Source organism: Vibrio sp. Isolate34, assembly GCF_022397915.1.
Lineage (GTDB): Bacteria > Pseudomonadota > Gammaproteobacteria > Enterobacterales > Vibrionaceae > Vibrio.
This window is the reverse complement of record NZ_JAKEUO010000002.1, coordinates 230,685-286,659: the sequence shown is the minus strand read 5'-3', so window position 1 is coordinate 286,659 and position 55,975 is coordinate 230,685. Positions and strand designations below refer to the sequence as shown.

Sequence of the window (55,975 nt, the reverse complement as noted above, 5' to 3'; positions counted from 1 at the left end):
GCCAGCGAACTGGCCACTCTTAATCTTAACCACCTGCCCAGACTCAAACTCAACACAACAATTTTCAGTTTCGTTACTGCAACACTTCTCAAACTCTTTGAGTTCGAAAACTAAGTCACCTTGGACTTCATGCGGCCTTGCGCCGAACTTAATAAAGTCGACCACACCGCGCGTTGAACGAACTGTCGTAAAGCTAGGGCCTTGTTCATAGTCAAAGCGAACAAAGATGTAAGACGGGAACAGCGGCTCTTTGACCTGCTTCTCTTTCCCTCTAACCACCTTTTCGACTTCTATTTGAGGGTAAAAGCACTCTACCCCCTGATTTTCTAGGTGCTGTTGAGCGCGTTTTTGATCACCACGCTTACAGTAGAGCAAATACCAACGTTTCATTTTACTAGCCATTTTCTATTTTTGGACATTTTACCACAAGCCTAAAACGGTTTAATCACCGTTAATAAAATGAAGACTGATAAGCAAGAAATTATGCGTAACAGACCAACTTATCGACAAAAAGTCATAGGTCCGAAAAGTGGTTAAGCATTGTACAGGGATCATTTACAGATAAAAAGGCGCATTTTTGTAAGCGTATGTATGGCCACACCAATAGAACACATCATACCATATAAACACAGAAACGATACAACAAGTCAATGCATTTCACTTTTGCTATTCGGTAATTCTTTTAAAAAGCTCACTATGCGTCCAGCTCAAAACTGGAAAATTAGTTTGCAGCACGCATTATCTGGGTAACATTGCATAGAAAACCCCTTATTTTCATGGACTTATAAAAGTTTAGTTATCGTAACCATAAAAGACGCCTATTGCAGATGGTTATTCCGCTCTGTATACATAAGTGACTATAAAATCTTTTAATACCTAAAATTAGTAAAACTTATGCCAAGCACTCACAACATCTTTGGCCACCCTAGAGGCCTATTTCTACTATTTAGCACAGAGCTATGGGAACGTTTCTCCTACTATGCAATGCGTGCAATTCTTGTTTTATTCTTAACTGATACCACCCTTAATGGTGGCCTTGGTTGGTCAACAAAAGACGCACTCGATCTCTACGGGATCTACACGGGTTTAGTCTACATCACACCATTAATTGGTGGCTGGATTGCCGATAACTACCTAGGACAACGTAAATCGATCCTGATTGGTGGTGTATTAATGGCTCTAGGCCAATTCACACTTGCCCTACCGAACGGCTTTATTGGCTTAGACCAAGTCAACGCTCTGTACCTTGGTTTAGCACTGCTTATCAGCGGTAACGGTATGTTTAAACCAAACATCTCGACCATGGTTGGCGACTTGTACCAAGAAGGTGATAACCGCCGTGATGGTGCTTTCACCATTTTCTACATGGGCATCAACTTAGGCGCACTACTTGGTGGCTTGATTTCGGGTGCAGCAGTGGATTCATTCGGTTGGAAAGCAGGCTTCTTGGCAGCTGGTATTGGTATGGTTATTAGCTTGATCATGCAAATGACGATGGCTCAATCTTGGTTAGGCAACATCGGTTCTGTACCTGCGGCTGCTCGAGCAAAAGAGCTGAACAAATCAAAAGAGAAAGCACCACTCACCAAAGAAGAGTTCGACAGACTAAAAGTTATTCTGATTATGGGTCTGTTCGTGATCGTCTTCTGGGCTGGCTTTGAACAAGCTGGCGGCCTAATGAACATCTACACTCAACAATATACTGACCGTATGATTGGTAGTTTTGAAGTTCCAGCTGCTTGGTTCCAATCTCTAAACCCATTCTTCATCATTACACTTGCACCGATCATCGCTGCATTTTGGGTTAAATTAGGTAAGCGTGAACCAAACTCACCTGTTAAGTTTGCGATGGCTCTGTTCTTCTTAGCACTTGGCTTTGTGTGCATGATGGGGGCGGTAATGGAGCAAGGTGGTGACCTAACAGTGAAAACATCGATGTTATGGCTAGTGGGTGCTTTCTTCTTCCATACACTCGGTGAGCTTTGTCTATCGCCTATTGGCCTGTCGTTGGTCACTAAGCTAGCTCCGCTTCGTTTAGCATCACTAATGATGGGCGCTTGGTTTGGCTTCAATGCGGTTGCAAACTACGTAGCAGGCCTAGTGGGTTCTCACGTTGGTGAACTTGGCGCAATGTCTATCTTTGGTGGTATCGCGATTACAGCGACAATTAGTGGTGTATTATTGCTTCTTTGTGCTGGTAAGCTTGTATCATGGATGCACGGTGTAGAAACCAACATGACGCTTGAAGCAAAGCCAAAAGCTGAGACAGCAGAAACGTCTGTGGCTTAATATCTAGCTCTATTTCGAGAAGAAACATCAAGATCAAAAAGGGCTGCTCAATGAGCAGCCCTTTTGTTATCTATTCAATCGACACATCACTTAGCGATGAAGCGCTACCAGTTCAGCCATCATGTCGATATGCGAGTCTCTATCATTAAGACACATAATGTAGCTAAAGTCTGAGCCACCAGCTTCAATAAAGGTCTCTTTACACTGATCTGAAATCTCTTCCAGTGTTTCCAAGCAATCCACCGAGAATGCAGGAGCCATGATATCAATCTTCTTAATACCTTTTCCTGGCAATGACTCTAGCGTTTCGTCTGTGTAAGGCTTCAACCACTCCTCTCGACCAAATCGAGATTGGTAGGTCATGGTAATGTCTTCTTCAGATAAACCTAGCTCTGCTGCAAGGAGTTTTGTCGTTGCTTCACAGTGTTGTGGATAGATATCGCCTTCATCAGCTAAGCGCTTCGGAATGCCGTGGAACGAACAAACCAAGTGATCGGCTCTGCCATTTTGATCCCAATGACTGCGAACGCTTTCAGCCAGTGCTTTGGCATAGCTCGGATGTGAGTAGTAATCACGAATAAAGCGATAGCTTGGAATTACAGGCATCTGCTTAAAAGCTTTGGTTAAGCCATCAGAAACAGCTGCTGTCGTTGTACCTGAGTACTGAGGGTACAAAGGCAATACAATGATCTCTTCTACACCCTGCTCCATCAGTTGTTCGATACCCGTCTTAAGGCTTGGGTTACCATAGGTCATTCCCAATGCAACCGGCATCTCTAATTTTTTCTCTAGCTTTTCCGCTTGTCTCTGCGAGTAAACAAGCAGTGGTGAGCCATCATCCATCCAAACCGACTGATACAACTTCGCGACCTTAGGTGAACGAATAGGAAGAATCACCCCATGCAGAATAGGACACCAAAGCCAACGAGTTAGGTTCACTACTCGCTTGTCGTGCAAGAACTCACTCAAAAATCGACGAACGCCAGCTGGGGTCGCAGAATCTGGCGTACCTAAGTTCACCAGTAAAACGCCCTGCTTTTTATTATTTTCCATAGATACCTGAGACCAATATGTGATTTTCTGGAAAGTAATATACTAATCTTCATAAGTTTAAGATCATTGCTTCCCACTAAATGCCTGAATAATCATTCTTTAAATGGGATATCGCAACATCTACTCTCGATTGTGAGCCACCTTCATCAAAAACGGTTTCATCTTGAATGATGTGTAATCGAATTATCTAGATTGGTATCGTACTAAAAATTGAAACAAAAAAAGCGCCCCTTAAGGTCGCTTCCAATATATCAAATTCTAAAACTGGCTGTTAGCCAATTATGCTAGTGCTTTCTCAAGTTCTGCACTAACTTCAGCAACTTGCTTAGTACCGTCAAACTTAAGGTACTGAGTGTTGCCTGCTTCAGCTTCTTTACCGTAGTAAGAGATAAGCGGAGCTGTTTGATCGTGGTATACGCCTAGACGTGCACGAACTGTTTCTTCTTTGTCGTCATCACGTACAACTAGCTCTTCGCCAGTTACGTCATCTTTACCTTCTTCTTTAGGCGGGTTGTACACAGTGTGGTATGTACGGCCTGAAGGAAGGTGAGCACGACGACCAGCCATACGCTCAACAATCACATCGTCAGCTACGTCGAATTCAACAACGTAATCAACAGCGATGCCCATTTCTTTTAGGCCATCAGCTTGTGGGATTGTGCGTGGGAAACCGTCTAGTAGGAAACCTTTCTCACAGTCATCTTGAGCGATACGCTCTTTGATAAGACCAAGGATAATTTCATCAGAAACTAGCTGACCAGCGTCGATTACTGATTTTGCTTGCTTACCAAGCTCAGTACCCGCTTTGATAGCAGCACGTAGCATGTCACCAGTTGAAATTTGAGGGATACCAAATTTGTTCATGATGAAGTTAGCTTGAGTACCTTTACCCGCGCCAGGAGCACCTAGAAGAATGATGCGCATGTTTAATCCTCTTATAAAATTATGATTTATACCGAAGCTCACTATCCCACCTTCCTCGTTCATATTTAAGATAAACAGGAAAAGTTAGGTAACAGCTGAGGTTAAGCAAAACTGTAAACAGAAGCAAAACGGTAAGTTTCGGTATAACGTTTAAAAATCATACAACTGGAAGGAATGAGTTCCTAGCTCCAGCTGATTAGGTCGAGCATTCTATCACATTAATATTCAATTTGGCTGAATTTACGACTAAAGAATGTATCGGCAACATTTGTTGTGACGATAACGGTGACGTTGACCACGTTTAATAGATTTTCAGCGACGTTCATAAAAAAAGCCCGCATTTGCGAGCTTTTTATTACAATTATTGGCTTAACCTAAAGTCGAAAGACTAACGCTTTGTCAGTAGCTCGTTGATTGCACCCAAGAATTGTGACGGATCTTCCATTGAGCCCTTTTCAGCCAGCATCGCTTGACCAAGTAGCAACTCAACCCAACGACCAAACGCTTGCTCGTCTGCTTCGTCTGCCATCTGTTTAACCAGAGCGTGCTCAGGGTTAATCTCGAAGATGTACTTCACTTCAGGTGCCGCTTGACCCGCAGCTTCAAGAAGCTTAGCCATTTGCGTACCCATTTCGAAGTCGTCAGTTACAACAACAGCCGGTGTTGTTGCTAACTTGAATGTAGTGCGAACTTCTTTAACACGACCACCTAGGTAAGATTGAGTGCGCTCTACAACAGACTTGAACTCTTCTTCCGTCTCTTTCTGCTTCTCTTTCTCTTCTTCACCTTCAAACTTGCTTAGATCTAGGCCCGCTTTGGTTATCGATTGGAACTGCTTGCCATCAAAATCAGTTAGGTAGTTCATTACGTACTCATCAATGCGATCGTACATTAGAACCACTTCAATACCTTTTGCTTTGAACTGCTCCAAGTGCGGGCTGTTCTTAGCTGCAGCGTAGCTATCTGCTGTTAGGTAATAGATCTTATCTTGGCCTTCTTTCATGCGCCCAACGTAAGATTCTAGGCTGATAGTTTGTTCAGCTGAATCCACTTCTGTTGATGAGAAACGAAGTAGACCCGCGATCTTCTCTTTGTTCGCCATGTCTTCAGCTGGGCCTTCTTTCATTACTAGGCCAAACTCTTTCCAAAACTCTAAGTACTTGTCGTTGTCGTTCTTCGCCATGCGCTCAAGCATAGTTAGAACACGCTTAGTACATGCGCCACGAAGAGACTGAGTCACCTTGTTATCTTGCAGGATTTCACGCGACACGTTCAGAGGCAGATCGTTTGAATCTATCAAGCCGCGAACAAAACGCATGTAAGATGGCATGAACTGTTCAGCATCGTCCATGATGAATACACGCTGTACATAAAGCTTTAAGCCGCTCTTATGGTCACGATTCATCATGTCCCAAGGTGCTTTAGCTGGGATGTAAAGCAGGCTTGTGTAGTCGTTCTTACCTTCAACCTTGTTGTGGCTCCACGTCAGTGGATCAGCAAAGTCGTGAGATACGTGCTTGTAAAACTCTTGGTACTCTTCTTTCTCGATATCAGATTTGTTACGAGTCCAAAGCGCTTGCGCCTTGTTAATCTGTTCCCAATGCTTCTCTTCGGTGTCTTTACCTTCGTCATCTTTCACTGCTGTGAAGATAGAAACAGGGATACCGATGTGATCAGAGTACTTACCGATCACTTCACGCAGGCGCCATTCGTTTAAGAACTCTTTACCGTCTTCACGCATGTGCAGAATGATGTCGGTACCGCGAGATTCTTTGGTGATATCCTCGATGGTGTAATCGCCTTCGCCAGCAGAGTGCCATTGAACGGCTTCATTGCTTGCTAGGCCAGCTGCACGAGTGCGAACGGTTACCGCATCTGCAACGATGAATGCAGAATAGAAACCAACACCAAATTGACCAATCAATTGAGAGTCTTTGCTTTGGTCTTCAGACAGTTTTGAGAAAAAGTCTGCAGTGCCTGATTTAGCAATCGTACCTAAATGCTCAATAACGTTGTCACGGCTCATACCGATACCGTTATCAGAAATCGTTAAGGTGTTTGCTTCAGCGTTGAATGAAAGTTTCACACCTAAATCAGCATCACCTTGGTAAAGGTCACCATTAGATAGGGCTTGAAAACGCAGCTTGTCAGCCGCGTCAGATGCGTTAGAGATCAGCTCACGTAGGAAGATTTCTTTATTTGAATACAGTGAGTGAATCATTAGATGAAGTAGTTGTTTTACTTCAGATTGAAAGCCACGAGTCTCTTTATTTTGCGTTGCCGTTTCGCTCATTTTTACTCCAAAACATCTATACTTTATGTTGAATAACCATAGGGGCGTAACACTTGATGCCACTCTTATGTTCATTAACATGAGGATGACAAATGTAAATTCAAGGTCAAAAATCATAAAAACACTGTTTTTTTGATCTGTTTTTATTATCCTTGAGTCTGATAAATATAAAAGAACATAAAAGAAGCCATGATTTGGTGAAGAATTAACTGAACTTCACCTGAGATTTGTCTATTTCGCACCCCAAATCCTCCAAAAGTAGAAGAATTCAATGAGCAATATCGGCACAAAGTTTATTCTCGCACAGCGGTTTGTCTTCGATCCAAACAGCAACTCACTTGTTGACCAAATGAGCGACGGAGAAGTCGTACGCCTTGGCAGCAATGAAAGCCGCATTCTCTTGATGCTGTCGGAAAGACCCAATGAAGTTATCACTCGTAATGAATTACACGAGTATGTTTGGCGAGACCAAGGCTTTGAGGTTGATGACTCTAGCTTAACGCAAGCTGTATCAACACTAAGAAAGATGCTGAAAGATTCGACCAAATCCCCAGAATTCGTAAAGACAGTGCCTAAACGCGGTTATCAATTCATTGCGACCGTTGAGCGCTCTGCACCACTTTCATCAAATGATCAGCCAGTAGCTGCTGAAATTGCCGAAAATGACGTAGAACCTATCTTGACGTTTGCAACGCCTGCAGCGACTGAAGAAACGGTTACTGAAACGGTTGAGTCAGAGCCAGTAGCAAAGGTTCAAGAAACCAATGTCGAAGCTGAACCAACACGAGCTCCTGCTGCAGCTCCAGCTAAAAGCACAAATAAGTGGTTAACGTTTTGGTTGCTACTTATTGCTTTCATCATGCCGATTCTCGTTTTAACGTTTACTAACCCGGCAGAATCCGAGTTCAAAACATTGGCTGAAGTGGATGGCGTAAAGGTTCAATCACCAATCAACCATCCAGATCTTACGAGCTGGCTACCTGCAATTGAGAAATGCGTATTGCGTTACAACACCAATCACACAGGCATGCTAAAGCCGACTGAAGTGATCGCAACAGGTGGCCAAACCAACAACCTTGCTCTCAACTACATTCACCCGCAAGATTACTCAAGCGAGAATGTAACCCTAAGAATTTACGCAAACCAGTCGGATATAAACGACATTTGTAACGGTGGTCAGTAACATGAAATTAAAAGTATCAATTATTTTACTGGCTCTATCTGCATTTTTAAGTGGTTGGTTGTATTGGGGCAGCGATGCAAAAGTAGAGCGCTTGCTCACTCAGCATGAATGGCAATCGAAAATGGTTACGCTGATTAGCGATAACAAGCAAGCGGATTCTATCGGCCCGCTTCGTAAAGTTGAGCTGTCATCAAATGCGAAATACCTACCAAATGGTACATACCTTAGAATGTCAGTGGTTAGACTGTATGGTACTCAAACTGAGCCTGCGAATGTCATCAACATTTCGGAAACGGGTCAGTGGGATATCAACGACAACTACCTATTGGTTTCACCAACAGAGTTTAAAGATGTGACTTCAGCTCAGCGCCAAGATTTTTCGGAAGGACAACTCGAACTTATCACTCAGGTTATAAAAATGGATGCAGAGCAAAGCCGACGCATCGACATCGTTAACCCGAAAGCACTGCTACTGACTAGCTTAAATCACGGTTCAACCGTATTGTTTTCAAACTAACATTGGATAGCTATTTACTGTGTATCAATAGCTGAATACCATGAAGCGGTAAACCAATAGAAAAAGGGGCATGAAGCCCCTTTTTGTTATCTAAAACTTACAAGTACGAAATTCTATGGATTGGATAAACTCACTTGCCCTCTTTTTTGGTTCATTGATCGCCAATACCCTCGCCTCCTTATCGGGTGGTGGTGCCGGACTACTTCAATTCCCACTGCTTATCTTTCTTGGCCTCCCCTTTTCGGTCGCCTTAGCAACACACAAAGTCGCCAGTGTCGCTTTAGGTTTGGGCGCTGCTTATACACATATTAAAGGCGGCACGCTCAGTTGGAGAATTTGTTGCTATCTGATCCTTGTTGGCAGCATCGGCGTTGTTATTGGGGCAAATATCGTGTTACTGATTCCAGATGATATTGCACAAAAACTGCTTGGGGCGATGATCTTAGCGCTTGGCGTCTACTCGCGACTAAAGAAGCAATTGGGACAAGAGGAACAACTCAAAAACCGAGATACCAAAGGTTGGATTATTGGTGGCATTGGGCTCGCGCTCATTGGCATCATCAACGGCTCCCTGACTGCGGGATCTGGACTGTTGGTGACCTTGTTTCTTGTTCGCTGGTTTGGTTTCACTTATAAACAGGCCGTGGCGCTCACCATGATATGTGTTGGCCTGTTCTGGAATGGCATCGGCGGTATCGCAATCGTACAAGCTGGCGCGCCGATATACTGGTTGTGGCTACCTATACTTCTACTTAGCTCATTTATAGGTGGAAGCCTAGGTGCATTTCTTGCCAACCGTTCAAGCAACCAGCTCGTCAAAACTGCTTTTGAAATATTGACGTTTGCCGTCGGTATAAAGCTATTGATTTAGAATTTTAAAGGATTAACTATGAATACGGAATCGAATCCAACCACGACTACAGTATTGAAAGCGACGGTAGCCATACACTATTGCCGTCAATGCAATTGGATGCTTCGCTCAAGCTGGTTGTGTCAAGAATTGCTGCACACCTTTAGTGAGGAGATAGAACAAGTCAGTCTACACCCTGATACGGGCGGACGATTCGAGATCTTTTGTAATGGAACACAGATTTGGGAAAGAAAAGCGGACGGCGGTTTTCCTGAGGCTAAAGTTCTGAAGCAAAGAGTACGAAACATCATAGCTCCAGACAAAGACCTCGGCCACGTAGATTCAAAGTAAAGCTACGCGACCGATTTTATTAATTAAAGCTGACCGCTCACAATTAGGTCACCTTCAAGGCTGATCACTTTGAAGGTGTTGTCTTCATATAGGCCATAGCTTGCTGCGTGCCCTTCTCGTGGGAATGTCACCGAGCTAGGATTGAAAATGAAGATATCATCTTGGTATTCAGCAACTGGGATATGGGTGTGGCCGTGAGCAATAATATCGCCCGCTTTCAGTGCTGGTCGCTTCGTTGTGTTGTACAGGTGACCATGAGTTAAGAAAATACGCTGACCTGACTCAAGCAGTACCCATGAGTAATCCATCATCATTGGGAAAGACAACAGCATCTGATCCACTTCGCTGTCGCAGTTACCACGAACGGCGATGATCTCTTGAGAAAACGCATTCAACTTCTCTGCAACCGCCGGCGGGTTGTATCCCTCTGGAATCGGGTTTCTTGGGCCGTGATTCAGAATGTCACCCAATAAGACCAAATATTGCGCACCAGATGCTTGGTATAGCTCTAATACTTTTTCTGTTGCTGGCAGCGAACCGTGTAGGTCTGAAGCAAAAAATAATTTCACACGTACTTCTCCATAAAATTTATGAGCCTATTGTACGTATCTAACGGCTACACGTCATCTCTCGCCATACCGTTGATCACGATATTATTGTAACTAACCATACCGACTATCTTATGGTCACTGACCACAGGGGCACGACTGATACCAAAACGCTCAAACAAGCGCGCACAATACTTCACATTCATATCGGCAGACACGCTCAAAGCCGGTTTAGTCATGATTTCATAAACGTTAGTACGCTTAGGCGAGCGGTTCTTCGCCAACACTTTCTTAGCGATATCATTCATCAACACGATGCCGTATTCATCGTGCTCATGGCGTTTATCGACGATGATGGCTTTTACTTTGTGCTTTTTTGCCATCTCAATCGCTTCTAACACCGTCGTTAGCCCATCAATAATCACATAAGTGTTAGCCATTACATCGCTTACTCGAATTGTCTCACCCGTATTCATAGCTCATCCTCCACAACCTTGGTTAGTGTTTCGACTTGGTGCGCGACCCCGACCGCATCTTCAACATCGATCTGAACAGCAATACCTTGCCCTGACTCTTGGTCGAACTCTCCGACTTCACCGATGGTTTCTAAAATATGTCTCGCCAAATGCTCTTCGACGACAAACAACAACACATCTTTTTGCACCTCCAAGGTTAAGCCAAAGAAGGTGGTTTTTTGGTTTAGACCTTGCCCTCTGGCATTGTTGATCACCGTTGCTCCCGTTGCGCCCGCATCACGCGCGGCATCGAGCACACTGTCTGTCTTGCTCTCTTCTACAAACGCTAAGATAAGTTTAAAGCGCATCTTTGCTCTCCTTAGAGGTGTGTAAACGGTTTAACCATTGTGTTATTTGGGCATAGCCCATCACTGAAATAATCGGAAATAAGCTGGCAAAAGCAATTAAGCCAAAGCCATCAATCACAGGGTTTCGTCCAGGTACAGTTGAAGCGAGGCCTAGCCCTAACGCCGTCACCAATGGAACGGTCACGGTGGATGTCGTCACTCCGCCAGAATCATAGGCCAATGGGATGATCAATTTGGGCGCGTAAAAGGTTTGAATGACCACGACGACATAGCCAAAAATGATGTAGTAATGGATCGGGTCACCAGCAACGATCCGATAGCTTCCAAGCGAGATACCGATAGCCACTCCTAGTGCCACGGCTATTCTCAGCCCATTAACACTGATGCTGCCGCCGGATACTTGATTCGCTTTAATAGCCACCGCAATCAATGAAGGCTCAGCGATCGTGGTACTAAAACCAATACAGAACGCAAAAAGATAAACCCAATAATAATCAAACCAAACCAAACCAAGGCCAGAGCTGATCTTGAACTCAGTCAAAAAGCTTGGTTCTGTGAGTTGCATTGCCATCGTCTCCCCCAAAGGAAACAACGCGAGCTCCAACCCCATCAAGAATAGAGATAAACCTACGATTACGTAAAAGAAACCAATGAGCACTTTGGCTAGGTTATTGACTGGCTTTCGTAATACCGCCAACTGAAAACCGAAGATGATGACCGCAATCGGGATCACATCCATCACAGTGCCTAAAAAAGTGTCGATAAATTGTTGAGCACTGATCATGTCACCACCATCCCATAGACCATGACAAACATCATCGGCAGCAACGAAGCAAACGCGATCAACCCAAAACCATCTATCATCGGATTACGCCCTTTAATTGCAGAGGCTAAACCCACTCCTAATGCGGTCACTAATGGAACGGTGATCGTCGATGTTGTCACTCCACCAGAGTCATACGCAATTCCAATGATGTTTTCAGGAGCGAAAGCAGTGAGCACCACCACACCAATATACCCACCGATGATCATGTACTGAATTGGCCACCCTTTTAAGATGCGCAGCACCCCAAGTAAGATGGCGATACCCACCGACAATGCAACGGTAAAACGCAGACCATCTGCATATTCTTCCATTTCATCTAACGTATTGGGGATAACACCTCCCTCGGCGGCCACTTCCGCAGCTTCAGCCGCCACCGCAGTTAACGCTGGTTCGGCTATGGTGGTACCAAAACCCAAACAAAAAGCAAACGTCAGTAACCAGAACACACTCCCTTTGCGAGCAAAGGCTTGAGCCATAGACTCACCGATTGGGAATAGCCCCATTTCAAGCCCGAAGATAAAGAAGGTCAACCCAAAGACCACAAGCACTAAGCCAGTTAGAATTGATAACAGATGAGGAAGTGGCTCTTGTAAAACAGTAAGCTGGAAGAAAGCGATTACCGCCACTATTGGCAATAGATCCCTCAGGCTACCTAACATGGCTCGAAACAAAGCAAGCACCGCCATCATCGCAATTCCTTGTCGCTGGTTATGAATTAATAATAATCATGGCAAATCCTTATCTTTGCTTATGTGACAAATATTACGCAGTTGGTAACATATCCGAGTAAAATCCATAAGTGTGATAACGGTACACATCTTGGCCAAATGAATTTTATTTCACTCATTCTTTAATTTTAAAAGGCGTAATTTGGGTATCACACGATTGAAACCAACTGATCGTTATAGTGATTTTTTCGTATTGATTGGCGATTAAAAACAAGCCATGTCTATAATTATGTTTAATAAGGAGATTGGTATGAAGATATTGTTAACTGGTGGTACGGGATTTATTGGCTCTGAATTGGTTAAAAGCTGGAACACTGACGATGTGACATTGCTGACGCGGAGCCCTGAAAAAGCAAAGCAAAATCTAAATCACCTGAACCAGAACAACCTTCATTACATTCAATCCCTTGAAGAACTGAGCAATCTTAATGACTTCGATGTGGTGGTTAACCTTGCTGGCGAACCGATAGCCGACAAGCGTTGGAGCGAAGAACAAAAAGAGAGAATCTGCAGTAGCCGCTGGCACATCACAGAAAAGTTGGTCGAGTTAATTCATGCCAGCAGCAACCCACCTGAGGTTTTCATTAGTGGTTCAGCCGTCGGTTATTATGGCGATCAACAACAGCATCCGTTTGATGAATCATTAGAAGTGGATGATGAAAGCTTCCCTCATAAAGTTTGTGCTCACTGGGAAAAGATAGCTAAGCGAGCTCAATCAGATAACACGCGAGTCATACTACTCAGAACGGGGATTGTATTGGGAGAAAATGGCGGCGCACTAAAGAAAATGCTTATGCCTTACAAACTCGGCGTCGGTGGGCCTCTAGGTTCAGGCAAACAGTACATGCCATGGATTCACATGCTGGATATGGTGAGAGCCATTAACCACTTGTTGTCGATTCCTCACGCTCAAGGCGAGTTTAATATGTGCGCGCCGCACCCTGTGACTAACAAACTGTTCAGCAGTACGTTAGCCAAACAATTGGGCCGACCGCATTTCTTGTTCACACCGAAATGGGCAATGTCACTTCTGATGGGAGAATCATCTTGTTTGCTATTTGATAGCATCCGCTCCAAACCAAAGAAGCTCACCGAAATGGGGTTCATCTTTAGTTACTCAAGAATCGAGCCTGCACTAAAAAACTTGTTACAACATCAAGACTAATTCTTTACCCTAGAGTCATAGAGACTCTAATAAAGGATTAAGCGTGAACAAGTCGATTCTTATCACTGGTTGCTCAACGGGTATTGGCTATACATGTGCACATGCACTGCAAAAGCGCGGTTTTCATGTCATTGCATCTTGTCGTGACCCACAAGATGTTCAACGCCTTCAAGACGAAGGTCTCACCTGCATTCAACTCGATCTTTCCAACCAAGAAAGTATTGAACATGGCGCCAAGCTTGCGATTGAACTCGCACCTAATGGATTGTTTGGATTGTTCAACAACGGCGCTTACGGCCAAGCGGGGGCGCTAGAAGACTTACCAACTCAAGGACTCAGAGAGCAATTCGAAACCAACTTCTTCGGCTGGCACCATCTTGTTTGTCAGATCCTCCCACACATGCGTGAGCGTGGCGAAGGACGAATCGTACAAAACAGTTCAGTGTTAGGCTTCGCCGCTATGAAATATCGCGGTGCTTACAACGCTTCAAAATTCGCGATAGAAGGTTGGACTGACACTCTGCGTTTAGAACTGCATGGCAGTGGCGTACACATTTCATTACTTCAACCCGGCCCTATCGAAACCCAGTTTAGAACCAACGCCCTAAAGGCCTTCAATAAGTGGATCAGCATCGAAGGCAGTGTCCATCAAGAAGCTTACCAACAGCAAAAAGACCGACTTGAAAAAGAGTCGTCGAACAACGCTTTTGTTCTGCCTGCTGAAAGCTGCATTGAACCCGTTTTTCACGCGCTGACTGCGAATAAGCCGAAGTTAAGGTATCGAGTGACGACACCAACCAAGGTGTTCGCTGTGTTAAAAAGGCTCCTACCAAGCCGCTTGCTAGACCCTATTTTAAGAAAAGCAGCATAAATTACTAACTTTGAATGCACAGTCGCAAACTTTAATGTAACGATGTAATTTATTCGTAACAATAAAATGTCATGATTTAGCCTATCTCATCAATTATTCCCAATTGATGACGCTACTTCTGGATATTTCATGACTTTAAACCGCCTTAATTGGGTAGGTGTGAGTTTGGCTATTACGTTGTTTATTCTGTTTTGAATATCTCAAGTAATACCTCACTGACCACCTCAATGAGAACGCTGTGTCTTCCGTGTTGAGATAACAACTCTATCAACATCGAAGCATGGCGTTTTTCTATTTTTGGCGCTTTTTATCGGAGATAACTGAGTTAGATCTTGAAGTTACCGACTTCTCACCCCATATTTGCAACGTATCCACAAAACAAACCTCAAGGAACGTAAATGCAATCTCCGCATATTGTTGAACTTAATGAGCAGAACTTTCGTCAAGTATTAGAAGGTTCGATGCAGACCCCTGTACTCATCCATTTTTGGGCACCAATGAGCCAAGAGAGCGCCCAAGTCATTCCTGAACTCCAAACATTAACTCAGCAATACAACGGTGCTTTCACGTTAGCCCTACTGAATTGCGAGCAAGAACAAGCGATTGCTAGCCAATTTGGTGTTCAAGCACTGCCTACGATTGCACTGTTTGTTAACGGTCAACCTGTCGACGGTCTGGGTGGTCCTCAAAGCTTAGACGCGATTGTAGAGATGCTAAGCAAACACCTTCCTAGTCAAGATGAACTCGCACTGCGCCAAGCTCTTGAGTTAATGCAAGCAGGCGATCACACTCAAGCTTTGGCGGCAATGCAACAACTTCCAGCTGAGCTTACAAACAAAGGTGAAGTAAAACTGGCGATAGCAGAGTGTTTATTAGAAACACAACAGTTTGACCTTGCTGAAACTCAGCTAGCAACCATCCCACTTGAATACCAAGACAACTACTACAAAGGCTTAGTTGCGAAGCTGGAACTTCATAAACAGGCAGCAGACAGCCCTGAGATTCAAGCACTAGAATCCGCTCTTCAGCAAAACCCAAGCGATGCTAAAACGGCCTCTGAATTAGCACTGCAATACCACCAAGTGAACCGTAGCGAAGAAGCAATGGATCTACTGTGGTCTTTCCTAGCAAAAGACCTAAATACTCTCGATGGTGACATGAAGAAAGAATTCATGGATATCTTAAGTGCGCTTGGACAAGGTAACGCGGTTGCGAGTAAATACCGTCGACAGTTGTACTCTCTGCTTTACTAGCAATCGTCAACGCCAGTTAAGTTAAGCGTTGTAAAACACTTCGAAAACTAACAATTCAATTAATTAGTTTATCGAATGTAAGAATGCCAAATGGGCCATAAAATCAATATTTTATGGCCCATTTTTCGTTTATAAATTTGCTCCGATTTTAAATATGAGCCAGTATCAACAATGAACTATCAAAAACTTAAACTTGCAAAGGATTTTGTATGGCTATTGATACATTGATTACTATCGGCGTCTTTACCGTCGTCGCACTGCTATTTATTTTCGCTGGAGTAAAAACCGTTCCGCAAGGCAATAACTGGACGGTAGAACGCTTCGGTCGCTACACACATACCCTAAGACCGGGCTTAAACTTGATCATTCCGTTTATTGATAAAGTAGGACAACGCATCAGCATGATGGAGCGTGTTCTCGACATCCCAGCTCAAGAGGTCATCTCTAAAGACAACGCGAACGTCGTTATTGATGCGGTGTGTTTTGTTCAGGTTATCGATGCCCCTAAAGCGGCCTATGAAGTGAACGACCTTGAGCACGCGATTCGTAACTTAACCCTCACCAATATCCGTACTGTACTGGGTTCTATGGAATTGGATGAAATGCTCAGCCAGCGTGACATGATCAATACCAAATTGCTTAACATCGTCGATGAAGCAACTAACCCTTGGGGCGTAAAAGTTACACGTATCGAGATTAAAGACGTACAACCACCCGCCGATCTTACCGCTGCGATGAATGCTCAGATGAAGGCAGAACGAAACAAACGTGCCGATATCTTAGAAGCAGAAGGCGTAAGACAAGCAGAGATCCTAAAAGCAGAAGGTCACAAGCAGTCAGATATCCTGAAAGCAGAAGGTGAAAAACAAGCCGCGATACTTCAAGCAGAAGCTCGTGAACGTGCTGCAGAAGCAGAAGCGAAAGCAACAGAGATGGTATCAACGGCGATTGCTCAAGGTGACATGCAAGCTGTAAACTACTTCATAGCACAAGGCTACACCGACGCACTGAAATCAATTGGTCAAGCAGAAAACGGCAAGATCATCATGCTACCACTTGAAGCAACAGGCCTAATGGGTTCTGTAGCTGGTATTGCAGAGATGTTTGCGCATAAGAATGACAAAGGTAGTAAGGACTAACTTATGGTCGAATTACTAGAACAAGTAAACCACTGGCACTGGCTGGCGTTTGGTCTAGCATTGCTTGCACTTGAACTGGTTGGAACCGCTGGTTACTTTTTATGGATAGGCATATCTGCCATGTTGGTCGGTGTACTTTTGGGTGCCCTACCACTTGGTTGGCAGATGCAATGGTTATCCTTTGCAAGCTTTTCACTTATCACGACTTGGTTGTGGTGGAGAAGACAACTCTCAAATGACAAGCAATCGGATGCAGGGCGAGAGTTAAACCAAAGAGAAAAGCAACTGGTCGGTCAAACAGCTCGAATCGATACTGACATTCAAAAAGGCAAGTGTCGTATCCGTCTAGGTGATACTACGTGGTCAGCTGTTACTGCCCAAGACTTAAAAGCAGGCACAGAGGTAATCGTCACTGCTGTAGATGGCATAGTATTAACGATTACTCCTAAAGAGTAACTCAGCATTCCTTATTAAAGCCATAAGTAACCCACTTATGGCTTTTTCTCTACAAGTGAGTCAATGATCGGGCAATGGCTATTTGAGTCACCTGGACATTGTTCAACCCACTCTTTCAATGTCTTCTGAATTGCCAAAAGATCTTCAATTTTTTTGTTTACTTCTTCCAATTTACTCAGCGCTTTTGCTTTAACATCGGCACTTTCGCGACAAGGATTATCCGCTAATTCAACAAGCGCACGGCACTCATCAAGTGAAAAACCCGCACTTCTCGCTTTCGCAACTATCCCAAGCTCTTTAATCTGCTTCTTGTCGTAGTTTCTATAGCCATTTTCCGAGCGTAAAGGGGCCGTGATAACCCCTTTGTCTTCATAAAGACGAATAGACTTCGTTGATAGATTAGTAAGTTTAGCGGCTTCACTTATGTTCATGATATTACTCTAATAAGCTGATGTATCTTCGGCATTAATTACCTTTGAGGCGCTAGCAAATAGTACACCTAGAACACCTTAATGCATAATAAATATAATTTAAGAAAATAAAGTCTGCCACTTATAACTGTTTTACCTTCAATAAGGTAAATAACCTGTATTTATAGACACTTATCCCAACCAAAAATCAATAAGTTACTGATTGATATATTTAAATTAGCTACTGTTATTTTTCATTGAAAATTTTTATATAACTTTGATCTTTCATTAACCGTATACATAATTGAGTATTAAGCATGACGTTTAAATGCTGTTTATTTATTTTTTGGTAAGTATGAAGGATGGAAAACATGAAACTTTTAACTTTAGCACTAGCTTCAGTATTTATTTTTTCAGCTCCAGTATCTATTGCACAAAACAACGCAGGAAAAGTATTTGGTGCAGGTGTTCAGTGCACATTCAATGACGGAGCGATAAAGCAACTGCCCCGTGAACTGTGCAAAGCATATGGTGGCACACATCAATAATGACAATAGGTAGGTTTAAGTTAATCTTTTCTAAGCCTACCTAAACTTATAGAAATCAGCACCAATAAATGCATCCCAACCTCTTTGCCACTCAGCTTTGATCATCACCTCCTGAGGCATATCGGCACATTGATCCGTGTACCTTGTTCCTTTTATACCTTTTTCAAACGCTTTATAGGGATCGCAAAATTCTAGTTTTCCTTTTTCATAACCAGCAAGATACGCAGGTTCATCAAACTCTACCTTTTCTTTGATATCTTCCAACGAGTCATTATCTATCGTATACCCGTGAGAACCAAAACGCTCACCTTGACCATACCAAAACTCAGACGCTGTTTTCGGTGAAGAAGTACATGCTATCAAACTACAAGCAATTAATGTTACGGGAACAATACGTTTCATAAATATCTCCTAAAAAGCAAAAAAGCCGGGCAAATGCCCAGCTTTGTCTATTTCTTATCTAACTTACTTAACTCCGAAAGGAATTGTTAGTGCTAGTTTGAAATCAGTCTCGTCTTGGAATGCGTTAGAGTAACCAGTCCAGTTTGGCGCGTCTGAATCATTAAAGAAGTTAGTGTAGTAGAAGCTGATATTAGCATCTTTCAGTGCACCCGCTTGAATCGCGTAGTTTGCGAAGAAGCTGTATGCATATTCTACTAGTTCATCGTAGCCGTCTGCTTTCGCACCCGCACCGTAAGCACCACTTACACCAGCGCTGAAGCCTGTACCACCAACATCAGAGAAATCACGAGTTGAAGATAAGAAGAACGCGTATTCGCCATCGTGGTTAAAGTCAGAACGGTTGTTCCACCAGATATCGTAAGCGCCGTTCGAACCACCGTACTGCTCGGTTAGACGGTAAGACATGTTACCTACGTTACCACGTGTATCTTCAGAGTCTGCAGATGTATATGTCGCTTCAGCACGGAAGCTGTATTGGCCAAAAGATTTAGCTGTCAATAAAGCCGCTTGGAAAGCTGTGCTATCAAATTGGTTGTCGTCATCAACTACGTATAGTTGTGGAGACCAGAATAGACCGCCGTCTGTCGTACCTTTAACTTTAGCATGGAAATTTTTACGGTCACCGTCAGTCAAACCACCGTAACCGAAATCAAGGCCAATGCCATTGCTTAGGGTATAACGGGCACCTACCGAGTATACATCGCCAACATCTTTACCAGGGCTACCCCAGAAAGATCCATCACGGAATTCATATGTTTCTTTAAACCAAGGAGCTTTGTACTGATCTGCATAAACGAAACCAACAGCTAAATCACCAAAATTACCGCCGATTTCACCACCACGGTAAGTACCAGGAGCGAATGACCAGTTAACACCCAAAGAACTTGGTACAGATGGTTGGAAGTAACCAAGTTGTGCATTAATGTTTTCACCAAATTTAAACTTTAGTGCTGCTTTTGCGAATGAAACACCATTGTCCGTTTGGTAAGAATCACAACCAGTACTTGCACCGTATGCAGAATCACAATCAAAGAAGTTCATCTCGTGTTCAAATGAACCACCAGTTTCTTCACCAGCCCACATATCAAATGTGCTGTATACTACAGCGTCGAAACCAACAACATCCGCGACATAACCTGAATGGAAACCTAAGTTAGCAAAGATAGAGCCGTGGTCTAGGTTTGTTGTCTTAGCAGTATCGTTACCATTTGCGTCTACATTACCACGGTCACGAGCACGCATGAAAAAGTTTAGGTTACCGCTAATAGTAGATTCAGAGAAGAACTCAGACGCCTGGCTTGCATATTCAGGACCAATTGGATCATTGGCCATAGCTGGAGCAGCAGAAAGTGCACCTACCATTGCTGCAGTGATCGCAGATACTTTAAAAAATTTGTTTTCCATGGAATAAAACTCCTAAAAATGGATATAGCTGTTTGAATATTTCCCGCCTAAAGTTGGCCGCCGTAGAGAGAAATACCTTTTCTTGTTTGAGAACCCTTAACGCTGAATTCTCTATTTCCTTTCTGGGTATACACATCGTGCATCCATGGCATTAAGACTAACTTCGCCCTCAAAAAGATCAATGATAACTTAATTTTCATCTAAAAAAATATGAGTTGGTGCAAATTTAGTAGGTACTTAGTGATCCAGATCGATAAAATGGAAAGCTCACAACCCAAAACAGAAATTACCAATAAAAACAACAAGTTAAACAAAAACACCTTTTACAAAAATAGATATGACTCGCATTTTAAGTACAACTAGAACAGCATTTCATTAATGTTGAGCACCATCACTGTCCTGATTTGAGACTTCGTATAGGAACAAAATTCTCAACAAACAAAAAGCTCGCTAATTTGTAACAAACACAAAAAAGGCACTCCCTTGAAAGGAGTGCCTTTGAGCTTTTTTTATCTGAATTTACTTACGATATAAGGGCAATTAGATCTTCTTCGGTTCTTATTTCGATTCCTAAATCTTGTGCTTTAGTTAGTTTAGAACCCGCAGCTTCACCAGCAAATAAGATATCTGTTTTCTTCGATACGCTACCCGTCACTTTCGCACCTAATGCTTGTAACGCCGCTTTCGCTTCACTTCGACCTAATTGCGACAACGAACCTGTTAACACAACGACTTTACCTTCTAATGGTAGCACTTGGTCATCGGCAGCTTCTTCGATGATTGGCCAATTCACACCTAGCTCTATCAGCTGATCGACGACCGCTCTGTTTTTCTCTTGTGAGAAGAAACTGGTGATATGGCTAGCAACGATGTCACCAATATCTGACACTTCAACTAATTGTTCATGAGTCGCTGCTTGAACCAGTTCCAACGTCTTAAAGTGTTGCGCTAAGTTCATCGCTGTCGCTTCTCCGACTTCACGAATACCGAGTGAATAGAGGAAACGCGCTAATGTCGTGTCTTTGGCTTTATTCAGCGCACTCACCACGTTTTGTGCTGATTTAGGCCCCATTCGGTCAAGAACAGTAATCACGCCAGCACTAAGCTTAAACAAGTCAGCTGGCGTTTCGACCATTTCGCGATCAACAAGCTGCTCAATTACTTTCACGCCCAGTCCATCAACGTCTAGCGCCTTTCTAGAAACAAAGTGTTTAAGTGCTTCTTTACGCTGCGCCTGACACACTAAACCGCCAGTACAACGCGCTACCGCTTCACCTTCGACACGCTCAACGGCAGAACTACACACAGGGCAAGCATCAGGGAAAACAATGTCTTTCGCAGTCTCAGGGCGACGATCTTGTACAACCGCGACGATCTGTGGAATTACATCTCCAGCTCGACGAATAATAACGCTATCACCTACCTTCACACCTAGGCGAGCAATCTCGTCAGCATTGTGCAGCGTCGCATTACTCACCGTCACACCACCAACAAAGATAGGTTCCAATTTAGCAACAGGCGTAATAGCGCCTGTACGGCCAACCTGGAACTCAACATCGTTAAGCAAAGTGATCTCTTCTTGCGCTGGGAATTTGTAAGCAATCGCCCAGCGAGGCGCTCTAGCAACAAAGCCAAGCACTTCTTGAGCCGCGATGTCGTCGACTTTAATAACCACACCATCGATCTCATAAGCCAGAGCATCGCGACGAGTCATGATATCTTGATAGTACGCCTTTACGTCCTCAAGTGAGCTAAGCTGCTTAGTCTCAGGACACATAGGTAAACCCCAGCCTTTCAGCTGTAAGAAGCGTTGATAGTGGCTATTAGAAAGCTCAGCGCCCTCTACAACACCAACACTGTAGGCATAGAAAGCCAGCGGGCGTTTCGCTGTAATACGAGAATCTAACTGACGTAAACTACCTGCTGCTGCATTACGTGGGTTAACAAAGACTTTTTCGCCTTTCTTCAACGCAATCTCATTTAATTTATCGAAGCCTGCTTTTGGCATAAACACTTCACCACGAACTTCGATACGCTCAGGCCAGCCTTCGCCTTGTAACTTAAGTGGAATCGAACTGATCGTGCGTACGTTTTCTGTGATGTTTTCGCCAGTCGCACCATCACCACGAGTCGCAGCTTGAACTAAGGTGCCATTCACATAGAGCAAGCTCACAGCAAGGCCATCAAGCTTAGGCTCACAACAGAAAGTTTTAAGGTTCGCGGTGGGTGCTCTATCCGACATACGCTTATTAAACGCATCCAAGTCTTCGTCAGAGAATGCATTGTCTAGAGAAAGCATTGGGATTTCGTGAGTCACTTGCGTGAAGCCATCTAAAGGCTGACCGCCGACACGCTGGCTTGGTGAATCCGCGGTCACAAGCTCTGGATTCTCTTCTTCGATCTGTAGCAATTGCTGCATTAATCGATCGTACTCGACATCAGGGATCTCAGGGCTATCTTCTACGTAATAACGAACGGCGTGATAATGCAGAGTTTCTCTTAACTGCTCTAAGGTAACTTGAATCGATTCTTTCATATCATTCTCTGTCGTGATTGAAATATCAAAAAGGGCTCCCTTAGGAGCCCTTTTCTATAAATATAGATTATTTACAAGGCTAAACAATACGGCTATGCGTTCGATGCCGTCATAAAGTCTCTGATTTGCTTACGATAGTCAGATAAACGGTTTGGTGTCATTAAGTTACGTGACTCATCCAGTACGTTTCCGCCCATATCATCAGCAATTTTCTGCGCCGCACTCAACATTACATTGAAGTTTTGATCAGCTTGACCGTAACAAGGCAACGTCATAAAGAACGAAATACCTTTCGTCGTGAAGTCAGCAGGGTCGTCATGTTCTAAAGTGCCTGGCTGCATCATGTTCGCTACGCTGAAAATAACTTTTGGTTCGTCACTCGACTGTGCAAAGCAGTGGTAGATAGACATCTCACCATAAGTTAAACCGTTGTTTTCCATGCTGCGGAACAGCTCAGTGCCCACGAATGGGATCTCTCCAGCACAGTGAACATTAAGAACGATCACTTCTAAGCCAAGTCCTTCATCTGGTTTTGCTTCTTCAACAGGTGCGCTTTGTGGAGCCACGACTTCTTTCGCAACAACTGGCTCTCGTTGAGTAAGCGTTTCGTTTGGAACGACTGGTTCATCAACTGTCTCAGAAGGTTCTTCAAACGAACCGTACTGCTCTTTAAAGCCGGCATGGTTTTCTTTTTGCTCGTCGGTCAACTCAAAGCTTGGAACTTCAGGCTCTACAACCTTCTCTTGCTCAAGCTCTTCCGGTTCATTTTCAACCTTGATTGGGTCTGCAACACTGAAAGAAGGAAGATCATTCAATTCGATATCGTCTTCGCGAGCTTCTTTCACTTGTGCCGCTGTAAGTGGATCTGAATCGATCAGAGGATCAGCCGCAGATGGCGAAACAGCAAAATCCGGTTCTTTGCGTTCTTTTCGGATTATCTCAAAATCATCTTCTGGGGCGAATGAACGATTTGGGATAGTTTCTGCTTCATCTAAGCTATCGTTATCAAGCTTACCAAGCGGCTTATCACCAAACTTTGCTTTCCCTTCTTTTTTACTCGTCCACAGACCGTGGAACAATAATGCGGCGATAGCTAGTGCGCCAACAATAATGAGTACAAATCGCAATTCCTGCATTTTTCGCTCTCAGCTTTCTTAGTCAACTAGCGATAAAGACGCTGTCACTAAGTTGGGTTAATTTGGCCAATCTCACTACTCTATCAAAAGTAGCCACTGTTTTAGAACAAATTAATACAATTAGTTCCTTACATGGTGTGATTTTCGCCACGCTTTTTTTCTTAATTTCGGTCGAGTACACTAGACATGTTTGCTATTTAATCAAATTCACATGTGACCTAATTTAAATATGACTATTGAATCTGTTCCACGCTCAGGCTTTGGCTATTTTATTTTCGGAATAAAAATCGCTTTATCACCGAGCATTCGTAAGTTTGTACTACTTCCTCTGATCGCTAACGTTTTGCTTGTTGGCGGCGCCTTGTTTTATATCTTCTCCAATCTAAACACTTGGATTGAAGGTTGGATTGGTGCATTACCAAGTTTCTTGTCGTGGTTGTCATACATTTTATGGCCGTTACTTGTCTTAACCGTCTTGGCCACGTTCTCGTATTTCTTTAGTACGCTCGCTAACTTCATTGCCGCACCGTTCAACGGTTTACTCGCAGAAAAAGTGGAAGAGTTGCTGAGCGGTAAAAAAGTCAATGACGATGGTTTACTTGATGTTCTCAAAGATACCCCGCGTATATTAGCGAGAGAATGGCGCAAACTTGTCTACGTTCTGCCAAAAGCGATCGGTTTATTCCTACTTTTGTTAATTCCAGCACTAGGACAAACCGTTGCACCGTTTTTATGGTTCATCTTCACAGCATGGATGTTAGCGATTCAATACGCCGATTACCCATTCGATAATCATAAAATCAAGTTCGATGACATGAGAAACAATTTGAAACAAAAACAAGGTAAGAGCTACAGCTTCGGTGCGCTTGTTTCTGTTTTCACTACTATTCCAATCTTAAACCTGATTGTGATGCCCGTTGCCGTTTGTGGCGCAACGGCAATGTGGGTTGCTGAGTTTAAAGACCAAGCTCTGCGTTCTCGGCTATAGTTCTCGTCTCTAACCCTGCCTATACTTCCTAGTTTGCCTATCTTTTTGAAGTTCTGATTTCAATAAAGATAGGCGTCAATTCTGCTACATATCTATATGATATAACTTTTTAATCCTTTTACCTTTTTTTCAACTTGTTTAATCTAAATTCAAGCTGAACAAACATCGAAAGACACTAGACGGTAAAGTGATTGACATACTACGTTTAGTTCTGTCATTAAATGAAGGAATATCGCATGAGCAAGATCTACGAAGACAACACCCTAACGATTGGTAACACACCTCTAGTCCGCCTTAACAAAGTAAGCAAAGGTAACGTCCTAGCTAAGATCGAAGCTCGTAACCCAAGCTTCAGTGTTAAGTGTCGTATCGGTTCAAACATGATCTGGGAAGCAGAAAAAGCAGGTACGCTAAAGCCAGGTATCGAGCTTGTTGAACCTACTAGTGGTAACACTGGTGTTGCTCTTGCATTCGTAGCTGCGGCGCGCGGTTACAAGCTAACGCTAACGATGCCTGAGTCAATGAGCCTAGAACGTCGTAAGCTACTTAAAGCACTTGGCGCAAACCTAGTTCTAACTGAAGCACCAAAAGGCATGAACGGCGCGATTGCTAAAGCAGAAGAGATTGTTGCTTCAGACCCAGACAAGTACCTACTACTTCAACAGTTCAACAACCCTGCTAACCCACAGATTCACGAGCAGACAACTGGTCCTGAAATTTGGGAAGCAACAGACGGCGAAATCGACGTGTTTGTAGCGGGTGTTGGTACGGGCGGTACTATCACTGGTACAAGTCGTTACATTAAAGGTGAAAAAGGCAAAGCGATCACTTCAGTAGCGGTTGAGCCGGCTGAGTCTCCAGTTATTGCACAAGCGCTTGCAGGTGAAGAAATCAAGCCAGCTCCGCACAAAATTCAAGGTATCGGTGCAGGTTTCATCCCTGGAAACCTAGATTTAGAGATTATTGACCGCGTAGAATCGGTAACTTCTGAAGAAGCGATTGAGATGGCTCAACGCCTAATGAAAGAAGAAGGTATCCTTGCTGGTATCTCATCTGGCGCAGCTGTAGTAGCGGCAAACAGAATCGCAGAACTCCCTGAATTTTCAGGAAAAACTATCGTAACGGTACTACCAAGTTCTGGTGAACGTTACCTAAGTACAGCCCTATTTGCTGGCATCTTTACGGAAAAAGAGAACCAACAATAATATGTGGTCAAATCAATTTTTCGTCCAAAAAAGCCCCGTTTAGGGGCTTTTTTGTTGATCCCTGCCCCACCTTTGGTAATATCGGGTCTGTTTTATTTTTCGCTTCAAAATAAAAGAAGCAATAAACAAATTCTGAAAGTCATGAGTACTCAACAAAAGACGACCATGGCTGGATAAAAATTTATAACCAGTCTAAGTTCTAACACGAACATGGCGTACTAGCCTCTAGCGCATTTGGGCTAAAGCAGTTAAGCTAATCTGGTTACAAACTTACAAAAAATAAATTAATTGGGGTATATAAAATGTACGAGAAGCAAGTAGAAATCACAGCAGAAAACGGTCTTCACACTCGTCCAGCTGCACAGTTCGTTAAAGAAGCAAAATCTTTCGACGCTGACATCACAGTGACTTCTAACGGCAAAAGCGCTAGCGCGAAAAGCCTGTTCAAACTACAAACTTTAGGCCTAGTAAAAGGTACTAACGTTACTATTTCAGCTGAAGGTCCTCAAGCTCAGCAAGCAGTAGACCACCTAGTTGCTCTTATGGATCAACTACACTAATACGGTCTCCTTCTTTCAAAGCCATTTTGCATAGCAAAGTGGCTTTGTTCGAAATAGATAGGAATAAGCGCGACATTAGTCGACGACTTAAAGTCACACACTCTCCCGTTTACAGTTGAACAACTAAGGTAAGGCTATGATTTCAGGCATCCTAGCATCTCCTGGTATTGCTTTCGGTAAAGCACTACTACTTCAAGAAGATGAAATTGTCCTAAACACTCAATCTATCTCTGACGACCAAGTTGAAGCAGAAGTACAGCGTTTCTTTGACGCTCGTAACAAATCTTCTCAACAACTTGAAGTTGTTAAGCAAAAAGCACTTGAAACTTTTGGCGAAGAAAAAGAAGCAATCTTTGAAGGCCACATCATGCTGCTTGAAGATGAAGAGCTAGAAGAAGAGATTTTAGCACTCATCAAGAAAGACAAGATGCACGCAGACAACGCGATCCACACTGTGATCGAAGAGCAAGCTGTTGCACTAGAGTCTCTTGATGATGAGTACCTAAAAGAACGTGCAACTGATATCCGTGATATCGGTACTCGTTTCGTTAAAAATGCACTAGGCATCAACATTGTTTCTCTAGCAGACATCAATGAAGAAGTTATCCTAGTTGCTTACGACCTAACGCCATCTGAAACTGCACAAATCAACCTAGACTACGTTCTTGGTTTCGCTTGTGACATCGGCGGTCGTACATCTCATACTTCAATCATGGCACGTTCTCTTGAGCTTCCAGCTATCGTTGGTACTAACGATATCACTAAGCAAGTTAAGAACGGCGACATGCTTGTGCTAGACGCGATGAACAACAAGATCATCATCAACCCTTCTGAAGCTGAATTAGCAGAAGCTAAGAAAATCAAAGCAGATTTCGAAGCAGAAGCGGCTGAACTAGCAAAACTAAAAGATTTGCATGCTGAAACTCTAGACGGTCACCGTGTAGAAGTTTGCGGCAACATCGGTACAGTAAAAGACTGTGACGGTATCCTGCGTAACGGCGGTGAAGGCGTTGGTCTGTACCGTACTGAATTCCTATTTATGGACCGTGACGCGCTTCCTACTGAAGAAGAGCAATACGTTGCTTACAAAGAAGTAGCAGAAGCAATGGAAGGCGAGTCAGTGATTATCCGTACTATGGATATCGGTGGCGACAAAGATCTACCATACATGGATCTTCCACAAGAGATGAACCCGTTCCTAGGCTGGCGTGCAGTACGTATCAGCTTGGATCGTCGTGAAATCCTACGTGACCAACTACGTGGCATCCTACGTGCATCTGCACACGGTAAACTACGTATCATGTTCCCAATGATCATTTCTGTTGAAGAGATCCGTGAACTGAAAAAAGCAATCGAAGAGTACAAAGTTGAACTTCGCGCTGAAGGCCTAGCTTTCGATGAAGAAATCGAAATCGGCGTAATGGTTGAGACTCCAGCAGCTGCTGCAATCGCACACCACCTAGCGAAAGAAGTATCTTTCTTCTCTATCGGTACTAACGACCTAACGCAATACACTCTTGCGGTAGACCGTGGTAACGAAATGATTTCTCACCTATACAACCCACTATCTCCTGCTGTTCTTACAGTAATCAAGCAAGTGATCGACGCATCACACGCTGAAGGTAAGTGGACTGGTATGTGTGGTGAGCTTGCTGGTGATGAGCGTGCAACGCTACTTCTTCTTGGTATGGGTCTAGATGAGTTCTCTATGAGCGGTATCTCTATCCCTAAAGTTAAGAAAGTAATCCGTAACTCTAACTTCGCTGAAGTTAAAGCTATGGCTGACGAAGCACTATCTCTACCAACAGCTGCCGAAATTGAAGCTTGCGTAGAAAAGTTCATCGCTGAGAAAACTCAGTAATCGCCAATCGCATAATAACGTTAGACGGCTAAAAATAGTCGTCTAATTTGTTAGATTGGTATAGTATATTCTACAGAATAAAACTAAACGTTAGGAGCATGACACAATGGGTCTGTTTGACAAACTGAAAAAGCTTGTATCTGATGACAGCGCTGATGCTGGTGCAATCGAGATCATCGCACCTCTTTCTGGTGAAATCGTAAACATCGAAGATGTGCCAGATGTAGTTTTCGCTGAAAAAATCGTTGGTGACGGCATCGCGATCAAACCAGCTGGCGACAAAATGGTAGCTCCAGTAAACGGTACTATCGGTAAGATCTTCGAAACTAACCACGCATTCTCTATCGAGTCTGACGACGGTGTTGAGCTTTTCGTTCACTTCGGTATCGATACTGTTGAACTTAAAGGCGAAGGCTTCACTCGTGTAGCTGAAGAAGGTCAATCTGTTAAAGCTGGTGACACTATCATCACTTTCGACCTAGCGCTTCTAGAAGAGAAAGCGAAATCTACGCTTACTCCAGTTGTTATCTCTAACATGGACGAAATCAAAGAGCTGAACAAGCTTTCTGGTTCTGTAACTGTTGGCGAAACTCCAGTTCTTAAAGTAACTAAGTAATCTCGATTACTTATCTGCTTTAATTAAAACGCTACCTAAGGGTGGCGTTTTTTGTGCCTGCTATATTTGTTCAATACCTCAGATAGCATTACTGACTATCACGCCGAAACTCTTCTCCAAGCTCCCTCAAAGAATCACACTGACCGTTTTCGCCCTACTATCCAACTAGGTTTTTGACTAAACGTTGTTAAGCGATATTCAATAAATTTCACCTATGTATAAAATTACACTTGTGATTTTTAACAAACAACAGATCTCTGATATCTCGTTCTACTCGATTCTAGAATGACGGGTAGTGTTCAACTAATTATAAAAACTTCACGAATGCGAAAAGTAAACCTGGAATACCAACCTCTCTTTAAAAGCGAGATTCCTGATACCTCGTTCTACTCGATTCTGAAATGACGATAAAAGCCTTTATTCTAATTGAGGTGTTACTTACTCAAACCAACCGAACTCATTCTACAAAGCAATAAGATCATCATCGCCCTATTCCCGTCATTCCCTACAGTGAAGCACGAACGTGATAGGGAATCTCGTTTTTTGCCTTTACCACTGTCCTAAATTCTTAACTTTGCCAAATAGTAGGCAATAAAAAACCCAGCCGAAGCTGGGTCTGTTTAGCGCTCATCTCTCACCACGAGCTAATTTGTGGAAGCCTAACGTTGACGCTTTGTTTCAACAACGCTTATAGTCAACGTGGCCTTTCAATCGATTAACCTAGTAGGCTAAGTGCCGAGTTCGGAGCTTGCTTCGCTTGAGCAAGAATCGAGCTTGAAGCTTGAGAAAGGATCTGAGACTTAGTCATCTGAGTCGTTTCTTTCGCGAAATCGGTGTCTTTAATACGGCTCTTAGATGCATTAACGTTTTCGTTAATGTTGTCTAAGTTGCTGATAGCGTGGTCGAAACGGTTTTGGAAAGCACCCAATTCAGCACGGTGGCTGTCTACATACTTAAGTGCCGCATCGATGACTGCTACAGACTCTTGTGCGCCACCAACAGACGTTACGTCGATAGTATCAACCGTAACTTCTTTGCCCGCTTGAATGCCTAGCTCACCCGCAAGACCGCCAGAGAAAGACACATCGCCGCTCACTTTGTTATTGCCTGTGAACATTTGTAGCTTGCCGTCTTCAGTTACAGACGCTTTAACAGAATCTTGTTGACCGTTGATGTACGTTGCTAGCTCTTCGATGTCGTCACCCGCTTTTGCGTTGATGTCGATTTCTTGTGCTTGACCAAAGTTATCAGTGAACGATAATTTCAGGTCGTTAGAGCCCGCTTGAACATTCCAATCTTTATCTTTCGCGTTCTCAGTTTGGTAGCTCTTACCACCCATCTGAGCGTTATCAGAACGCATGTCTTTCAGTTGAAGCATTACCGCTTCACCGTTATCCGCACCGATTTGGAATGACTTAGTACCGTGAGTACCGTTAAGTAGCTTGTTGCCACCAAAAGACGTCGTTTCCGCGATACGGTTCAGTTCGTCGTTCAGTGCTGTTACTTCTTCTTGAATCGCTACACGCTCAGATTTTGAGTTTGAGCCGTTTGATGATTGTAGAGACAAGTCACGCATACGTTGCAGGATGTTTGTTGTCTCGTTCATTGCACCTTCAGCCGTTTGTGCAATCGAGATACCGTCGTTCGCGTTACGTACAGCAACATCAAGACCACGACTCTGAACGTTCAAACGGTTCGAGATTTGTAGGCCTGCAGCGTCATCTTTTGCGCTGTTGATTTTAGAACCTGAAGCTAGACGCTCCATTGATGTTTGTTGTGCGCTGTTTGCGTTGTTTAGGTAANCGGTTCGAGATTTGTAGGCCTGCAGCGTCATCTTTTGCGCTGTTGATTTTAGAACCTGAAGCTAGACGCTCCATTGATGTTTGTTGTGCGCTGTTTGCGTTGTTTAGGTAACGTTGCGCTGTCATCGCTGAAACGTTTGTATTTACATTCACTGCCATGGTGATTTCTCCAATTGATTTTCCGGTATAGCGGTTTCCGACGTCTCGGAAAACCAAAGTAGTTCTCTCAAAGTTACTTTTAATAACGGCGTGATTGGCGAAACCTTTAGGAAAAAAACAACAAAATTAAAGAAATAGCGATAAAGGAGAAGAAAGCGTGACTGGCAGTAAAGTTATCAAAAAAAGATAAGAAAAACACTAAAGTTGCCGAGAAGTCGGTCGAGCGATAATTTGTATTTTAATTAACCCAAACGGGCTAATTAAGCTAAAAGAAATTTATAAGATTTGAGGCAACTTATTAGCCTAGTAAGGTTAAGGCAAGGTTCGGCGCCTGCTTTGCTTGAGCCAGTATTGTGGTGCTCACCTGCTGCAAAATTTGTTGCTTAAGCATTTGAGTGGTTTCTTTGGCGTAATCGGTATCTTTGATTCTGCTGTTTGATGTCGCCAAGTTCTCATGAACATTTTCGAGATTATTAATCGCATGATCAAAGCGGTTTTGCATTGCGCCTAATTCAGAACGATGACTATCCACGTACTTCATAGCTGTATCTAAAATAGAAACAGCACGTTGCGCACCACCCACATCGGTCACATTAATGTCATCGACAGATTCGTAATAACCCGCGGACATCGAAAGCTCACTTGCCAGCGAACCGGAAAAAGAAATCGTGCCTGCGGTATCTTCACCAGACATATAAATCTGAAGCTGACCGTCGTCATTGACGGAAGCCGAGACAAGATCCGTTTGACCATTGATGTAGGTCGCCAATTCTTCGATATCATCGCCCGCTTTCGCATTAATGGTGATCTCTTGAGGCTGACCAAAACGATCGGTAAACGACATCGTCATATCATTTTGATTGGATTTCACTTCCCACGAGTCATTGGCCATGCCATTTGCGACATAACTAAAACCGCCCATGTTGATGTTATCGGTACGCATGCTTTTCAGCCCGATTTGCACCGCTTCACCAGAACTGCCACCAATCTGAAATGACGTACTACCAAAGCTACCGTTAAGGAGCTTTTTACCACCAAAAGAAGTGGTCTCTGCGATACGATTTAGCTCATCGTTTAAAGCGGTGATCTCTTCTTGAATCGCCGTTCTTTCCGACTGGCTATTTGAACCGTTGCTAGCTTGCAGTGACAAGTCGCGCATGCGTTGCATGATATTGGTGGTTTCATTCATCGCGCCTTCTGCGGTCTGCATAATGGAGATGCCATCATTCGCATTTCGAACTGCGACATCAATACCGCTCATCTGCGCTTCGAGTCGATTCGAGATTTGTAGGCCTGCAGCGTCGTCTTTAGCGCTGTTAATACGACTCCCTGAAGCCAAGCGCTCCAAAGATTGGTTCAGCATGTTGTTGGCATTAGAGAGGTTTCTCTGAGCCACCAGCGCTGAGACATTTGTATTAACAGTTATAGCCATAGACCTTCACTTACAAAAAGATGAATAAAACTCACGATTGCTCTTATATCGACCAATTCCGATCAAGCTTTAATAAAAAAGGAGCCCTGAGGCTCCCTTTGTTTATTCTTTTTGAGACGACTTACTTAATCTTTAATGCGCTCAACATCTCAGTTGAAGGAGCAAAGTAGTAAGCGCCAGCAACGGCTTTAGTAAAGCGAAGCAGTTGGTCGGTTTTGCCATCGGTTACGCCGTACATGCTCTCTAACATCGCATCAAAGTTATGACGAACGTTACAGTAAGCTATGAACAGTAAACCGTGATCGCCTGTTGCTGTGCCGTAAGGCAAGCTGTGACGAACGATTTTAAGACCCTTGCCTTCTTCTTTGATATCCACACGGCCAACGTGAGACGCTGCTGGAACATCATCTAGCTCGATAGAGTCTGGTTTAGTACGGCCAACCACTTTCTCTTGTGCCGATACGTTTAATCGGTTCCAAGCAGGTAGGTTATGCACAAAACGTTGCACCATCACGTAGCTACCACCCGCGAATTCACCTTCAGGAACAATCGCCACTTCAGCGCGCTGTGCATCTTTCGGGTTTTCAGTGCCATCAACGAAATCAGTCATGTCACGTGAGTCTAGGAAGCGGTAACCGTAAGTTTCATCCACTACTCTCACGTCTGCCGCTACTTCAGATAGCAATTTACGTAGGATGAAGAAATGCAGATCATGTCGGTTTGAATGACAGTGAATCAAAACATCAGACAATGTGCTCGGTGCTGTAACATCACCTTCACCAAGCGCAGGGAAATCAATTAGATCAGAGGGAGCTGCTTGCTCGAACTTATCCCAAAAAGCTTTTGAGAACGCAACCGACGTTGTTAGATTCGCGTCAGGTTGAGTTTGGTTTAGCTCGTCGATTAGAGTCGGAAGCTTTTGAATTTCTGCTAGTACATTAGCAGTATTAGCGTTCACTTTAAGTTGAACGTAAAGAGCGAAAGGCCCAGCTTCAGGCAAAATAGCACTTTGAACGTTAGGCTGCTCATTTGAAACATTAAGCATAGATTATTCCTTCCAGTTTTAGCTTCTAAGTATAATTGTGAATGGGACAAATATTTTGATGAGAATCAGTCTTCGTGCTCAACCACTTTAAAGCAATCCCTAGCGGCATGGCTATTGGTTAAATAAAGCGCTAACCACAGTAGCAACAATAGCGTAATGCCATTTGACCAACGAAACCATCCGTTATCCAAATAGATTAAATAAATCGTATGGGAGCCCTGTGCCAAGATGGCTATCATGGTCACCCAGCGTCCCCATGACACAACTTTATTAAGACGCTTTCTATCTGGCGATCTTAGCCCAAATAACCACATGAGTAGTAAGCTAGGAACACTCAACGCAATTCCAACATAAAACATCTTATGGTCAGGGTAGATTATCTCAAGGATATCGGTTCCCGATTCTCGGCTAGCGCCCGCAACAATGAAAACGACCAAGGCTTTCGCTAGAAACAGCCAACCTAACCAGAGCAAGATGGGGGCTTTCAAAAAGCCGTGCTTGTCGTATTGTTCTATGGAGTACCGCACAAATCTCACTTTCACTTATTTTCAAACCAACACTTTAACGCAAATCATTCATACTTAACTAGCTTTGCGTTATCTTAGTAGCCAATCCGTTTTAATTGTCGAACTCAGTATGAAAAAGAAAACTAATACGCCGTCTGTTGAATCTCAACAAGAAGCACTGAAGATAGCCAAAGCGACTCAAAAGCCAGCTCAAACCAAAGAACAAACTAAACTGATTGCTCAGGGTATCGAGAAAGGCATCGCACTGTATAAGAAACAGCAAAAAGAGCGCAGCCGCCAGGCCGATAAAGCGAAGAAGCGCGTACAGAAAGAAAAGCAGACTCAACAAGCTAAGCAAAACCAAGAAGACACGATCGAAACAAGTGTTGAAACACCATCAAACCACGCAACTAAACTGCCGTGGTTACTACTGATTGCAAGCTGGGTAGGCTTCGCGATTTATTTGATGCAATAGCAGGGTAAACGTATGAAAAAGGAATTAGTCGCTTTGGCTATGAGTGGCATGTTACTGGGATGTACCACACCCACATCAACGCCTCATAGTAAAGCGGACAAGGTACAAATGGATTACCACGGTCTGATTAACATCGAGCTGTGTGAATATAAAGGGGAAGTCACTGGCAGCGAAGGTCATTGGTACAGCTACTTGTTCTTTCCCAATGACACCCTTATTCAAGGTGCGATGAATGAGCTTAAGTCGAATGCCATTGAGCTAGGCGCAGACACCGTTATCTTTACCCTACCTCAAGATTTCAGCACTTCTGTGACGATGCTCGGTACAGCCTACCTGTGTGAGTAAACAAATAAATCAGCATATCGACATGCTTCGATTTTATGACGCCCAAAAGAAAGCCAGCTTTCGCTGGCTTATGCACTAAATCCAAGGCTTGTTGCTATATCGCCTTTACGTTCTAGAACCCACTGACTGTCAAATGGTCTCCAGTCGGATAACTGGTAATAACCATCATTATGACGTCGCCCATCTTGGACCGCTAACCCCAATAAAAAACCACAGATGCACAACATTACAAAAACCTTGACTAAATCAATTTAACATCTTGAATCAATATTATACATTGAGTTATCGTAACTTCTTATTAAAAGGATTTTGATATGAATTCAAGTAATTTACTAACAAAAGTTTGCTCTAAGCCATCTAGACGAGTCTTGAGAAAGGCGGTTTGTTTTGCACAAGCATCCAGTCATTCCTTAAACATCTACGCGGAAGATTATCGCCGTAGTGAAGAGCATACTTTCTTAGACTTTCTAATTAAACCTAAAGAAAGCAGTGCTCGATACGATGATTTTTTCGTACAATGGTGTAATTCGATATTAGAAATAATAGAGGATATTCACTCAGAGCTAGAACTACCTATGATGGAAGTCAACTTTAATCTACTGACGGGGAATAGTTGGGAGCATAAATTTATTAAAGAACAGAAAAATAGTAATAATATTTTCCTTATTGATTATTCCAAAGGAATAATCGCATTCCAGTTACTTAGAGAGCTGTTTAGCCAAGGACATGATATATTGCTGCTCACCGATATAAAGTGGCAACAACCTTTGAAAGTTGCTTCTGCTATAGATCCACTTCACCGCAACGATAAAAATGCAGAAATAGATAAAGAGATTATTTCCCGAAGCTTAGAGTTACAAAAACGATTGAACGCAAATATTTCTCTCGTTTATTGTCAGTATGTTGCTCCCTACTTATATCGATACTCTAAAGAGATATTGGCACATCAAAAACAGTCGATCACCAACTTTCTTGAATTAAACAAACATGCTCTTTTACCACTTAGGTTTATAAAGTCGAACCCAGAAGAGGGGCTGCCTGATATTGTCAAATCCATGGGAGCTTCTATTTTAGTCTTGGGTGCTTGCAAACGTACTGCACTGTCTCGCTATTGGTCAGGAAGTACTGTTGATACATTAATGGTAAATCCACCATGCGACCTACTGCTTATCAATAAATAAGCATACTGACAATTTTAATACAGTTGATCAATCAGCATTAACTGTATTAATTATAGTTTTTATTTTGATTCACGTATGATTTTTATAGCACCATCAAGATGGATATCACGTTGCGGGTAAGCTATGGTTACTCCATTTTCTTTAAAGGCGGAATCTATCTCAAAACGAATGTCGCTCGTTACTAGTCTAACGCCCCCTTCCACTTGTGAATTAACCCAAAAAAAAACTTCAAACATGAGTGCATTGTCACCAAAATCTTGGAAGAAAACACCTACTTCAAATGTTGGGAGTACCTGAGGGTGACTTTCCGTAATATTACGCATTAATTTCTCTACTAACCTAACATCACTGCCATAAGCAACCCCCACAGAAACCGTACCTCTTATTAGCTTGTCCCGTAAGGTCCAATTAATTACCGTATTTTCCAGTAATATACTGTTAGGAATCAACATATGAACACCATCTACACGTCTAATACGAGTAGAGCGAGTATTAATTTGCTCTACCGTTCCTTTCGCTCCTTCTACCTCAAGAAAGTCACCTATACGTATTGGTTTTTCGCCAATAAGTATCCAACCACTAATAAAGTTATTGATAATATTTTGCGCTCCAAATCCAAATCCTATGGCAATGGCTCCTGAAAGAAATGCAAATGCAGTAATGGGGATATTAAGCATCGATAACGTGGTGATAAATATAATACAAAGTGCCAAAACAAATAACACACGTTCAATCAAATGAACAATATTGGGATCTTTCCCTGATGCTGTTAATTTAGACTTAATTGCCTTTATAACTAACTTTGAAATCCAAAAACTTGTTATTACCCAAATTGGAACGGCAAGTAATGCCCATAATGTTACTGGTTGCCCGTTGAAAGTAAAAAGGGTCATCTCTAACCAAGATATCGCTTTTTCAAACATATTAGTAACTTCCTATAAACTTGAACCATCGAATGCTAATGATGAATTGATTTAGTACCTTTTCTCGTGGATTACTAAGAACATTAATTTTTTGTCGACGAACATCACAAATCATCTTTAATTTCTCTTGAAGCAACATCCTCAGATAGCTTATCTATTTGCTGCGCAATTATTTCTTCATCTTCATCAAAATAGGCAATGTGGTACATAGCCTCTCCCTCTTGAATCAAGGGAATATTTTGTTTCCCAATAATAACACCCGTGCGAGGAGCAATAATTACAGCTAATTCTTCTCCATAAGCACTACTGATCGTAGCTAATTGATCTCCTCTCTTGACGTAATCACCCAACTGATATTTGTGTTTAACAATTCCACTGGCGCTTCCTCGTACCCATTGACTACCTCGGGCAATCACAGGTTCAGGTACATCCCGCTGTGGACGCCTACCTTTACTAATCATATTTAAGTGCCGTAAAACACGTATGACCCCTCTTGTTCCCATTCGAATAGATGCTTCATCAAAACGCAGTGCCTCGCCTCCCTCGAAAACCAAGACCTTCGTGTTTGAGTGAGTTGCACAATCACGTAATGAACCGTCAATCTCTTTCGAATGCAGCACTAGAGGAGCACCAAAAGCGTTCGCTAATTCCGCTGTTATCTCGTCTTCTACATTTGCTCGAATCTGAGGTAAATTAGTTCGATGAATTGCACCAGTATGCAAATCTATTCCATACTGACATTTTTCAATAATCTCAGTCCTAAAGATATTCGCAACTCTCGCAGCCAGTGAACCTTTAGGAGAGCCTGGGAAGCTGCGGTTTAGATCTCGGCGATCAGGTAAATATCGGCTTTGATGTATAACTCCATGAACATTCACCATTGGAACAAAAATAATCGACCCGCGAAGCACTTTAAAACGTTTCATATTGATAATTCTGTGAACGATTTCGATGCCATTTAACTCATCGCCATGAACCGCAGCACTAACAAAGATAGTTGGCCCATCTAGCTTCGCTCTCATGATATAGACGGGTAAAGAAACTTCTCCATCGGTGTATAATTTTGCTACAGGAAGCGCTATTTTCATTCGTTCGCCAGGCAACACACAATGGGTACCAATACATAAATCAGACATGATAATTATCCCTGCCCTCGTGTCTTATTAGCATTTAATTTTGCCTTTTTATCAATAAAATCATAAAGCTTACCTGCAACATCTAAGTTGGTAGCTCTTTCTATACCTTCTAAACCAGGAGATGAGTTAACTTCCATTACCATTGGACCACTATTGGCTCGCAGCAGATCCACTCCACAGAAATTTAATCCCATAATTTTTGCAGCGTTTACTGCCGTCTCTCGCTCCTCTTTAGTTAAACGAATAATTTCCGCTGAACCTCCGCGATGCAGGTTAGAGCGGAATTCCCCCTCAACCGCCTGTCGCTTCATCGCCGCGACAACTCGACCTCCAATGACAAGACAACGAATATCAGCTCCTCCAGACTCTTTTATGTATTCTTGAACGAGTATGTTAGCTTTGAGCCCCATAAAAGCTTCAATAATACTTTCTGCAGCTTTTGCAGTATCAGCTAAAACTACGCCAATACCTTGCGTGCCTTCTAACAATTTAATGACGAGAGGTGCTCCGCCTACATTCTTGATTAAATCTTTAATATTGTCCGGTTTACTCGCAAAACCCGTTCTTGGTAAGCCTATTCCTTTACGGGACAAAAGCTGCAAAGATCGTAATTTGTCACGGGAACGACTGATCGCTACAGATTCATTCACATTAAAAGTACCCATCATTTCAAACTGTCTTGCTACTGCTGTACCGTAAAAAGTAATAGAAGATCCAATACGAGGAATCACAGCATCATAAAGAGGAAGCTCATTACCTTTGTAACGAACCGTAGGTCGACTACTCGTAATATCCATATAACAATGCAGCGTATCAATCACATCAACAATATGCCCTCGTTCAACGCCAGCCTCTACTAAGCGACTTGTGGAGTACAACTTTGGATTTCTAGATAAAATTGCGATTTTCATTTTTATTTACCTTATAAGACAAATACAGTACTTGTTATATAATAGTTAGTATTCACCGACTTATTTCACTTTGTTCGAAATAACTTATTATCTGAGATCGGGCTGATATTGGCTACGCTCTAGAGTTTAACCAGAACACTCGTTCTGATTCATTGGGTGTCAAACTGTAGTTCTAAAGATATGACAGAGTTCAAGTTGCAGAGATAACTCAATCATGACACTGAAATATCTTAGATCGTGCTCTGAGTAAGCTAGCTTATTTCTTGTGATTTATTTTATGAAATTACAAGATAAGCGGATGAACAAGGAATGGATTGCTTTAAAGATGAGTGGTGTACTTTGGGATACGCAATATCAACTACAGTTTCTCGCAACGAAGCTGACCAAGAACAAATGAATTACCCCCACACTCTGATTGATATCAATCAATCCGGGTACCAAGAGGAAGTCACAGGCAGCGAAGGTCACTGGTACTGCTACTTATATAAGCAAATAAATTAGCGCATCGACATCTCGGTATACTTTGATTTTATAACGCCCAAAAGAAAGCCAGCTTTCGCTGGCTTATGCACTAAATCCAAGGCTTGTTGCTATATCGCCTTTACGTTCTAGAACCCACTGACTGTCAAATGGTCCCCAGTCGGATAACTGGTAATAACCATCATTATGACGTCGCCCATCTTGAACAAACATAAGTTCGATACCGATCCCCGGTAACGCCTTGAGTACATCTTGAATAGTACGACGAGGCCAACCCGTTTTTTCGATGAGTTTAGGCACATTTGGCCTATCAAGGCTTTCGACTAACAATGCTAAATATAGCCGCCTTGCAAAAACAGGACTCAACTCCATTGACACCTCCTATATATGTGCAACTCAATTATTTCTTTTTTCGCTGACAACATGTTGAGGCTGATCAATAACTCTCCAATAGTGACATTTTCTTACTGTTTTTTTTCGCTCAATGAAATATTCCTCACTCTATTTTGTCTGAATTGCCGCTTCCTGATAGGATTCAACTCATAACAATGAAATAAAATCACCCAAAGGAAGAATAATGACTATCACTATGTTTGGTATCCCAAATTGTGACACCATCAAAAAAGCAAAGAAATGGCTCGAAGCTGAAGGTATCGAGTTCGAATTTCACGATTATCGCAAACAAGGCATCACTGAAGAGTTAGTAACAAGCTTCTGTTCAGAGCTAGGTTGGGAGCTTGTGCTAAACAAACGTGGTACGACTTACCGCCAACTTTCTCAAAAGCAAAAAGACACATTAACGGAAGAAAAAGCCATTGCACTGCTTGTTGAACAGCCAGCAATGATTAAGCGCCCTATCTTGAAAGTCGATGGCAAGCTTCATATTGGCTTCAAAGCTGACCAATATGCTGCTATTTTTGCGTAATCAGCAATTTGCGTAATAAGCAATTAGCGTAATAAGCAATTAGCGTAATAAGCAATTAGCGTAATAAGCAATTAGCGTAATAAGCAATTATTAGAACAGATAACAAAGCGTTGAACTTCCCCTGTTCAACGCCTGAAATTAATGACTAGACGTTTTATTTAAACAAGGAATTCAAGGATGACAGATAGCCCAACTTTGGCTCTGGCAAAAGACCTCATTAGCCGTCAATCGGTAACCCCTGAAGATGCAGGCTGCCAAGAGCTGATGATTAATCGCTTAAAAGCGCTCGGTTTTGAAATCGAAGTAATGCTATTTGAAGATACGACAAACTTTTGGGCTCGTCGTGGTACTGAAGCTCCACTGTTTGCCTTTGCTGGCCACACTGATGTTGTTCCGGCAGGCCCGATTGAGCAGTGGAATACTAAGCCATTCGAACCGACTATCGTAGACGGTTTCCTACACGGCCGCGGCGCAGCAGACATGAAAGGCTCTCTGGCTTCGATGATTGTTGCGGTAGAACAGTTCATTGCCGAGCATCCAGACCACACAGGTTCAATCGGTTTCCTTATCACATCGGATGAAGAAGGCCCGTTTATCAATGGTACCGTACGTGTTGTTGAAACACTAATGGCACGCGGTGAGAACATCGACATGTGTATTGTTGGTGAACCATCAAGCACTGAGTTCGTGGGCGATGTTGTGAAGAACGGCCGTCGTGGCTCTATCACAGGCGATCTAACGATTAAAGGTACACAAGGTCATGTTGCCTACCCTCACCTAGCAAACAACCCAGTACACAGCTCTCTGCTTGCTATTAATGAGCTTGCAACAACTGAGTGGGACAAAGGTAATGATTACTTCCCACCAACCAGCTTCCAAATTCCAAATGTGAGTGCGGGTACTGGCGCGTCAAACGTGATCCCTGGTGAGTTTAATGTTCAGTTTAACCTGCGTTTTAGTACCGAGTTAAGCAACGACATCATCGTTGAGCGCATCACAACAACACTCGACAAGTATGATTTCGAATACGACCTTAAGTGGACATTCAATGGCGACCCGTTCTTAACCGACGCAGGTTCACTGCTTGATGCTATTGTTGATGCTGTGGGTCACGTCAATGATGTGAAACCAGCTCTGCTAACGACCGGCGGTACGTCTGATGGTCGCTTTATTGCGCGTATGGGCGGACAAGTGGTTGAACTAGGCCCTGTGAATGCAACGATTCACAAGGTTAACGAATGCGTGAAAGTGGCTGATTTAGAAAAGCTAACTGACATGTACGAAAGAACATTAGTGAACCTGTTCGCTAAATAGTCTTTCATCAGCGATTCATAGCATCTAATTATTGAGAGACTCGTTATGACACCAGAGCAGCTTACCGGACAATCAGATTCTCATCTAGAGCCTAGCCTGATCGGCACCAAGACCTTCTTGGTCCACCGTGAGGTTAAGACTGACCTGAATAATTTGGTTGAAGCTGCTCAGCTCGCTGGTTTTAAAATGGAGATTGCCAGTGGCTTTCGCGACTATGAAAGGCAATCTCTGATTTGGAACCGTAAGTTTTCTGGCGAAGCTCCGATATTAGATTCAGAAAGCCAACCTCTTGATGCTTCAAAACTGACTGAACAGCAAAAGCTATCGGCTATTCTAAGGTGGTCTGCACTTCCCGGTGCGAGTCGTCACCATTGGGGTTGTGACTTCGATGTCTTTGCTCGTAATCACCTCCCTGAAGGCATACAGCTGCAATTAGAACCATGGGAATACCTTACTGGCCACCAGCAAGCGTTTTACCAATGGCTATCGGTTCATGCTGCACAATTTGGGTTCTTCTTTCCTTACAGCCAAGATTTGGGTGGTGTGGCGATAGAACCTTGGCATATTAGCCATCGTAACGTTTCGGAGTCGTGTTTATCACAGTTATCTCCCACTTTACTTGGCAAGCAACTCCAATCTAAGCCAATATTAGGATATGAGATTATTATGGAGCAGCTAGACGAGATCTACGCGCGCTTCGTAGCGAACATCAGTCATTAGGAGCGCTTATGTTGGAGTGGCTTACAAACCCTTGGGTTATCATCATCATCGTGGTTAGCGTTGTGGTGGGTAACATCGCAGCTCTTAAACAGACCGCTAATATGGATCTGACTGGTCGTGGCAAAACAGAGCGAGACTTAGATAAGCTCAATCGCTTGGATAAGCAGAATCAAGAGAAAGCTCAAAAAGAAGAGTCCGAAGACAGCAAAGACGTTTAGCCTTTTTATTTTGGTAAACTCACCTGCTTAACCCATAGACTGCTGAAAGCGAATACAAAAAAGAGGACACAGTGTGTCCTCTTTTTTATTGACTTTAGCTGATCACAGAGCTGATTTTACTCAGCTCTGAAACAGCTAAGCGCGACTACTCAGCTTTCGCTTCTTTGTCATCTTTGGTTTGGTCAGCGATATGCGCGAGTACCGGAACCATTGATTTAAGCAGCTCTTCTTCTACTGGCTTACCTGATGCATCCGTTACGTTGATCGACGTACGGTTACCAAGGTCACCAAATAGGAAGTTGTATGTGCCTGGCGCTAAGTCGATAGGCTGTAGGCCAATTTCTTCCCAGAATTCATCATCTGGCGCGGCGTACTTAGCTTTCACTGTACCTTGAGACTGGTTGCGCTCTTCAAGCTCAAAGCCCATAGCAGGCAACAAGCTTGGCAGACGCTGCCAGAATACATTGTATGGTGTGCGAGCAATAATCACAGGGAAGCCACTGCGGTCTGCACCCATTGAGATCGGAATACGCTTCACCAACTCTTGCGCTTTCAGCGCCGCTTCAGCACGAAGGTTTTCATCGTACTTAGCCATGACTAGGTTGGTTAGGAACGCGTTGTAACGCTCTTTGTTAGTAGCCGTTACTGGCTTCTCTTCAGAGCCTTCACGCCAATCAATCAGGTTAATCTTGAAGCCGTGACGGTTGTTTGCTTGGAAACGAGAGATAGAGTAGCGGCTGCCAATCTCTACATCTTCATCTTCAGAAACCCAAGTTACCCAATCAGTCTCAATCTCATTCTCTGATTGCTCACGAATGCCAATGCCACGCTGAGTTAGCATGTCTACAGCGGTTTGCCATACACGGTCTGCCTCTTCAGCACGAAGAAGCCATAGTGTCACTTCACCATTTTGACGCTCAGCACGAGCTCCTGGGATCAGCTCAAGCACTTGTTGCGGTGGACGAATATCCACTTCACGACCGGTACCACCACTGAATTCACCACTTGGGATGTCAAAGTTTGGGTAGAACTGAGGCTGAGCATCTTCAGGCAGCTGCCATTGTGAAAACTCAGGTGTTTCTAAGTATTCGAAATCATCTTTGGCTTGGCGACGTTGAGTCGGGCTGCCAGAACATGCTGTAAGAACGAAAACAGCCAGTGACCCAATCACTAGCTGGTGAGAATACTTCATTTATACTCCTAAATGCCGAAGGTTCGCTTCGGCATCACTTCATACGTTTTAGTAAATGCACGCTTCAGTCATTGCTTGAGCAACAACAGGTTGAGCTGGTTCTGACAGTTCAGTCAGCGGTAGACGTAAGCCACCTTCAGCAATTAGACCCATTTTATGAACCGCCCATTTTACGGGAATAGGGTTAGACTCAACGAACAAATTCTTATGTAGAGGCATCAAACGCTCATTGATCGCTTCTGCTTCTTCAAACTTACCTTCTTTCGCTAGTTTGAACATGGTTGCCATATCAGCGGCTGCAACGTTGTTAGTTACAGAAATCACGCCATCGCCACCACGCTTAACAAATTCTAGACCTGTTAAGTCATCACCACTTAGTAAGATAAAGTCTTCGCCACAAAGTTCACGGTGAATTGCAATTCTGTCGAGATCACCCGTCGCATCTTTAAGTGCAACGATGTTTTCGATCTCAGCAAGGCGAGCAACTGTCTCTGGTAACAAGTCTACAGCAGTACGACCCGGTACGTTGTATAGGATTTGAGGAACGTCACTTACTTCAGCAATTGCTTTGTAGTGTTGGTACAAACCTTCTTGAGTCGGTTTGTTGTAGTAAGGCGTTACACTCAGACAACCAGCAATGCCAGAACCATTTAATAAACGGCTGAATAGCACAGACTCGTGAGTTGCGTTCGCACCCGTACCAGCGATAACAGGAATACGACCATCAGCAAATTCAACGATCTTATTGACGACTTTGACATGCTCTTCAATTGTGAGTGTTGAAGACTCACCTGTTGTGCCAACCGCAACCAGACCATCACTACCTGCAGCAACATGGTGATCAACCAACTTTTTAAGGCTGTCGAAATCCACTTCGCCATCTGCGTTAAATGGCGTAACTAGCGCAACGATACTTCCTGAAAACATGTCTATCTCCCTTAATTTATTCTTTTTGCATGTTACTGTAAGCCAATCAATAAACACAAGACATTAAAGTCGCTTACCGGCAACATCTGCATTAAATATTGTCGTATGTTTGAGGTAAAACGACTTCTAACAGCGTTCTACCTAGAATTTGGGTAACCTGCGCTCAATCTAGCGGATAGCGCATCACCGGATGTCAGTAACAAGTAAGCTGTCGCCTCACTTTGTCATCTCTGTTTTTAACGTTCTCAATATTCCTATCATTTGTTACCAATTAGACGCAAGGTGCCTCATAAAAAGCCCCGCCCATACACTTATTCCTCAGGCTAACTGTGCTAACATGCAAGCATCAATGGAATATATAGAGACGTGATTTTATGACTCAACATCTAGTAATCACAGCTGTGGGCACTGATCGCCCAGGTGTATGCAACCAAGTGGTTCATTTAGTCACCCAATCAGGCTGTAACATTATTGATAGCCGTATCGCTCTGTTTGGCGAAGAATTTACGCTTATCATGCTACTGTCTGGAAAGGCAAATAACATTACCCGCGTTGAAACCACCCTGCCCTTGCTTGGCCAAGAGCACGACTTGATTACGATTATGAAGCGAACCTCGCCTCATGATGTTATTGAGAACTCCTACACGCTAGAAGTTTTCGTTGAGTCAGACGACAAACTCGGCCTAACCGAGCAGTTCACTCAGTTCTTCGCAGACCGAAACATCGGCCTCGATTCGCTTAGCGCGCAAACCATCAATAAGTCCAAGGTTCAGCTCGATAACGACCAATTCCATATCTCTATTACCGCTTCTGTGCAATCAGAATGTAATTTGATGCAGCTACAAGAAGAATTCAACTCGCTGTGTCAGAGCCTATCAGTCCAAGGCTCGCTCAACTTTATCAAAAACAGTCTTTAAAAAGGAAATGTCATGAATACGCTAACGGCTGGTGTTCCAGCACCTGCTTTTTCTCTTCCAGATCAAGATGGCAATATCGTATCTCTTGGTGACTTCAAAGGTAAAAAAGTACTTTTCTACTTCTACCCAAAAGCAATGACTCCAGGTTGTATTGTGCAAGCGGAAGGCCTGCGTGATATCAAAGCACAGCTTGATGACCTGAATGTGGTTGTTTTAGGTGTGAGTGTTGACCCAGTAAAACGCCTACCAAACTTCGTTGCGAAGAAATCTCTAAACTTCACACTGCTGTCTGACGAAGACCACAGCGTTGCTGAACAGTTTGGCGTTTGGGGTGAAAAGAAATTCATGGGTAAGGTATACGATGGTCTGCACCGTATTAGCTTCCTAATTGATGAAGAAGGTCAGATTGAACACGTCTTCAATAAGTTCAAGACTAAGACTCACCACGAAGTGGTTCTAGAGTACTTCAATCAAGAAGCTTAATGGTCTATTTCGATTAAGGCACTGAGTTACAGAAAGCTTTTGACCGAATAAGCTTCAGCGATACATAGAATTAAGAAGGCCGAATCTCAATGAGATTCGGCCTTCTTCGTAATGGATATTCGTTAATGCTTAAACGAAGACACTAATTAGTGCGAGTGCTCAGAGTCATCGTCTAATGCATGACTCGGTAAGGCGTTCCAAACCGCTTTCACTAGCGTTGCCAGTGGGATTGCAAAAAACACGCCCCAGAATCCCCACAGACCGCCAAACACCAATACCGCAACAATAATCGCGACTGGGTGCAGGTTAACTGCTTCAGAGAACAGAACCGGCACTAACACGTTGCCGTCTAGAGCTTGAATGATGCCGTAAGCGACTAATAGCCAGTAAAACTGAGGCTCTAGTCCCCATTGGAACAGGCCTACAATCGCCACTGGCACCGTCACTGCCGCAGCACCGATGTATGGGATTAGAACCGAGAAACCCACCGCTACAGCCAATAGTGCTGAGTAACGCAAATCCAGAATCGCAAAGGTCACGTAGCTCACACCACCAACGATTAGAATTTCTAACACTTTTCCTCGAATGTAGTTCGAGATTTGCTGGTTCATCTCAACCCAAACCTTAGTCGCCAGACGGCGGTTCTTAGGTAGAACACCACTTGCCATTCTGATCATCTCTTCTTTATCTTTCAGTAAGAAGAAAATCAGCAGCGGTACAAGAATCAGGTAAACCGCCAGTGTCGCCAAGCTCACAAGAGACGCTAAAGAGCCTTTAACAACGCTTTCGCCAAAGCCCAGCGCTTTGTTCTTTGCGTTAGACATAACTGACTCAACAATCTGCAAGTTAGCCAGTTCAGGATAACGCTCTGGAATCGTCGCGATGAACTTTTGTAGGCTGCCATACATGCTTGGAATATCATTGATTAGGTTGCCCACTTGCTCCCAAATGGTCGGTACCAAACCAAATATCGCCAATAACATCACGCTAAAGAACATTAAGATCACCAACATCACTGATGGGGTTCTTGGAACACCTAACCGTTGAAGTTGGGTAACCGGCCACTCAAGTAAGTAAGCCAACACAATGGCCACCAATAATGGCGCAATAAGATGACCAAAGAAGTAGATGGTAATAAAGCCGAATAGAATGATGGCAACCAAACTGACAGCGTGGGGATCAGAGAAACGTCGTTTATACCAACGATTGACCATTTCAAGCATTTGACTGCAATTCCTTTTTAGTGACGAGGAGATGGTGGTAATTAGAACAAACCTCAGTGACGACGACATAGGCTTGCTTAGATAAAAACGTAACAATATCTTTCATCGAGCTGATGTCAGAGACATAAATTGACAATGTTTGCCCTACTTCTAACTTTACACTGTGACGCTTGGCTAATAATAGCGCCATTGGACAGCGCTCTTGGCGTAAATCTAGAATATTAGGTGTCATTCTTGAGCCCGATGCTTATTATAAGGGTCGTATTGTAATCTGTTTTTGAAAACGCGCCATCATTCATTCATCTTCCTTCATGATAGCGCACGCACTTGGCAAAGGTTAAATCAGATAAAGAACCAATTTGCATCGCACTTGTCTTACTGTCAGAAGAAACGGAGTATTACTGACTAATATGTTTAAACGCGCTCGCTCAATTGCTTGCTTATGCATCGCAGCCACATTAAGCACCCCAACGTTGGCGAATACCAACAGTTTGGAGCTACCAGATATCGGTACCGCTGCTGGCGGCACACTCTCTATTGACCAAGAACTTATCTATGGTGATGCCTACATGCGCATCATCAGAAGCAGCCAGCCCATTGTTAACGACCCGGTTCTAAACCTTTATATCGATACGTTAGGCCACCGTTTGGTCGCGAATGCAAATGATGTAAAGACACCTTTCCAGTTTTTTATGATCCGTGACCGCAACATCAACGCCTTCGCATTCTTTGGTGGTTATGTTGCTTTGCACTCAGGGTTATTCTTGCATGCGCAATCTGAGAGTGAGCTCGCTTCTGTATTAGCGCACGAAATCGCGCACGTTACCCAACGTCACTTAGCACGTAGTATGGAAGATCAAGCTCGTCGTTCTCCTGCCACTATAGCTGCACTTGCGGCTTCCGTGTTACTGGCGATTGCAGCCCCTGAAGCAGGTATTGCAGCCTTAACCGCAACAACTGCGGGTAACATGCAAAGCCAGATCAACTATACGCGTAGCAACGAGAAAGAAGCCGACCGCTTTGGTATCAACACGCTGGCAAAAGCTGGCTTTGATGTGAATGCAATGCCACGTTTCTTCGGCCGTTTGGCGGACGAATACCGCTATGCAAGCACACCACCGCCAATGTTGCTGACTCACCCATTACCAGAAGACCGTATTACGGACTCTCGCGCTCGTGCACGCAGCTATCCACCGCTGAAGTTGGCTCCATCACTGGATTACCATCTAGCAAGAGCCCGCATTGTCGCGCGCTATGCAGGTATCAACAATGATGCGTCATTGGACTGGTTTTCACGTCAATTGAAAAAGGCACCAAAAGAGCTCGTCCCATCTTTAGAATACGGACAAGCATTGGTTTATCTCGACTCTAAAAAGCTAGACAAAGCAGAACCGATTCTGACCAAGCTGATTAACAGCGATCCGACCAACTTGTTTTATTTAGATGCTATTTCCGATCTTCACATTGAGAAGAAGCAGCCTGAGATTGCGATTAAAGAACTTAAATCTGCACTGGTTCGTCAGCCAAACAACCCGGTTCTGACCATAAACTATGCAAATGCCTTGATTGAAAAAGAAGATCTTACAGAAGCCGTTCGCGTATTGCAGCGTTATACACACGATAATCCGAACGACACCAACGGCTGGCACCTGCTTTCAAAAGCCAACACTAGCCTTGGAAACAGCGACGAAGATCTTGCCGCTCGTGCAGAAATTTTGGCTCTGCAAGCTAACTGGAACAAAGCGATTCAGTACTACACGCAGGCGAGCCAAATCGCAGAGCTGGGGAGTCTAAAGCAAGCGCGTTACGACGCTCGTATTGATCAGCTGATGATTCAGCGTGAACGTTTCTTGTCACTGCAATAAGTAGGATTGATTAGCAAAGACTCGTAGCAAAAAAAAACGCTCAACGAATACAATGAAGCCACTCGAATGGCTTCTACTGAATAACGAAATCAAAAATAATAATGAGGAAGAACCATGTCTGTCGTGATTTATCATAATCCACGTTGCTCAAAGAGCCGTCAAACGCTTGAACTACTTGAAACAAACGGTGTACAGCCTGAAGTTATCAAGTACCTAGATACGCCTTTAACTGTTGAGCAGCTGAAAGTGCTTTTCACTCAACTGGGCTTTGACAGTGTTCGCGAAATGATGCGCACCAAAGAAGCGGATTACAAAGAAGCAAACTTGGGTGATGCATCAGTCACTGATGAAGATCTTTTCTCAGCAATGGCAACCAATCCAAAACTGTTCGAGCGCCCTGTGGTTGTTGCGAACAACAAAGCAAAAATTGGTCGTCCACCAGAGCAAGTATTAGAGATTCTGTAATCCGATATGAGCATTAACATTCTTGTTCTTTACTACAGTCGCCACGGCAACACTCAAGCTTTAGCAAGACACGTTGCACGAGGGGTGGAGTCCATCCCTGAGTGTGAAGCTATGCTAAGAACAGTGAACGACGTGTACACAGTAGAAGAGCAGCCCGATTCGCGTCATCAGCCAACCGACCCTATTGCAACATTACAAGAGCTGCGTTCTTGCGATGGTTTAGCGCTAGGCAGTCCGGTTTGGTTTGGTAACATGTCAGGGCCAATGAAACACTTTTGGGATAGCACGACATCACTGTGGATTAATGGCGATCTTATCGATAAACCAGCTTGTGTTTTTACTTCTTCTTCATCACTGCATGGTGGCCAAGAGACGACACAGCAAAGCATGATGTTGCCACTTCTTCACCACGGCATGTTGGTAGTAGGCATTCCCTACTCAGAGCCTGCGTTGCACACCACTCAAACCGGAGGCACACCTTACGGTGCAAGCAGTACCGGAGAGAGTGCTTCATTGAGTAAAGAAGAGATTGAGTTGGCACAGAATCTAGGTAAACGCTTAGCGCGCATCGCCATCAACCAGAAGGGAATTTCTCAATGATGTATATGGCTGACAGGGCTATGTCTCCCCAGACAAAGTTATTCCGCTACCTTGCTTTAGCTGGCAACTTATTACTATTAGGTTGGGTTGTGGCGTGGCAGATGACACTTTCCCCGCATCCGCATCTGAGTAACACCACACTTGCGATTGCTTGGGCGGTACCGCTATTACTGCCATTACCGGGCATTCTAGCTGGTAAACCTTACACGCATGCTTGGGCTAACTTCGTCTTAATGCTCTACTTCCTGCATGCATTAACCATCTTGTATATAGACGGTGGTGAACGTTTACTAGCGGCTGTAGAGCTGCTTCTAACGACATTAGGCTTTGCGGGTAATATCTTATTTACTCGTTTTCGTGCTAAAGAGTTAGGCATCAAGCTGAAACGTCTTTCTGAAGTAGAAAAGAAAGAGAAAGCGAAATTCGAACAGTAATATTGATTCGTTACTCTTGAACTGACACTCGATAAACAAAAAGCCCCACAGGATTACTCTTGCGGGGCTTTTTTAATGTTTCGATTTAATCAGTGATATCAACAGACAATTACGAACGAACCCATTCGTATACCAAGCTTGGCTTAGCATGCACTGGCGCAGTGATGGTTAACTCTTCCATGTTGGATTCGTCTAGCGTTGCATCAGAAGTGCTTGTTAGCTCAGTGTCTGTAGATACCTCGCTGCCCTTAATCACTTGCACACCTGAGTCAGTTTCGTCGCCTGTCACTGTACTCGCTGAGTCATCACCCACAGACATAGTGTTGTCTTGAGTTTCAAACTCAGGGCCAACTTCAGGTTCAATGTAAGACTCTTCAACTTTCGCGACTTGACGAATGCTTTCAACTTCTTGTTCAAACTCTTGTTGAGTCGACAATAAGTGAATACGGAAAGTCACTTCGTTGTTTTGAATCTTAAGGATATCTAGGCTTGCAACCGAGTTTAGACGCTTAAGTGCGTTCTCTAACTGGAAAAAGTCTTGAGCATTATTCAGGCTAATAAACTGAGTTAAAATCGACTCTGATGATTCACTTGCTACCGTCACAGCACTTTTAGCTGCGTAGTAGTTACTGATTTGGTCGACGAGCTTCTTGGACGTTGTTGCGCTGTTACCCGATAAAGAACCACTCACTGGCGATGTTGGTGCGCTCGTCAATTGACTTGGTTTTTGGTCGTACAGAGTCCAACGTAAACCTGAAGATTGAGCCTTAATCACCAATACAGCATCAACTGGATAACGTTGACTCGCTTTACTGATTGGCGTGACAAAGCTGCCCCATAAATCAGACGTCGCAATACCCGTAATATCATCAAAATCACCAACAGGCAGCGTCAAAGGCAAGCCACGCTCTTTTGCGTTCGCTTGTAAGCCTGCAGCAAGTTGTGAGTTTGAGTGCTCCCAAACAATGTTTTTGTCGTAGCTGTCTTCTTCTACGAGCCAAACCAAGATGTTTGAACGAGTGTCAGGCCAATACGGCAATTGCGCTTGAGTTAATAGAGAACGGATTTGAGCACCGTTAAAGCGCATACGCAATGTTGATTGGTCATTGCTTTCGCCAAAACTCATTTGAGACATGTACTGCGCACTCTTACGCATCGCCTTTTGAATCGTTTCATTTGAAGCGACATCAGTTTGGCCAGTCGCACGTATCAATACCTGCTCCATACCTGTATTTCTTGCCACTTGTTCTGGCTGTTTGTCTTCAGCGTTAATCGCAACTTCAGCACTAAAGATATCTACTTGAGTTAAGGCATAACTCGGAGAGGCTAATAGTCCCATCAACAACAATGCTATGTAGCGCATATTGATCCTAATATTCAAAGCTTGTGCCTTGATGATAAGCAACTATGGATTGAGGGGCAAGGTCGATAGCGCCCACTGTGTTTAATAACCACAAAATATCACCTGGCCATGATAAATCGCTAACTTATAAACTGAATTTTCCGAGCTTAGATAGATATAAAACATCACTAAGATAAATAAATTTGATCTATCTGGTGTGGCAATCGATTGCTAAGTGATAGAATCCCGCGAATTTTATTTTTCACTTTTCATATAACGACCATTTTTAAGGACATATCATGAAAAATGCTTTGCAAGGTGCGCAAATGCTGTTCGTAGCTTTTGGTGCGCTTGTACTCGTGCCGCTACTAACAGGGCTTGATCCTAACGTTGCACTCTTTGGCGCAGGTATCGGTACCCTTTTATTCCAACTTATTACACGCCGTTCAGTGCCAATCTTCTTAGCGTCTTCTTTTGCATTCATCGCTCCTATCATGTTTGGTATTCAAACATGGGGCGTTGGCGCAACCATGGGTGGCCTAATGGCGGCAGGTGTTGTGTATGTGTTGATGGGTGCACTGATTAAAGTAAGAGGCGTTGGCTTCATTCATAAGCTACTTCCACCCGTCGTGGTTGGCCCTGTGATCATGGTTATCGGTTTAGGTCTGGCGCCTGTTGCGGTAAACATGGCGCTTGGTAAGACTGGCGATGGTGCTGTTCAGCTTGTTGATGCAGACGCAGCACTGTGGATCTCTTCGATTTCACTGCTAGTAACGATTGTCATCAGTGTATTCTCGAAAGGCTTCCTAAAACTACTGCCTATCTTTGGTGGTATTGTTGCGGGTTACATCACTAGCTTGGTATACGGCGCGGTAGACTTCACACCAGTAGCTCAAGCATCTTGGCTAGCACTACCTAACTTCACGGCACCTGAGTTCAACATCAACGCTATCTTCTTCATGGTGTTTGTTGCGATTGCACCAGCCGTTGAGCACGTTGGCGACATGCTTGCTATCTCTAACGTAACCGGCAAAGACTACCTTAAAAAGCCGGGCTTACACCGAACTATCACAGGTGACGGCGTGGCGACAATCGCAGCTTCTATGCTGGGCGCTCCGCCAAACACAACCTACAGTGAAGTAACAGGCGCAGTAATGCTGACGAAAGCATTCAACCCAGTAATCATGACTTGGGCTGCTGTAACAGCCATCGTTCTTGCATTGGTTGGTAAGCTAGGCGCGCTACTTCAAACGATTCCAGTTCCTGTAATGGGCGGCATCATGATTCTGCTGTTTGGCTCTATCGCAACCGTTGGTCTAAACACGCTAATCAAGAACAACGTTGACCTGCACAAATCACGTAACCTTGTGATTGTAGGCATTACTTTAGTCTTTGGTATTGGCGGCATGGCCTTTGGTATCGGTGACTTCAGCCTGCAGGGCGTAAGCTTGTGCGGTATCGTGGCGATTCTACTTAACCTAGTACTTCCAGAAGAGCTAGGTGACAACACTGTGGTAAACAAAGCTCAAATCGATTAATCCATCGGTAAGGCTAGATTCAAAAGAATCACAAACCAACAAGATCAAAAAAGGGGGAGCATTGAATGCTCTCCCTTTTTATTAATACGGCTAATTCAGCGAATTAAGAAACGGTTTAGAGTCACTTAAGCTGAAACCGAATTACTTAGTACCGAAGATCTTATCACCAGCATCGCCAAGACCAGGAACAATGTAGCCCTTGTCGTTTAGCTTCTCATCGATTGCAGCTGTGTAAAGCTCAACGTCTGGGTGCGCTTTTTCTAGAGCAGCGATACCTTCAGGTGCAGCAACAAGCACAAGAATCTTAAAGTGCTTACAGCCTTTCTCTTTCATTAGGTCGATAGTCGCGATCATAGAACCACCTGTCGCAAGCATTGGGTCTACCACTAGAGCAATACGCTCGTCGATGTTAGATGCAAGCTTGTTGAAGTATGGAACTGGCTCAAGCGTTTCTTCGTCACGGTAGATACCAACAACACTGATACGTGCACTTGGGATGTGCTCAAGAACGCCGTCCATCATGCCTAGACCAGCACGTAGGATTGGCACTACAGTTACTTTTTTACCTTTAATTTGGTCAACTTCAACTGGACCGTTCCAACCGTTAATAGTTACACGCTCAGTTTCAAAGTCTGATGTCGCTTCGTATGTTAGAAGGCTACCCACTTCTGTCGCTAGCTCACGAAAACGCTTAGTGCTAATCTCACCTTCACGCATCAGGCCAATTTTATGTTTTACTAGCGGGTGTTTCACTTCAACAACTTTCATTTCCAACTCCGGCAATATTTAAACAAACCTGTAGATTATACACGAACTTTGTGGTTATTTCAGAATCTTTATTCTAACAAAAAAAACCGCGCAAACGTTTGCTCTTCGTAATCAAGCCCTGTTAGAATAGCGCCGTTTTCACATCCAACTTAAGTTCGAGGACTATCCCGTGAGTGGTAATACTTCTTCTCTAAGCTACAAAGACGCTGGTGTTGATATCGACGCAGGTAATGCACTAGTAGACCGTATTAAAGGTGCTGTTAAACGCACTCGTCGCCCTGAAGTAATGGGCGGTATTGGTGGCTTTGGCGCCCTATGTGAACTTCCAACGAAATACAAAGAGCCGGTACTTGTTTCAGGTACTGATGGTGTTGGTACTAAACTTCGCCTTGCTTTGGATCTGAAAAAACACGACACCATTGGTATCGACCTAGTGGCAATGTGTGTGAACGACCTAATCGTTCAAGGTGGTGAGCCGCTATTCTTCCTAGACTACTACGCAACAGGTAAGCTAGATGTAGATACAGCAGCAGACGTTGTTTCTGGTATCGCTGAAGGTTGCGTTCAAGCTGGTTGTGCACTAATCGGCGGTGAAACGGCTGAAATGCCAGGCATGTACGAAGGCGACGACTACGACGTAGCTGGCTTCTGTGTTGGCGTTGTAGAAAAAGCTGACATCATCGACGGTACTAAAGTAGCTGCAGGCGACGCACTTATCGCTGTTGGCTCAAGTGGTCCACACTCAAACGGTTACTCTTTAATTCGTAAAGTTCTAGAAGTATCTGGTGCTGATAAGACCGAAGAACTAGAAGGTCGCACTATCGGTGAGCACCTACTAGAACCAACTAAGATTTACATCAAATCAGCGCTTAAGATGATTGCTGAGCATGACATTCATGCTATCTCGCACATCACAGGTGGTGGTTTCTGGGAAAACATCCCACGCGTACTTCCTGAAGGTACTAAAGCAGTGATTGATGGCAAGAGCTGGGAATGGCCTGCTATCTTCAGCTGGCTACAAGAGAAAGGTAACGTGGAGACATTCGAAATGTACCGCACTTTCAACTGTGGTGTTGGCCTAGTTGTTGCTCTACCTAAAGATCAAGCAGATGCTGCTGTTGAACTACTGAAAGCTGAAGGCGAAAACGCTTGGGTTATCGGTGAGATCGCAAACGCTGAAGTTGGTGAAGAGCAAGTTGAAATCAAATAAGTGATACGTTCACTTACTTAGTTAATCAATGAGGACCTAATGGTCCTCATTTTGCTATTTGGCCCGCAGAAAACCTTAGTTTATGTAGGTAAATTGTAAACAGTCCCGTTAATCAATCGTATGACCCACTCTATGAAAAACAATCACTCAAATAAAAACAGTCACTCTAAGAAAAACATCGTTGTGTTAGTTTCAGGAAGCGGAAGCAACTTACAGGCAATTTTGGATGCCTGCGATAGCGATATGATTGATGCGTCGGTTAAAGCTGTCTTCTCAAACAAAGCAGAGGCTTTTGGATTAGAGCGAGCGAAAACCGCAGGTGTAGACGCTCACTCAGTGAATCCAAAAGATTTTGGCTCACGTGAAGAGTTTGACCATGAATTGATGGTTCAGATCGATGCTTACCAGCCAGATTTAGTCGTACTCGCTGGCTACATGCGAATC

At 43.6% G+C, this 55,975-nt stretch carries 62 protein-coding genes and 1 pseudogene (2 of these 63 only partly in view); 32 read left to right on the top strand and 31 right to left on the bottom strand.

Going from position 1 to position 55,975, the window contains the following annotated elements; translation table 11 throughout:
• Positions 1-390, bottom strand: the 5' portion of a protein-coding gene (gene rfaH / locus L1D22_RS03980; RefSeq protein ID WP_239828783.1) for a transcription/translation regulatory transformer protein RfaH. Its footprint begins 117 nt before the window's first position; 390 of the gene's 507 nt are visible here — the first part of the coding sequence; the start codon lies at positions 388-390; the stop codon falls past the left edge of the window.
• 504 nt (positions 391-894) lie between these two features.
• Between rfaH and L1D22_RS03975 the strand changes: the two genes are divergently transcribed.
• Entirely contained in the window at positions 895-2,289 is a 1,395-nt protein-coding gene (locus L1D22_RS03975) for a peptide MFS transporter (protein ID WP_239828782.1), read from the top strand.
• Between the two features lie 90 nt (positions 2,290-2,379).
• On the opposite strand, the gene hemH is transcribed toward L1D22_RS03975, so the two are convergent.
• The 3 genes from hemH to htpG form a co-directional block, all read right to left on the bottom strand.
• On the bottom strand, positions 2,380-3,342 hold the full coding sequence (gene hemH, locus L1D22_RS03970; protein ID WP_239828781.1) for a ferrochelatase: 963 nt from the start codon (positions 3,340-3,342) through the stop codon (positions 2,380-2,382).
• Positions 3,343-3,621: 279 nt separating this feature from the next.
• Positions 3,622-4,266, bottom strand: a complete 645-nt coding sequence (adk, locus tag L1D22_RS03965) for an adenylate kinase (protein WP_048660860.1) — start codon at positions 4,264-4,266, stop codon at positions 3,622-3,624.
• 388 nt (positions 4,267-4,654) lie between these two features.
• Positions 4,655-6,559, bottom strand: a complete 1,905-nt coding sequence (gene htpG / locus L1D22_RS03960; RefSeq protein ID WP_239828780.1) for a molecular chaperone HtpG — start codon at positions 6,557-6,559, stop codon at positions 4,655-4,657.
• A gap of 271 nt (positions 6,560-6,830) precedes the next feature.
• Here htpG and L1D22_RS03955 point away from each other — a divergent pair, with 271 nt between their 5' ends.
• The 4 genes from L1D22_RS03955 to L1D22_RS03940 all read left to right on the top strand — a co-directional run bounded on the left by L1D22_RS03955 (position 6,831) and on the right by L1D22_RS03940 (position 9,460).
• Positions 6,831-7,742 carry a transcriptional regulator gene (locus L1D22_RS03955; RefSeq protein WP_239828779.1) on the top strand — a complete coding sequence of 304 codons (912 nt, stop codon included), beginning with the start codon at positions 6,831-6,833 and terminating at the stop codon, positions 7,740-7,742.
• Position 7,743: 1 nt separating this feature from the next.
• On the top strand, positions 7,744-8,259 hold the full coding sequence (locus L1D22_RS03950; RefSeq protein WP_239828778.1) for a regulatory protein ToxS: 516 nt from the start codon (positions 7,744-7,746) through the stop codon (positions 8,257-8,259).
• Between the two features lie 115 nt (positions 8,260-8,374).
• Positions 8,375-9,130 carry a sulfite exporter TauE/SafE family protein gene (locus tag L1D22_RS03945; protein ID WP_239828777.1) on the top strand — a complete coding sequence of 252 codons (756 nt, stop codon included), beginning with the start codon at positions 8,375-8,377 and terminating at the stop codon, positions 9,128-9,130.
• An 18-nt stretch (positions 9,131-9,148) separates the two neighbouring features.
• Positions 9,149-9,460, top strand: a complete 312-nt coding sequence (locus L1D22_RS03940; RefSeq protein WP_239828776.1) for a SelT/SelW/SelH family protein — start codon at positions 9,149-9,151, stop codon at positions 9,458-9,460.
• A gap of 23 nt (positions 9,461-9,483) precedes the next feature.
• Here the strand turns inward: L1D22_RS03940 and yfcE are convergent, their stop codons facing one another.
• Genes yfcE through L1D22_RS03915 form a run of 5 tightly spaced genes read right to left on the bottom strand, consistent with a single transcriptional unit; the run spans position 9,484 to position 12,346 of the window.
• Positions 9,484-10,029 (bottom strand): phosphodiesterase, encoded by a 546-nt coding sequence (yfcE, locus tag L1D22_RS03935; RefSeq protein ID WP_161752329.1) that lies wholly within the window; start codon positions 10,027-10,029, stop codon positions 9,484-9,486.
• A gap of 47 nt (positions 10,030-10,076) precedes the next feature.
• A complete protein-coding gene (locus L1D22_RS03930) occupies positions 10,077-10,484 on the bottom strand; it encodes a CBS domain-containing protein (RefSeq protein WP_239828775.1) in 408 nt (135 codons plus the stop codon).
• Entirely contained in the window at positions 10,481-10,831 is a 351-nt protein-coding gene (locus L1D22_RS03925; RefSeq protein ID WP_146490385.1) for a P-II family nitrogen regulator, read from the bottom strand. Before L1D22_RS03925 ends, L1D22_RS03930 begins: the two co-directional genes overlap by 4 nt.
• On the bottom strand, positions 10,821-11,615 hold the full coding sequence (locus L1D22_RS03920) for a DUF1538 domain-containing protein (RefSeq protein WP_239828774.1): 795 nt from the start codon (positions 11,613-11,615) through the stop codon (positions 10,821-10,823). The genes L1D22_RS03925 and L1D22_RS03920 overlap by 11 nt, the downstream gene beginning before the upstream one ends.
• Positions 11,612-12,346 (bottom strand): DUF1538 domain-containing protein, encoded by a 735-nt coding sequence (locus tag L1D22_RS03915; RefSeq protein WP_239828773.1) that lies wholly within the window; start codon positions 12,344-12,346, stop codon positions 11,612-11,614. Before L1D22_RS03915 ends, L1D22_RS03920 begins: the two co-directional genes overlap by 4 nt.
• Before the next feature lie 289 nt (positions 12,347-12,635).
• On the opposite strand from L1D22_RS03915, the gene L1D22_RS03910 reads away from it, so the two are divergent.
• The 5 genes from L1D22_RS03910 (at position 12,636) to L1D22_RS03890 (ending at position 17,269) form a co-directional block, all read left to right on the top strand.
• Positions 12,636-13,550 carry a TIGR01777 family oxidoreductase gene (locus L1D22_RS03910; RefSeq protein ID WP_239828772.1) on the top strand — a complete coding sequence of 305 codons (915 nt, stop codon included), beginning with the start codon at positions 12,636-12,638 and terminating at the stop codon, positions 13,548-13,550.
• Between the two features lie 43 nt (positions 13,551-13,593).
• Positions 13,594-14,421 (top strand): SDR family oxidoreductase, encoded by an 828-nt coding sequence (locus L1D22_RS03905; protein ID WP_239828771.1) that lies wholly within the window; start codon positions 13,594-13,596, stop codon positions 14,419-14,421.
• A gap of 398 nt (positions 14,422-14,819) precedes the next feature.
• Positions 14,820-15,674: a co-chaperone YbbN gene (locus L1D22_RS03900; RefSeq protein WP_239828770.1), complete on the top strand. Its 855-nt coding sequence runs from the start codon at positions 14,820-14,822 to the stop codon at positions 15,672-15,674.
• A gap of 209 nt (positions 15,675-15,883) precedes the next feature.
• A complete protein-coding gene (locus L1D22_RS03895; protein ID WP_239828769.1) occupies positions 15,884-16,813 on the top strand; it encodes an SPFH domain-containing protein in 930 nt (309 codons plus the stop codon).
• A gap of 3 nt (positions 16,814-16,816) precedes the next feature.
• A complete protein-coding gene (locus L1D22_RS03890) occupies positions 16,817-17,269 on the top strand; it encodes an NfeD family protein (RefSeq protein ID WP_239828768.1) in 453 nt (150 codons plus the stop codon).
• 35 nt (positions 17,270-17,304) lie between these two features.
• Here L1D22_RS03890 and cueR read toward each other — a convergent pair whose 3' ends face one another.
• Positions 17,305-17,700: a Cu(I)-responsive transcriptional regulator gene (gene cueR, locus L1D22_RS03885; protein WP_239828767.1), complete on the bottom strand. Its 396-nt coding sequence runs from the start codon at positions 17,698-17,700 to the stop codon at positions 17,305-17,307.
• Positions 17,701-18,050: 350 nt separating this feature from the next.
• Here cueR and L1D22_RS03880 point away from each other — a divergent pair, with 350 nt between their 5' ends.
• Positions 18,051-18,227, top strand: coding sequence for a hypothetical protein (locus L1D22_RS03880; RefSeq protein ID WP_171308861.1), 177 nt, complete (start codon positions 18,051-18,053; stop codon positions 18,225-18,227).
• Between the two features lie 36 nt (positions 18,228-18,263).
• Here L1D22_RS03880 and L1D22_RS03875 read toward each other — a convergent pair whose 3' ends face one another.
• The 5 genes from L1D22_RS03875 to zipA all read right to left on the bottom strand — a co-directional run bounded on the left by L1D22_RS03875 (position 18,264) and on the right by zipA (position 23,765).
• A complete protein-coding gene (locus tag L1D22_RS03875; RefSeq protein WP_239828766.1) occupies positions 18,264-18,629 on the bottom strand; it encodes a DUF2799 domain-containing protein in 366 nt (121 codons plus the stop codon).
• 63 nt (positions 18,630-18,692) lie between these two features.
• Complete coding sequence (locus L1D22_RS03870) at positions 18,693-20,093, bottom strand: OprD family porin (protein WP_239828765.1); 1,401 nt, start codon at positions 20,091-20,093, stop codon at positions 18,693-18,695.
• Positions 20,074-20,229: a DNA ligase gene (locus L1D22_RS03865; protein WP_239828764.1), complete on the bottom strand. Its 156-nt coding sequence runs from the start codon at positions 20,227-20,229 to the stop codon at positions 20,074-20,076. Before L1D22_RS03865 ends, L1D22_RS03870 begins: the two co-directional genes overlap by 20 nt.
• A gap of 387 nt (positions 20,230-20,616) precedes the next feature.
• Entirely contained in the window at positions 20,617-22,629 is a 2,013-nt protein-coding gene (gene ligA / locus L1D22_RS03860; RefSeq protein ID WP_239828763.1) for an NAD-dependent DNA ligase LigA, read from the bottom strand.
• A gap of 92 nt (positions 22,630-22,721) precedes the next feature.
• Positions 22,722-23,765, bottom strand: coding sequence for a cell division protein ZipA (gene zipA, locus L1D22_RS03855; RefSeq protein ID WP_239828762.1), 1,044 nt, complete (start codon positions 23,763-23,765; stop codon positions 22,722-22,724).
• A gap of 229 nt (positions 23,766-23,994) precedes the next feature.
• Between zipA and cysZ the strand changes: the two genes are divergently transcribed.
• The 5 genes from cysZ to crr all read left to right on the top strand — a co-directional run bounded on the left by cysZ (position 23,995) and on the right by crr (position 28,995).
• Positions 23,995-24,753: a sulfate transporter CysZ gene (gene cysZ, locus L1D22_RS03850; protein WP_132743161.1), complete on the top strand. Its 759-nt coding sequence runs from the start codon at positions 23,995-23,997 to the stop codon at positions 24,751-24,753.
• A 236-nt stretch (positions 24,754-24,989) separates the two neighbouring features.
• Positions 24,990-25,958: a cysteine synthase A gene (gene cysK, locus L1D22_RS03845; RefSeq protein WP_019821221.1), complete on the top strand. Its 969-nt coding sequence runs from the start codon at positions 24,990-24,992 to the stop codon at positions 25,956-25,958.
• 302 nt (positions 25,959-26,260) lie between these two features.
• Positions 26,261-26,518: an HPr family phosphocarrier protein gene (locus tag L1D22_RS03840; RefSeq protein ID WP_004734263.1), complete on the top strand. Its 258-nt coding sequence runs from the start codon at positions 26,261-26,263 to the stop codon at positions 26,516-26,518.
• Between the two features lie 136 nt (positions 26,519-26,654).
• The gene (gene ptsI / locus L1D22_RS03835) at positions 26,655-28,379 is read left to right on the top strand and encodes a phosphoenolpyruvate-protein phosphotransferase PtsI (protein WP_048660880.1); all 1,725 of its coding nucleotides are present in this window, start codon (positions 26,655-26,657) and stop codon (positions 28,377-28,379) included.
• Between the two features lie 106 nt (positions 28,380-28,485).
• Positions 28,486-28,995 (top strand): PTS glucose transporter subunit IIA, encoded by a 510-nt coding sequence (crr, locus tag L1D22_RS03830; protein WP_004737851.1) that lies wholly within the window; start codon positions 28,486-28,488, stop codon positions 28,993-28,995.
• A gap of 715 nt (positions 28,996-29,710) precedes the next feature.
• Here crr and L1D22_RS03825 read toward each other — a convergent pair.
• The 5 genes from L1D22_RS03825 to L1D22_RS03805 all read right to left on the bottom strand — a co-directional run bounded on the left by L1D22_RS03825 (position 29,711) and on the right by L1D22_RS03805 (position 33,960).
• Positions 29,711-30,829, bottom strand: a complete 1,119-nt coding sequence (locus L1D22_RS03825) for a flagellin (RefSeq protein WP_239828761.1) — start codon at positions 30,827-30,829, stop codon at positions 29,711-29,713.
• Positions 30,735-30,956 (bottom strand): hypothetical protein, encoded by a 222-nt coding sequence (locus tag L1D22_RS03820; RefSeq protein ID WP_275664977.1) that lies wholly within the window; start codon positions 30,954-30,956, stop codon positions 30,735-30,737. Before L1D22_RS03820 ends, L1D22_RS03825 begins: the two co-directional genes overlap by 95 nt.
• A 298-nt stretch (positions 30,957-31,254) precedes the next feature.
• Positions 31,255-32,388, bottom strand: a complete 1,134-nt coding sequence (locus L1D22_RS03815; protein WP_239828760.1) for a flagellin — start codon at positions 32,386-32,388, stop codon at positions 31,255-31,257.
• 121 nt (positions 32,389-32,509) lie between these two features.
• The gene (locus L1D22_RS03810; RefSeq protein WP_239828759.1) at positions 32,510-33,433 is read right to left on the bottom strand and encodes a Dyp-type peroxidase; all 924 of its coding nucleotides are present in this window, start codon (positions 33,431-33,433) and stop codon (positions 32,510-32,512) included.
• 65 nt (positions 33,434-33,498) lie between these two features.
• The gene (locus tag L1D22_RS03805) at positions 33,499-33,960 is read right to left on the bottom strand and encodes a DUF2919 domain-containing protein (protein ID WP_132940755.1); all 462 of its coding nucleotides are present in this window, start codon (positions 33,958-33,960) and stop codon (positions 33,499-33,501) included.
• Positions 33,961-34,069: 109 nt separating this feature from the next.
• Here L1D22_RS03805 and L1D22_RS03800 point away from each other — a divergent pair, with 109 nt between their 5' ends.
• On the top strand, positions 34,070-34,414 hold the full coding sequence (locus L1D22_RS03800) for a DUF2956 domain-containing protein (RefSeq protein ID WP_239828758.1): 345 nt from the start codon (positions 34,070-34,072) through the stop codon (positions 34,412-34,414).
• Between the two features lie 12 nt (positions 34,415-34,426).
• Positions 34,427-34,759, top strand: a complete 333-nt coding sequence (locus tag L1D22_RS03795; RefSeq protein ID WP_239828757.1) for a DUF4156 domain-containing protein — start codon at positions 34,427-34,429, stop codon at positions 34,757-34,759.
• 68 nt (positions 34,760-34,827) lie between these two features.
• Here the strand turns inward: L1D22_RS03795 and L1D22_RS03790 are convergent.
• A pseudogene (locus tag L1D22_RS03790) lies at positions 34,828-34,962 on the bottom strand (helix-turn-helix domain-containing protein); the annotation flags it as partial.
• 111 nt (positions 34,963-35,073) lie between these two features.
• Between L1D22_RS03790 and L1D22_RS03785 the strand changes: the two are divergent.
• The gene (locus L1D22_RS03785; protein WP_239828756.1) at positions 35,074-35,940 is read left to right on the top strand and encodes a universal stress protein; all 867 of its coding nucleotides are present in this window, start codon (positions 35,074-35,076) and stop codon (positions 35,938-35,940) included.
• A gap of 59 nt (positions 35,941-35,999) precedes the next feature.
• Here the strand turns inward: L1D22_RS03785 and L1D22_RS03780 are convergent, their stop codons facing one another.
• From L1D22_RS03780 to L1D22_RS03765, 4 genes are all read right to left on the bottom strand, one after another.
• Positions 36,000-36,863, bottom strand: coding sequence for a mechanosensitive ion channel domain-containing protein (locus tag L1D22_RS03780; protein WP_132743167.1), 864 nt, complete (start codon positions 36,861-36,863; stop codon positions 36,000-36,002).
• A 104-nt stretch (positions 36,864-36,967) separates the two neighbouring features.
• The gene (locus tag L1D22_RS03775; protein ID WP_239828755.1) at positions 36,968-37,999 is read right to left on the bottom strand and encodes a succinylglutamate desuccinylase/aspartoacylase family protein; all 1,032 of its coding nucleotides are present in this window, start codon (positions 37,997-37,999) and stop codon (positions 36,968-36,970) included.
• 5 nt (positions 38,000-38,004) lie between these two features.
• Positions 38,005-38,910: a 30S ribosomal protein S6--L-glutamate ligase gene (gene rimK, locus L1D22_RS03770; RefSeq protein ID WP_132743171.1), complete on the bottom strand. Its 906-nt coding sequence runs from the start codon at positions 38,908-38,910 to the stop codon at positions 38,005-38,007.
• A gap of 564 nt (positions 38,911-39,474) precedes the next feature.
• Positions 39,475-39,762, bottom strand: a complete 288-nt coding sequence (locus tag L1D22_RS03765) for a helix-turn-helix domain-containing protein (protein WP_004741665.1) — start codon at positions 39,760-39,762, stop codon at positions 39,475-39,477.
• Between the two features lie 205 nt (positions 39,763-39,967).
• Here L1D22_RS03765 and L1D22_RS03760 point away from each other — a divergent pair, with 205 nt between their 5' ends.
• From L1D22_RS03760 to L1D22_RS03745, 4 genes are all read left to right on the top strand, one after another.
• Positions 39,968-40,315, top strand: a complete 348-nt coding sequence (locus L1D22_RS03760; protein ID WP_239828754.1) for an ArsC family reductase — start codon at positions 39,968-39,970, stop codon at positions 40,313-40,315.
• Between the two features lie 177 nt (positions 40,316-40,492).
• Positions 40,493-41,629: a succinyl-diaminopimelate desuccinylase gene (dapE, locus tag L1D22_RS03755; protein WP_239828753.1), complete on the top strand. Its 1,137-nt coding sequence runs from the start codon at positions 40,493-40,495 to the stop codon at positions 41,627-41,629.
• 45 nt (positions 41,630-41,674) lie between these two features.
• Complete coding sequence (locus L1D22_RS03750; RefSeq protein WP_239828752.1) at positions 41,675-42,349, top strand: M15 family metallopeptidase; 675 nt, start codon at positions 41,675-41,677, stop codon at positions 42,347-42,349.
• Between the two features lie 8 nt (positions 42,350-42,357).
• Complete coding sequence (locus L1D22_RS03745) at positions 42,358-42,567, top strand: DUF2897 family protein (protein ID WP_239828751.1); 210 nt, start codon at positions 42,358-42,360, stop codon at positions 42,565-42,567.
• 145 nt (positions 42,568-42,712) lie between these two features.
• Here L1D22_RS03745 and bamC read toward each other — a convergent pair whose 3' ends face one another.
• Entirely contained in the window at positions 42,713-43,759 is a 1,047-nt protein-coding gene (gene bamC / locus L1D22_RS03740) for an outer membrane protein assembly factor BamC (protein WP_132762046.1), read from the bottom strand.
• A 48-nt stretch (positions 43,760-43,807) separates the two neighbouring features.
• A complete protein-coding gene (gene dapA, locus L1D22_RS03735) occupies positions 43,808-44,686 on the bottom strand; it encodes a 4-hydroxy-tetrahydrodipicolinate synthase (protein ID WP_017632493.1) in 879 nt (292 codons plus the stop codon).
• A gap of 374 nt (positions 44,687-45,060) precedes the next feature.
• Between dapA and L1D22_RS03730 the strand changes: the two genes are divergently transcribed.
• Positions 45,061-45,603, top strand: coding sequence for a glycine cleavage system protein R (locus tag L1D22_RS03730; protein ID WP_017632494.1), 543 nt, complete (start codon positions 45,061-45,063; stop codon positions 45,601-45,603).
• Positions 45,604-45,615: 12 nt separating this feature from the next.
• On the top strand, positions 45,616-46,086 hold the full coding sequence (gene bcp / locus L1D22_RS03725; protein WP_060468301.1) for a thioredoxin-dependent thiol peroxidase: 471 nt from the start codon (positions 45,616-45,618) through the stop codon (positions 46,084-46,086).
• 146 nt (positions 46,087-46,232) lie between these two features.
• Here bcp and L1D22_RS03720 read toward each other — a convergent pair whose 3' ends face one another.
• Together L1D22_RS03720 and L1D22_RS03715 are read right to left on the bottom strand one after the other, a co-directional pair.
• Positions 46,233-47,309 (bottom strand): AI-2E family transporter, encoded by a 1,077-nt coding sequence (locus L1D22_RS03720; protein ID WP_239828750.1) that lies wholly within the window; start codon positions 47,307-47,309, stop codon positions 46,233-46,235.
• Positions 47,302-47,541, bottom strand: a complete 240-nt coding sequence (locus L1D22_RS03715; protein ID WP_017629428.1) for a sulfurtransferase TusA family protein — start codon at positions 47,539-47,541, stop codon at positions 47,302-47,304. The genes L1D22_RS03720 and L1D22_RS03715 overlap by 8 nt, the downstream gene beginning before the upstream one ends.
• Before the next feature lie 178 nt (positions 47,542-47,719).
• Here L1D22_RS03715 and L1D22_RS03710 point away from each other — a divergent pair, with 178 nt between their 5' ends.
• From L1D22_RS03710 to L1D22_RS03695, 4 genes are all read left to right on the top strand, one after another.
• Positions 47,720-49,174: a M48 family metallopeptidase gene (locus L1D22_RS03710; RefSeq protein WP_239828749.1), complete on the top strand. Its 1,455-nt coding sequence runs from the start codon at positions 47,720-47,722 to the stop codon at positions 49,172-49,174.
• Positions 49,175-49,288: 114 nt separating this feature from the next.
• The gene (arsC, locus tag L1D22_RS03705) at positions 49,289-49,639 is read left to right on the top strand and encodes an arsenate reductase (glutaredoxin) (RefSeq protein WP_017629430.1); all 351 of its coding nucleotides are present in this window, start codon (positions 49,289-49,291) and stop codon (positions 49,637-49,639) included.
• Positions 49,640-49,645: 6 nt separating this feature from the next.
• Entirely contained in the window at positions 49,646-50,239 is a 594-nt protein-coding gene (gene wrbA, locus L1D22_RS03700) for an NAD(P)H:quinone oxidoreductase (RefSeq protein ID WP_239828748.1), read from the top strand.
• Complete coding sequence (locus L1D22_RS03695) at positions 50,236-50,673, top strand: DUF2069 domain-containing protein (protein WP_239828747.1); 438 nt, start codon at positions 50,236-50,238, stop codon at positions 50,671-50,673. The genes wrbA and L1D22_RS03695 overlap by 4 nt, the downstream gene beginning before the upstream one ends.
• 109 nt (positions 50,674-50,782) lie before the next feature.
• Here the strand turns inward: L1D22_RS03695 and L1D22_RS03690 are convergent, their stop codons facing one another.
• Positions 50,783-52,036 (bottom strand): DUF2066 domain-containing protein, encoded by a 1,254-nt coding sequence (locus tag L1D22_RS03690; protein ID WP_239828746.1) that lies wholly within the window; start codon positions 52,034-52,036, stop codon positions 50,783-50,785.
• A gap of 278 nt (positions 52,037-52,314) precedes the next feature.
• On the opposite strand from L1D22_RS03690, the gene L1D22_RS03685 reads away from it, so the two are divergent.
• Entirely contained in the window at positions 52,315-53,553 is a 1,239-nt protein-coding gene (locus tag L1D22_RS03685) for a uracil-xanthine permease family protein (protein WP_239828745.1), read from the top strand.
• 141 nt (positions 53,554-53,694) lie between these two features.
• Here the strand turns inward: L1D22_RS03685 and upp are convergent, their stop codons facing one another.
• On the bottom strand, positions 53,695-54,321 hold the full coding sequence (gene upp, locus L1D22_RS03680; protein ID WP_017060716.1) for a uracil phosphoribosyltransferase: 627 nt from the start codon (positions 54,319-54,321) through the stop codon (positions 53,695-53,697).
• A gap of 169 nt (positions 54,322-54,490) precedes the next feature.
• Between upp and purM the strand changes: the two genes are divergently transcribed.
• Positions 54,491-55,531 carry a phosphoribosylformylglycinamidine cyclo-ligase gene (gene purM / locus L1D22_RS03675; protein WP_239828744.1) on the top strand — a complete coding sequence of 347 codons (1,041 nt, stop codon included), beginning with the start codon at positions 54,491-54,493 and terminating at the stop codon, positions 55,529-55,531.
• A 132-nt stretch (positions 55,532-55,663) separates the two neighbouring features.
• Positions 55,664-55,975: the start of a phosphoribosylglycinamide formyltransferase gene (gene purN / locus L1D22_RS03670; RefSeq protein ID WP_239828743.1), read on the top strand. 363 nt of this gene lie beyond the right edge of the window; only the first 312 of its 675 coding nucleotides appear in the window; the start codon lies at positions 55,664-55,666; its stop codon lies beyond the right edge, outside the window.

What these genes read in the sequence shown, in the direction of transcription:
- L1D22_RS03750 (WP_239828752.1), top strand. Translation starts at nt 41,675, where the DNA reads ATGACACCAGAGCAGCTTACCGGACAATCAGATTCTCATCTAGAGCCT.
- L1D22_RS03785 (WP_239828756.1), top strand. Translation starts at nt 35,074, where the DNA reads ATGAATTCAAGTAATTTACTAACAAAAGTTTGCTCTAAGCCATCTAGA.
- L1D22_RS03715 (WP_017629428.1), bottom strand. Translation starts at nt 47,541, where the DNA reads ATGACACCTAATATTCTAGATTTACGCCAAGAGCGCTGTCCAATGGCG.
- L1D22_RS03950 (WP_239828778.1), top strand. Translation starts at nt 7,744, where the DNA reads ATGAAATTAAAAGTATCAATTATTTTACTGGCTCTATCTGCATTTTTA.
- L1D22_RS03775 (WP_239828755.1), bottom strand. Translation starts at nt 37,999, where the DNA reads ATGTCTGATTTATGTATTGGTACCCATTGTGTGTTGCCTGGCGAACGA.
- cysZ (WP_132743161.1), top strand. Translation starts at nt 23,995, where the DNA reads ATGACTATTGAATCTGTTCCACGCTCAGGCTTTGGCTATTTTATTTTC.
- L1D22_RS03875 (WP_239828766.1), bottom strand. Translation starts at nt 18,629, where the DNA reads ATGAAACGTATTGTTCCCGTAACATTAATTGCTTGTAGTTTGATAGCA.
- L1D22_RS03685 (WP_239828745.1), top strand. Translation starts at nt 52,315, where the DNA reads ATGAAAAATGCTTTGCAAGGTGCGCAAATGCTGTTCGTAGCTTTTGGT.
- wrbA (WP_239828748.1), top strand. Translation starts at nt 49,646, where the DNA reads ATGAGCATTAACATTCTTGTTCTTTACTACAGTCGCCACGGCAACACT.
- L1D22_RS03925 (WP_146490385.1), bottom strand. Translation starts at nt 10,831, where the DNA reads ATGCGCTTTAAACTTATCTTAGCGTTTGTAGAAGAGAGCAAGACAGAC.
- L1D22_RS03910 (WP_239828772.1), top strand. Translation starts at nt 12,636, where the DNA reads ATGAAGATATTGTTAACTGGTGGTACGGGATTTATTGGCTCTGAATTG.
- dapE (WP_239828753.1), top strand. Translation starts at nt 40,493, where the DNA reads ATGACAGATAGCCCAACTTTGGCTCTGGCAAAAGACCTCATTAGCCGT.
- htpG (WP_239828780.1), bottom strand. Translation starts at nt 6,559, where the DNA reads ATGAGCGAAACGGCAACGCAAAATAAAGAGACTCGTGGCTTTCAATCT.
- L1D22_RS03940 (WP_239828776.1), top strand. Translation starts at nt 9,149, where the DNA reads ATGAATACGGAATCGAATCCAACCACGACTACAGTATTGAAAGCGACG.
- upp (WP_017060716.1), bottom strand. Translation starts at nt 54,321, where the DNA reads ATGAAAGTTGTTGAAGTGAAACACCCGCTAGTAAAACATAAAATTGGC.
- L1D22_RS03865 (WP_239828764.1), bottom strand. Translation starts at nt 20,229, where the DNA reads ATGTGTATACCCAGAAAGGAAATAGAGAATTCAGCGTTAAGGGTTCTC.
- bcp (WP_060468301.1), top strand. Translation starts at nt 45,616, where the DNA reads ATGAATACGCTAACGGCTGGTGTTCCAGCACCTGCTTTTTCTCTTCCA.
- L1D22_RS03880 (WP_171308861.1), top strand. Translation starts at nt 18,051, where the DNA reads ATGAAACTTTTAACTTTAGCACTAGCTTCAGTATTTATTTTTTCAGCT.
- L1D22_RS03765 (WP_004741665.1), bottom strand. Translation starts at nt 39,762, where the DNA reads ATGGAGTTGAGTCCTGTTTTTGCAAGGCGGCTATATTTAGCATTGTTA.
- bamC (WP_132762046.1), bottom strand. Translation starts at nt 43,759, where the DNA reads ATGAAGTATTCTCACCAGCTAGTGATTGGGTCACTGGCTGTTTTCGTT.
- ligA (WP_239828763.1), bottom strand. Translation starts at nt 22,629, where the DNA reads ATGAAAGAATCGATTCAAGTTACCTTAGAGCAGTTAAGAGAAACTCTG.
- L1D22_RS03975 (WP_239828782.1), top strand. Translation starts at nt 895, where the DNA reads ATGCCAAGCACTCACAACATCTTTGGCCACCCTAGAGGCCTATTTCTA.
- adk (WP_048660860.1), bottom strand. Translation starts at nt 4,266, where the DNA reads ATGCGCATCATTCTTCTAGGTGCTCCTGGCGCGGGTAAAGGTACTCAA.
- L1D22_RS03810 (WP_239828759.1), bottom strand. Translation starts at nt 33,433, where the DNA reads ATGCTTAATGTTTCAAATGAGCAGCCTAACGTTCAAAGTGCTATTTTG.
- L1D22_RS03745 (WP_239828751.1), top strand. Translation starts at nt 42,358, where the DNA reads ATGTTGGAGTGGCTTACAAACCCTTGGGTTATCATCATCATCGTGGTT.
- L1D22_RS03900 (WP_239828770.1), top strand. Translation starts at nt 14,820, where the DNA reads ATGCAATCTCCGCATATTGTTGAACTTAATGAGCAGAACTTTCGTCAA.
- L1D22_RS03800 (WP_239828758.1), top strand. Translation starts at nt 34,070, where the DNA reads ATGAAAAAGAAAACTAATACGCCGTCTGTTGAATCTCAACAAGAAGCA.
- L1D22_RS03890 (WP_239828768.1), top strand. Translation starts at nt 16,817, where the DNA reads ATGGTCGAATTACTAGAACAAGTAAACCACTGGCACTGGCTGGCGTTT.
- rimK (WP_132743171.1), bottom strand. Translation starts at nt 38,910, where the DNA reads ATGAAAATCGCAATTTTATCTAGAAATCCAAAGTTGTACTCCACAAGT.
- hemH (WP_239828781.1), bottom strand. Translation starts at nt 3,342, where the DNA reads ATGGAAAATAATAAAAAGCAGGGCGTTTTACTGGTGAACTTAGGTACG.
- L1D22_RS03730 (WP_017632494.1), top strand. Translation starts at nt 45,061, where the DNA reads ATGACTCAACATCTAGTAATCACAGCTGTGGGCACTGATCGCCCAGGT.
- L1D22_RS03720 (WP_239828750.1), bottom strand. Translation starts at nt 47,309, where the DNA reads ATGCTTGAAATGGTCAATCGTTGGTATAAACGACGTTTCTCTGATCCC.
- L1D22_RS03795 (WP_239828757.1), top strand. Translation starts at nt 34,427, where the DNA reads ATGAAAAAGGAATTAGTCGCTTTGGCTATGAGTGGCATGTTACTGGGA.
- L1D22_RS03840 (WP_004734263.1), top strand. Translation starts at nt 26,261, where the DNA reads ATGTACGAGAAGCAAGTAGAAATCACAGCAGAAAACGGTCTTCACACT.
- L1D22_RS03815 (WP_239828760.1), bottom strand. Translation starts at nt 32,388, where the DNA reads ATGGCTATAACTGTTAATACAAATGTCTCAGCGCTGGTGGCTCAGAGA.
- L1D22_RS03780 (WP_132743167.1), bottom strand. Translation starts at nt 36,863, where the DNA reads ATGTTTGAAAAAGCGATATCTTGGTTAGAGATGACCCTTTTTACTTTC.
- zipA (WP_239828762.1), bottom strand. Translation starts at nt 23,765, where the DNA reads ATGCAGGAATTGCGATTTGTACTCATTATTGTTGGCGCACTAGCTATC.
- L1D22_RS03690 (WP_239828746.1), bottom strand. Translation starts at nt 52,036, where the DNA reads ATGCGCTACATAGCATTGTTGTTGATGGGACTATTAGCCTCTCCGAGT.
- arsC (WP_017629430.1), top strand. Translation starts at nt 49,289, where the DNA reads ATGTCTGTCGTGATTTATCATAATCCACGTTGCTCAAAGAGCCGTCAA.
- L1D22_RS03915 (WP_239828773.1), bottom strand. Translation starts at nt 12,346, where the DNA reads ATGATGGCGGTGCTTGCTTTGTTTCGAGCCATGTTAGGTAGCCTGAGG.
- L1D22_RS03945 (WP_239828777.1), top strand. Translation starts at nt 8,375, where the DNA reads ATGGATTGGATAAACTCACTTGCCCTCTTTTTTGGTTCATTGATCGCC.
- dapA (WP_017632493.1), bottom strand. Translation starts at nt 44,686, where the DNA reads ATGTTTTCAGGAAGTATCGTTGCGCTAGTTACGCCATTTAACGCAGAT.
- crr (WP_004737851.1), top strand. Translation starts at nt 28,486, where the DNA reads ATGGGTCTGTTTGACAAACTGAAAAAGCTTGTATCTGATGACAGCGCT.
- L1D22_RS03695 (WP_239828747.1), top strand. Translation starts at nt 50,236, where the DNA reads ATGATGTATATGGCTGACAGGGCTATGTCTCCCCAGACAAAGTTATTC.
- cueR (WP_239828767.1), bottom strand. Translation starts at nt 17,700, where the DNA reads ATGAACATAAGTGAAGCCGCTAAACTTACTAATCTATCAACGAAGTCT.
- L1D22_RS03710 (WP_239828749.1), top strand. Translation starts at nt 47,720, where the DNA reads ATGTTTAAACGCGCTCGCTCAATTGCTTGCTTATGCATCGCAGCCACA.
- L1D22_RS03920 (WP_239828774.1), bottom strand. Translation starts at nt 11,615, where the DNA reads ATGATCAGTGCTCAACAATTTATCGACACTTTTTTAGGCACTGTGATG.
- L1D22_RS03870 (WP_239828765.1), bottom strand. Translation starts at nt 20,093, where the DNA reads ATGGAAAACAAATTTTTTAAAGTATCTGCGATCACTGCAGCAATGGTA.
- cysK (WP_019821221.1), top strand. Translation starts at nt 24,990, where the DNA reads ATGAGCAAGATCTACGAAGACAACACCCTAACGATTGGTAACACACCT.
- L1D22_RS03955 (WP_239828779.1), top strand. Translation starts at nt 6,831, where the DNA reads ATGAGCAATATCGGCACAAAGTTTATTCTCGCACAGCGGTTTGTCTTC.
- L1D22_RS03760 (WP_239828754.1), top strand. Translation starts at nt 39,968, where the DNA reads ATGACTATCACTATGTTTGGTATCCCAAATTGTGACACCATCAAAAAA.
- L1D22_RS03930 (WP_239828775.1), bottom strand. Translation starts at nt 10,484, where the DNA reads ATGAATACGGGTGAGACAATTCGAGTAAGCGATGTAATGGCTAACACT.
- ptsI (WP_048660880.1), top strand. Translation starts at nt 26,655, where the DNA reads ATGATTTCAGGCATCCTAGCATCTCCTGGTATTGCTTTCGGTAAAGCA.
- L1D22_RS03895 (WP_239828769.1), top strand. Translation starts at nt 15,884, where the DNA reads ATGGCTATTGATACATTGATTACTATCGGCGTCTTTACCGTCGTCGCA.